Here is a 57,539-nt window from a genome sequence, read left to right as displayed (position 1 = left end):
GGATCTCGGCGATCGCGGTGTCCAGGCCGACGGTGGTGGCGGCGCGGACCTCGACGTAGAGCTCGGCCCGGGGGCAGACGATGTTGGTGCGGGTGCCCGCGCGGACGACGCCGACGTTCAGCGTGACGCCCGGCCAGGTGCCGTTGAGGGCTTGCAGGGCGACCACCAGGTGGGCGGCGGCGAGGGCGGCGTTGGCGCCGCGTTCGGGCTCGATCCCGGCGTGCGCGGCCCTCCCGGTGACGGTGACCAGCAGGTCGGCGACGCCCTTGCGCGCGATGACCAGGTCGCCGTTCTCCCGGGCGCACTCCAGGCCGAGCGCGTAGTGCGCCCCGGCCGCGGTGCGCTCGGTGACCGGGCGGCTGGCCGGCGAGCCGACCTCCTCGTCGGGGGTGGCGAGGACGACGAGCTCGGCGAAGGCCGTCCGGCCGTGGCGGACCAGGAGTTCCGCCGCGGTGACACCGGCCAGCAGGCCGCCCTTGTCGTCGCTGACGCCCGGGCCGTGGGCCCGGCCGTCCAGGACGAGGAACGGGCGGGCCGCGGCGGCGCCGTCCTCGAAGACGGTGTCCATGTGGCCGACGAGGACGATCCGCGCTCCCCCGTCCTCCACCGGTACGGACCCGGTGAGCCTGGCGACGAGCACGTCCCCGAAGCGGTGTCCGTCCACCCGCCCGGGGGCGGTGCGCTCGGTGGTGAACCCGATCGAGCGCAGCCGGTGCTCGAACCAGTCGGCGACCCGGTTCACACCGGCGGCGTTGTAGGAGCCGGAGTCGATGGCGACGAGGTCGGCGAGGTCGGCGAGGTAGCGGGGCAGGGCCTGCTCGGCGGCGGCCGCCAGTTCGGCGGCGGCCTGCCGGCTCGCCGGTTCGGCGGGGGCGCTCACAGGACCTTGGAGAGGAACGCCCGGGTGCGCTCCTGCTCGGGTTCGACCAGGACCCTGCGCGGGTCGCCGGCTTCGACGACCACGCCCTCGTCCATGAAGACGGCGGTGTCGCCGACCTCGCGGGCGAAGCCGATCTCGTGGGTGACCACGACCATCGTCATGCCGTCGGCGGCCAGGCCGCGCATCACGTCCAGGACGTCGCCGACGAGTTCGGGGTCGAGGGCGGAGGTCGGCTCGTCGAAGAGCATCAGCTTGGGCTTCATCGCCAGCGCCCGGGCGATCGCCACCCGCTGCTGCTGGCCGCCGGAGAGCTGGGCCGGGTAGTGGTCGGCGCGGTCGGCGAGGCCGACCCGCTCCAGCAGGCGCAGGGCCTCCGCGCGGGCGTCGGTGCGGTTGACCCCGGCGACCCGGACCGGCGCCTCGGTGACGTTCTCCAGGGCGGTCAGGTGCGGGAAGAGGTTGAAGCGCTGGAAGACCATGCCGATCGCGCGGCGCCGCTCGGCGACCTCGGCCTCGCGCAGTTCGTGCAGCCGGTTGCCGGCCTGCCGGTAGCCGACCAGGTCGCCGTCGACGGTGAGCCGGCCGCCGTCGACCTTCTCCAGGTGGTTGATGCAGCGCAGGAAGGTCGACTTGCCGGAGCCGGACGGGCCGAGCAGGCAGCAGACCTCTCCGCGCTCCACGGTCAGGTCGATGCCCTTGAGGACGTCCAGCCTGCCGAAGTGCTTGCGCACGCCCTCGGCGTGCACCATGGGGCGGGCCATCGGTTCAGCCCTTCCGTTCGCGGGTGGTGGGGAGCAGGCCGGGCAGGCCGGTGAACATCCGCCGCAGCGGGGAGACGTGCCCGGCGCGGGCGGTGCCCCGGCCGTAGCGGCGCTCCAGCCACGCCTGCGGCGCGGACAGCACCGTGGTCAGTGCCAGGTACCAGAGGGCGGCGACCACCAGCATCGGGATGACCTGGTAGTTCTGGGCGTACACGTCCTGGATGTTGGACATCAGGTCGTGCGCGGCGATCACCGAGACGTACGCGGTGGTCTTGAGCATGTTGATGGTCTCGTTGCCCATCGGCGGGATGATGACCTTCATCGCCTGCGGCAGCACGATCCGGCGCATCGTCAGCGCGGGCTTCATGCCCAGCGAGTGGGCGGCCTCGGTCTGGCCCGGGTCGACGGACTGGATGCCGGCCCGGACGATCTCCGAGGCGTAGGCGGCCTCGTTCAGGCCCAGCGCGAGCAGCGCCGCGACGGACGGGGTGAGCAGGCTGTTGGTGTCGAACTCGACGAAGGTGACCGTGGTGAACGGGATGCCGATCATCAGGTGCTTGTAAAGCGCGGCCGCGTACGCCCAGAAGATGATCTGGACCAGCAGCGGGGTGCCGCGGAACAGCCAGACGAAGCCGGTGGACAGCCCGTACAGGACGGGGTTGGCGGACAGCCGCATGACGGCGACCAGGGTGCCCAGGCCCAGGCCGAGGGCCATCGCGGCGGCGGTCAGCCACAGGGTGGTGGTCAGGCCGTCGAAGATCAGGTCGGCGAACAGGTAGTGGCCGACGACGTCCCAGTGCAGGTTCGGGTTCTTGGCGAGCGAGCCGACCAGGCCGACGAGGGAGACGAGCGCGAGGGCGGCGGCGATCCAGCGTCCCCAGTGGCGCACGGGTACGGCGACCAGGTCCTCCGTCCCGCCGGCCGCGTTCGCCGCGGGCTCGGCGGAGCGGTGTGCGGTGGCGGGCACGTCAGTCCACCGCGCTGTTCTTGGTGGCCTGCTCGACCGCGATGGAGGCGACGCCGTACTTGTCGTAGATCCTGGCGAGCGAGCCGTCGTCGATCAGGGCCTGCAGGGCCTTGCTCACCGCGTCGGTCAGCTGCGGCAGGTTCTTGGCGACGGCGATGCCGTTCGGGGAGGCGTTGTAGCCACCGAGCGCGGCCGGGTCGTCGGCGACCTCGAACGCGGAGCCGCCGTCGGCGGTCTTCGCGGTCCAGCCGGCGGCGGGCTTGGTGAGGACGTCGGCGACGACCTTGCCGGAGCGCAGGGCGAGTTGGGCGTCGGAGTCCTTGGGGAAGGTCTGGACGTCGACGGCGCCCCTGCCGAGTTCGCGGCACCTGTCCTGGTGCTTCTCCAGGAGCTTCTGCTGGTTGGTGGCGGTCTGCACGGCGACGGCGCGCCCGCACAGGTCGTCGAGGGTGGTGATCTTCTCGGGATTGCCCTTGGCGATCAGGACGCCGCTGCCGGAGACGGAGTAGTCGACGAAGTCGACGACCTGCTCGCGCTCCCGGTTGTCGGTGATGGCGCTGATCGCGGCGTCGTACTTGCCGGCCTGGAGGGCGGGGACGATGCCGTCGAACTTCTGCGCCTGGAACTCGAAGCGGACGCCGAGCTTGGCGCCGAGCGCCTGTCCGAGGTCGTAGTCGAGGCCGGTCATCTCCTTGCTGCCCTCGGAGACGTACATCTCGAACGGCGGGTAGGGGACGTCGGTGGCGACCCGGACCTTGCCGGACTTCCGGACCGCCTCGGGGAGCACGTCGTGCAGGGCGGGATCGGAGCTGATGCTGACACCGGCGACCGTGACCGGGCCCGCCGCCGCGGGAGCGCCGGTTCCGTTGCTCCCGCCGCTCCCGCAAGCGGTCAGGGCCAGGGAACTGCACAGGACGAGGGCGGCCGGCAGGGCCGGTCTGCGGAGGGCAGAGGAGTTCACGGAGCAACCTTTCGAGAACCTGGGCGGCGCCGAGGGGGCCGCGCCGCAGGCCAGGACGTTACAGGTAAACCATCTCGATGGCTATATGTAACAAAGATTACGAATCCGTAACGGTCGATGAATCCCAGGAAAAGCACTGATGAGCCCTCAGATGGCGAAGGACCCACCTCGCCAGGTCGTTACATCTACCGGCAACAACCAGCCTTCTGTACGTTCTGATTCCGCTGCTCGCGACTCGATCGGACGCACGCAAGAGCCGGCGTCAGCCCCGTCCCGGCCGCCGGGCGGACGCGGCCCGGGCAGCCGTGCCGGCGCGGGGGGTCCGGCCGTCGCCGGAATCCGGGCGGACGAGTTCCGCACCCGCGAACAGCCCGTCGAGGACGGCGGCGGCCCACGGAGCGGGGTCGCTCCCGGCGGGCAGGCGCGGCAGGACCCCGGCGACGGCGCGCTCCGCGAAACCGGTCGCCAGGTGGGGAGGTCGGGCCTCCAGGACGCCGACCGCCCTGCCGCGCTGTTCCAGGCGCGCGGTCTCGAGCCATCCGCTGAGCGCCGCCTTCGACGCGCGGTAGGCACCCGCCGAGGCCGTCGGACGCTCGACGACGATCCCGGTGACGGCTCCGACGGCACCGCCCCCGCCGACGGCGCGGAGGGCCCCTCGCAGGACGGCGATCGGAGCCAGGGCGTTGACCGCCATCAGGTGTTCCTCGATCTCGGCCGGCACGTCCTCGACCCGCCCGAACGCCACGGCGCCGATGGCGACCAGGACGGCGTCGAGTCCGCCCAGGTGCTCGGCGGCCCGACCGGCGAGCGCGGAACAGCGGTCGAGGTCGTACGCGTCGAAGGTCTGCGAGAACGGGGAGCCGACGCGCCGGGCCACGGCCGCGAGCCGTCCGACGTCCCGGCCGGCGGGAACGACGCGCGCCCCGCGGTCGGCCGCGAGCCCGGCCACCAGCCCGCCGAGCCCACCCGTCGCACCCACCACGAGCAGCCGCGCCCCGACGATGTCCATGCTGTGCCTCCCTCTCGGCGGCCGGCCTCTTCCGGCTCCCGCGGGCCCTGGCGGTCAGGGCCCGCAGGAGCCGCCCTTGGATTCGATCGGCGTCGCGCGTCCGGCTCACCGGGCCGGGCCGGTGATGCCCGGGCGGGGCGCCGGGTCGGGGAGCGGCCGCGCCACCAGGGGCCCGGCCGCCCCGGGGTGGCGGTGCCGCCAGTACGGGTTGTCGTGCGGGAGCTTGGAGCTGACCCGGCCGTACATCCCGAACGTCGCGATGACCAGGCCCATCACGAAACTGAACAGGACGTTGGGGATCCGGAACGCCAGCACGTTGGCGCCCGAGTCGAGCAGGGCGAGGTTGACGAACCCGCTCAGGACGAAGAGGGTGCCCACCACGATGTTGATCGTGGACGCGGTGTTGCCGCCGATCACGGCCCCGGCGATCAGCACCGCCGCGGTGGCGATGGAGACCAGGCTGAGCAGGCCGTTGCTCGACAGGCCGGCGACCCGCTCGCCCTGGGTGCCGAAGTACGCCAGGCCGTCCGCCAGACCCAGGCAGCCGAAGACCAGCAGCGCCATGCCGCACAGCCCCGCTCCGATCCGGTAGACGTTGGCGAGCCGGTGGTCGATGGGAAGTTCGTCGCGGAAATCCATGGCAGTGCTCCGTTTCTTGCCACTGGAACGTTGCCCCCGCGACCGACTGTCCCCCTCGGGTCCACCCGGCGTGAGTCGCATCGTCTGCGCACCGCTCGGCGTGAGCGCCCCCTCCTCCCCCGCGACCTCGCGCACCGGGCGCCGCTGCGCCACCGCACGCCGCGCGCCGCGTGAGTTCGAGGGAGGAAGTCGTGCTCGACGCGGCGGCGGCCGCCGGGCCCGGTGGGCGTCGAGTGGGGGTCCACGGTGCCCCGGGACGGTGCGACCGCCCCCTCCTTCGACACCGTTGCGCGAACGTAACTCGCGATACATGTTCGCCAAACCTGAGACAGATGTAACTTCTGTTCGCGCCGCGCCCGCACTCCTCCGAGGCGCACGATCGAAGGGCTCCCCATGACCTCCTCCAGCACCGCCACGATCAGAGCGCTCACCTCCGCGGCCCTGGCGACCGCCTGCGGCCTCGCGCTGACCGCCTGCGGATCCTCCCCGGCCGACCCGGCCGGGAGCGGCGGGTCCGCCTCGCCGACCACCACCGTCGTCAAGGGCGTCCCGATCTCGTCGGACCCGAAGCTCGCCGCCGGGTTGCCCGCCGCGATCAGGAAGGCGGGCAAGGTCCGGGTCGCCACCGACCTGCCCTACCCGCCCTTCGAGATGTACGTCACCGAGGGCAGTAAGGACATCACCGGCATCGACTACGACCTCGGCCGGGCGATCGGCGCGCGGCTCGGCGTCGGGTTCGAGTTCACGGGCCAGAAGTTCGACGGCCTCCTCCCGGCGGTGCAGGCCGGCAAGTTCGACGCCGTCATGTCCGCCATGACGGACAAGAAGGCGCGCGAGGAGGCCGTCGACTTCGTCGACTACCTCAACGCCGGGCCGGGCTGGCTGGTCAGGGAGGGCAACCCCGACGGCATCAGGGCCGTCACCGACGTGTGCGGCAGGAGCGTCTCGGTGCAGACCGGCACCAACCACCAGAAGATCCTCGACCAGCGCCAGGAGCTCTGCAAGCAGGAGGGCAAGCCGCCGATCACCGTCCTCGCCTTCCCGAAGGACTCCGAGGCACAGCTCGCGCTCCGCTCGGGGAAGGTGTCCGCGGACTTCCTCGACGAGGTGACGGCCACCTACGTGGCGGACACGGCGGACGGGGGCACCGCGTTCGACACCGTCCTCGGCAAGGCGGCCGTCGGACCGACGAGCTCCTCGCCGATCGGGATCGGCGTCTCCAAGTCGGTTCCCGGGCTGAAGGAGGCCGTCCAGGCCGCGCTCCAGTCCCTGATGGACGACGGCTCGTACGGCAGGATCCTCGACGCCTACCACGTGCCCGGCATCGCCATCCCGCGGGCCACGATCAACGGCGCCCTCGACTGACGGCCCCACCGCCGGCCGGACCGGGGCGGCGGCCCCGGAGGAAGGACCCGGGTCCGGTGCGCCGCGCACCGGACCCGGGTCGACCGCCGCGCCCTCACCGCCCGCCGGTCGGGCCCGGCCGCGGCAGCGCTCAGCCGGCTTCGGCGGTGGTCGCGCGGCGGTCGAACCACGCGCTGCGGTGGTCGCCCCCCTCGACGGCGGTCCGGCCCTCGTACTGCGCGAGGGCCAGGCCGAGGCCGAAGAAGGTCGGGGCCCACTCACCGACGAAGATGCCCCACCGGTCGGCCCGTTCGATGCCCGCCTGCTCGGCCTTCATCGACACCACCCAGCTCAGGAGGGAGAGACCCACCGAACCGAGCGCGGCCGCGTAGGCGTGCTCGCTGGTGACACCGGCTTCGTGAAGCTTGCGAACGATCATCATGGCGATCACTCCTCGTTCCGTCGGGATCCCCCGCTGCCCACCGTGCTCGCATCCCCTCCGCGATCGGGAGTCGCATCGGTTGCGCACGGAATGGGCGCGGGACGCGCCCGTACGGTCAGGCGGTCCGGCGGGCTACGCCGGCGCGGGGGTGCGGGAGACGCCGCGCATCGCGTGGACGAGCTGCTCGGCCCCGCGGCGAGGACCCGCGGCGAGGACCCGGGCGCGCGCGGCCGCGATGCCGCTGTCGTGTCCGCCGGCCGCCAGCAGGTCCCGGAGGGCCTCGCCGGCGGTCCCGGTGTCGAGGGTGTTCGGGTCGCGCGCGAGGCCGAGGCCCGCGCGCTCGACGTCGTGGGCGATGGCGAACTGGTCGCTGGAGAAGGGCAGGACGAGCGCCGGAACGCCTGCCGCGAGGCACTCCGTGAAGGAGTTGTTCCCGCCGTGGTGGACCATCGCGGCGGTGTGCGCCAGCAGGGCCTGCTGGGGGACGGACTCGGCGACGTGCAGGCGTTCCGGCGGCGCCGCGGCCAGCTGCGGATCGCGCGCGAGGTCCGCGACCCGGCTTCCGGCCGCGACGATCACCGATGCGTCCGTGCGGTCGAGCACCGCCTGCGCGACCGTGCGCAGGACGTCGTGGCGGGCCGACAGGAAGGTGCCGAAGGCGACCAGGACCAGCGGGCGTCCGCCGGCGGTCAGGCGGGCGACGACCGCCCGCCACTCGTCGTCGAGTCCAGTGGCCCCCGGCCCGGGCGTGCAGTGCCCGGCGTGGACGGGCACCGGACCGGGCGGGGCGGGCGGGAGCCACGGCAGGGGCGGGTAGTTGAACACCACGGCGTGCGGCGAGCACAGGGCGAAGGCCCGTTCGGGCCGGGGCCGTCCGGGCGCGTGGCGCCCGGCCACGCGGCGGAACTCCGCGGTGAACGCCCTGTCGTTGGCGGCCACCGCGTTCCGCAGTCGCGCGAGGGCGTCGGGCTCGGGGCGGACCGCCTCGGGCCAGGCGTGGGGCAGTCCGAAGAACGCCTCCGGACCGGCGGGGATGTAGCTGGGGTGACCCGGGCAGAACGTGGCGTAGGGCAGGCCCAGGCAGTGCACGGCCAAGGTCACCGGGTAGCTGAGCTGGTCCACCAGGTACCAGTCGGGGCGCAGCCTCCGGTCGAGGTCGCGGATCTCCGCCAGGATCCGGTCCGGGTCGGCGAGCATGTCGTCCCGCCGGTGCCGCGCCTGGGTGAGCAGGGTCGCGATGGCGCCGTCGTGCGTGGCGTCCAGGAACTCCCGGAGCCGCCGGGCCTCGCCGTCCGCCTGCTCCGTCCGCTCGGCGATGCCGTCGTTGGCGTTGCGGGTGACGGTGAGTTCGGCGAAACCCAGGCCGTGGTCCTCGGCCAGGCCGGCGAAGGCCGGTGCGCAGGCCAACGTGACGTCGGCCCCGGTGCCGCGCAGCGCGGCGCCCAGGACGCCCAGGGGCGCGGCGTGCGAGCGGAAGGGCGGGCTGATGACGACGACTCGGGTCACGGGGTCCTCCGCTGCCGACGCGTTCCGCGCTCGCCGGTGAGGGCCGGGAGCGGGCGCCGGTTCCCTCCGATGATGTCACGCGGCCTCGTCCGCCGGTTTGAGCGGCCCCGGCCCGGTCCATCCGTTCGGGGCCCCGCTCCGAAACGCGGTCGGCAGCGCCACCGACGAAGGGCCCTCCCCGATGCCGCACGACACCGTCGCGCCGTCCGACGGCACCCCGTCCGACGGCATCACCGCCGCGACCCCGGCGGTCCCCGACGTGGTGGCCCGGTGGCGCCGCCGCTGGTGGGATCCCGCCGCGCCCGCTCCCGGGGGCGACGACCTCCTGTCGCTGCTCGCCCGGGCCGAGTACGGCCACGGCACGGACCGCCGCGGTGCGCGCGCGCTCGCTCCGGAGGACCACCGGACGGCGCAGCTGCGCAGAGCGGCGCGAGCCGGCGAACCGCACGATCCCCTGACGCTGGTCACCGCGGCCCGCGGCGGTCCGATGCTGCGCGGCGCCCTCGCCGAGGCGTGGGCGGTCACCGTCGCCGCGGGGCACCGGGGCCGTGCGAGCGCGGCCCTGCGGAGCAGGCTGCTGCGGCCCGTCGCCGCGGTGGAGGCCGCCTGCCTGCTCGACCTGGCCGAGGCGCACGGCCTGCTGCCGCTCACCGCCCCCGAGTGCGCCGCCCGTGCGCGCAGCGGGGACCGGTGGGAGCGGCACGCGGCCGTGCGCTACCTCTCCGGCGTTCCTGGAGGCAGCGAGGTGCTGCCGACTCGGCCGTCCGCCTCCGACCCGTACGAGTCGCTGCTGCTGTCGGCGGCCTGGGAGCGGGCGCGGCCGGGCGCGCCGCCGGGCGCCGCCTTCCGGTGGGCCGTCCGGGACCTGCCCGCCCGGCCCGCCGCCGGACTGGTCGCGGCCCAGTCGATGACGGCGGGGCGGCTGGGCGAGCCCGGCGTCGGCCTCAGCGGGGGGATGAGCGTCCTGGTGGCCGGTCTCGGTGACGCCATGGCGGCCACCCGGCGGGTGTCGCGCGTCCTCACCGTCGTCCTCGCGGACCCCGCACGGCTTCGCCGCGGCCACCCGCTGGTCGAACGGATCGGTTCCGGTCACTGGGTGTTGGGCGTCCCGGTGCCCGACGGCGGGCCGGTCGATCCGGCCACGGCGCTGCGGCTGCGTCCCGCCGTCGCCTGGTGGGCGAGCCGTCTCCTGGGACTTCCCGGGGCCGCTCCGGACGTGGTGCACGCCAGGTTCTCGGACGACTGCTCGCTGGCCGTGGCCGACGCCGCACGGCGGTGCGGCTCCCGCTTCGTGTTCACCGCCACCCCCGATCCGCACCGCACCATGGCCGAACGGCACCGGGGCGTGCCGCGGACCTCGCGGAGCGAACCGGCGGCGGCCCTGCGCCTGGACCTGCACCGGATCTTCGTCGGTGACCGCCTCGTCGCCCGCTCCGACCTGCTGGTCACCATTCCCGGACGCGCCGGGGCCGACGACCTGTCCGCCCACTTCCCGCAGCTCCGCGCCACGGCGGGCACCCGGCGCACCGCTTCTCCCCCCGAGGGGATCCCGCCCTTCACGCCGCGCGCGGGCGACGAGCGGATCGCCGCCGCCCTCATGGACCGGCTCTTCCGCGACGGGGCCGGCCCCGACAGCATCGACACCGCCGCGCGCGACGCGCGCCTGTTCCTCAGCGTCGGCCGCCTGCACCCGGTCAAGCAGCAGGACAGGCTGGTGGAAGCCTGGCTCGAAGCGGACCTGCACCGGTCGACGACGATGCTCCTGGTCGGCGGATCGGCCGCCGGTGCCGCCACGCCCGTGGAGGAGGAGATGCGGGCCAGGATCGCCGAACTCCTCTCCGGGCACCCGGAGGCGCGGCGTCGCGTGGCCCTGTGGCCCGCCCTGCCCAACCGCGAGGTCAGGATCCTCGAAAGGGCGCTCGCTTCCGGGGAGCGGACCGGCCGGACCCTGTACGTGTGCCCCAGCGCCAAGGAGGAGTTCGGCCTCGCGGTGCTGGAGGCGATGGACTCCGGACTGCCCGCGGCAGGCCCGCTGCGCGGTGGCGTTCCCCACTACGTCCGCGACGGCAGCAACGGGTTCCTGCTCCCCACGGACTCCGTCCCCGCCCTCGCCGAGCGGCTGGCCCTCCTCGCCGGCCTCCCCGACGGCGAACTCGCCCGCGTCGCGGCCGCCGGCCGCCGGAGCGTGGCGGCCCGCTTCTCGTCGTCGGCGATGGCGCAGTCACTGGCAGCCGAGTACCACCGGCTCACGGCCTCCGCACCGCGCCGCCGCCAGTCCTCCTAGAAGCCCGCCCGGCCCCTGCCGCAGGCCCTTGAGGGAAGTTTTACGACCGCAACGGATATTACATCTATTGGACTCGCCTCCATGGCTGTAACTTCTACAACGCACCCCTCCCCCACGGCGGTGCTCCCCCACACACCCAGGAGAGCCTCCCCATGCGCCCAGCCCTGCCCCGCCTCCGGTCCACCAGGTCCGCCGCGCTCCTCGCCCTCGCCCTGACCGCCGCCGGAGCCGGCGCGGTGGCAGCCCCACCGTCCGCCCACGCCTCGGTGACCCGCATCCGCCTCGGCAGCGCCTCCGACGTCAGCCGCACCTCCTGGAGCGGCCCCGCGTTCACCTTCAACGGCGACGGAGCCGTGGTACCCGACACCGCGACCAAGGCGATCGCCGCCATCACTGGGGGGAGCGGCAGCATCGACGTCACGGTCCTCGCCGACTCCGCCTCCACCGGCGCCAGCCAGACCCCCGAGTGCGACGTGTTCATGAGGCTGTCCGGCGTCAACTCCTGCACCACCGACGTCGTCACCTCCGCGGCCGACGGCAACAGCTCCCAGGTCAACACCGACGTGCGCAACGCCGAGTTCGCGTACTTCGCCGGCGGCAACCAGTGCGTCTACGCCTCCTGGAAGGGGACCTCGCTGCAGGCCTCCGTCCAGTCCGTCATCGCCAAGGGCGGCGGCTCCGGCGGCGGCAGCGCCGGCCACCACGTCAACAGCGCCGTCGTCTACGACGCCTGCACCGCGAGCACCGACTCCCCCACCGCCCTCGCCAACCCCTACGACCGCAGCGTCACCTTCACCACGGGCATGTTCTCCTGGCCCAACTACGCCGACACCGTCAACGACTCGCACTTCGTCACCCGTGACCGCATGGGCCGCACCATGGCCTTCCTCGCACGTGCGGTCAAGGACGGCCTGACCACCTCCGGCAAGGCCTGGGGCGTGGGCGTCGAGCAGGGCGGCGGCTCGTTGTTCCTGGACAAGAACGGCCTGGCCACCCTCTCCGGCTCGGACGCCTACGTCGTGCTCGGCGACCACCAGCCCGAGCAGGCCGTCTCCGGTCGGCCCCTCACCTACTCGAACTTCAAGATCTGGCACCTCACCGCCGGACAGACCTTCGACTTCAAGAACCGTCCCACCTGCGGCTACTACACCCGCAGCGTGACCAACGGCACCCCCGACGCCAACCTGTACGCCGGCACCCCGGTCACCGACTGCGGCGGCGGAGGCGGGGGCGGCACGGGCTCCTCCTTCACCGAGACCGAGCCGAACGACAGCACCGGCGCCGCGAACGACCTCACCGGCCTCGCCTACCCGGCCACCGTCACCGGCAGCATGAGGTCCGCCTCGGACCGCGACTACTACAAGCTGTCCCTGACCTCGGGTCAGACCGCCACCGTCACCTGCGCGATCCCCTCCGCCTACGACGCCGACCTGTACTTCATGAACGCGAACGGCAGCACCCTGACCCGCTCGGTCAACGACGGGAGGGGCACGGGCGAGTCGCTCAGCTGGACGGCGACCGGCAGCGGCACCTACTACGCGGACCTGGAGGCCTACAGCGGATCGGGCAGCGCGACCTACTCCTGCCGCGTCACCAGGAGCTGACCTCCGCACGACGCGGCGCCGCGTCCCCGCCGGGGCCGAACCGGACGGGCACCCCCGGCGAGAACAGGACGCTCGCCGGGGGCCCGAGGACCTCGATCCCGGCTGCTCGCAGCAGGGTCTCGTCGAGGTGCTCCACCTCCGCCTGGTGCAGCGGCCACGGCGGGTGCTCGACCGGCAGGTGGACCGTGCGTCCGGCGGTGCGCGTGTGCAGCCCCCAGCGGGCGGTGAGGAAGTCGGCGAGCGGGCCCGGCCGTTCGAGGCGCGGGCCGACCCGGGCGCGCAGCACGCACCGGGCTCCGCCGCCCCCGGCCCCGCGCACCCGGGTGGCGAGGTGCAGCACGTCGCCGTCCGCCGTCCAGCGGGTCCGCGACCAGCGGTAGGGCAGCCCGAGCGCCGCCCGTGCCACCAGCACGGCGGACAGCCGGGGGCAGTCGAGCGAGCGGAACACCACCCCGCGGCGGCCGTGCCCGTCGACGGAGTACAGCCGGACGTTGACCTCGGGGAACGTCCCGACGTACGGGAGGGACGTGCGGCCGGGGCCCAGTCCCTCCATCGAGAACGCGACGAGTCCCACCCAGGTGGTGCCGTTGCGGACATCGGGGAACACGCCGGGCGGCAGCAGCGGCGCGACCGCCGCGGGGTGGACGGGCCAGTGCAGGAAGAGCACGTCGCGCCAGTTCTGGGACAGCAGCGTCGGCCGCACCGTCCGCGGAGCGAAGTCGGTCACCGGTTCGGGCCGCACGGGGCCCCCTCCCCTCCGGCCGGGTCGGCCGCGGGCGGGATCCGGGCCTCGACGGCCCGGTGGACCAGGGCGAGGGCGGCTTCGAGCGTGCGCGGACACGCGAGTCCGGCCAGGTGCTCGTGACGGTTCCAGCCCGGTCCGACGGTGGCGACCAGCGGGTCGAGGCGCGCGCCGGCGGCGCCCCACGAGGCGCGGTCCACCTCGCGCGCGAGGAGCGGGTCGGCGGTGGTGCGGCTCTGGGCCCACAGCAGCACCGCCGAGGGGCCGAGGCGGGTGACCGCGTCGAGGAGCGCCCGCGGGGGCACCGCGGCGCCGAGCATCCGGTAGGGAAGGCCGTGCACCGCCATCCCGGCCGCCACGGCCTCCAGCGGGAGCGTGTGCTGCTCACCCGGCATGGCGGCGAGCAGCACCGGCGGCGCCTCCCGGAAGCGCGCCGGCGCGACGGCCGCGGTGCGCAGCGCGGCGGAGACGTGCCAGGAGAGCAGGTGCTCGACCTCGACGTACTGCTCGCCGTCGGCGGCCCACTTGCGGCCCGCCGCGCGCAGGGCGGGCATCATCACCTCGGTCCAGGCCCGGACGGGCCCGAGCCCGTCCACGGCGGCGCGCAGGATCTCCGCCACCTCGGGCCCGTCGAGCCTGACGGCCGCGCGGGCGAGGCCCCGGCACTCGGGGCGGACGGTGCCGAGCGGCATCGCGCGACTGCCGCCCGGGCGGGGGGCGCCGGCCGGGTCCTGGCGGGCCGGGTCCGGTTCGATGCCGGTGGGCAGCCCCTGGCGCGGGCCGCCGTCGGGCGCCCGGTGCGCGGCCTGCGCGGCGGAGCGGGCGGCTCGCGCCGCCTCCGCCGGCGGGATCCCGCGGGCGGTCAGTCGACACATCTCGTCCAGGAGGGAGATGTCCTCGGGGGACCACCTGCGGTGCCGGCCCTGGCCGCGGTGGGAGGGGCCGATGCCGTAGCGGCGCTCCCAGGAGCGGATCGTGGTGGGCGACACGCCGAGTCGGCGGGCGACCGCCCCGGTCGGTACGCCGACGCCGACGTCGACGCCGGGGTCGGCCGCGGGCGGGCCGGCCCGGAGCGCCTCCTCCCGGACGGCGCGCGCGGGCCCCTGCTCGTCGGTCGCGTTCCTCATGACGGGTCGTCCTCCGGGCTCGGGGCGGGTGGCGTCGCGGTCATCCGTCGTGCAGGGCGCTGCGCAGACGCAGGAGGCCCTCCCTCATGCGGGACTTGACCGTGCCCAGCGGCAGTCCGAGAGCGGCGGCGATCCGGCTCTGCGAGTAACCGCCGTAGTAGGCCAGGACCAGCGCTTCGCGCTGGGCCGCGCTCAGTGCGGACAGGGCGTGCCGGACCCGGGCCGCCTCCATGGCTCGCTCGACCTCCTCGGCGACCTGCTCCGGCCTCGCCGGATCCTCCCGCACGACGCGCTGCTCACGCTCGCAGGATGCCCGAACCGACCTGACCCGGTCCACGGCGCGCCGGTGGGCGATCGTGCACGCCCAGGCGGCGACCGAGCCCCGCTCGGGCCGGTAGGACGGCGCCGAGCGCCACATCTCCAGGAGCGCCTCCTGGGCGACCTCCTCGGCCTGCGCGCGGTCCCTGAGCACGCGCAGCGCGATGCCGTGGACGGTCGGCGCGAGCTCCTCGTAGAGGCCGGTGTACGCCGCCCGGTCACCGCGGGCCGTACGGTCCATCAGGCCGCGCAGCAGTTCGGCGCGCAGGGGGCGGACGTCACCGGGGAGGGGCTGCGCGGGGGCGAGGAGGGAGCTGGATCGCATGTTCCGAACGTGCCGCCAACCGGTGCGGACCACCACTTGCAGTGTTGTCGCATCGTTTTACCGGGAGCGCCTCGCACCGCTCCGCGCCGTTGCGACGGCCTGCCCGGGCGGTCCGCACTCGGGGCGCGGCGCGCGCACGGACGGCGCAGGTCGCCCATCCGGTCCGGGCGCGCGCCGCCGCAGGCGTGGGGCTTGGCGGTCGCGGTGCCGCCGCCGGTGTCCTGCGCCGTGCCGAGCACGGGGTACCACCGCCCACCGGCTCCCGCGCACACGGGAGCGCCCCCTGTCCGTCCGCTGCCCAGGTGCGGACGGCTCAGCACCGGCAGACCCTGGGAGAGGGACCGACCCCGGAGGAGAACGATGACCAGGACCAGTGGCTCACGGGAGCCGAGCGGCATGGTGCACATGTCGATCTCCGGTGATCCGGCGGCGGCGAACGCGGTAGCGGACACGGTGGCGCAGTCGTTCAGGCTGATCGTCGTCCCCGGCCCCGGCACGGCAGGGGACTACGTCTCACCCGGCGACCAGGTCGTCCGCACCCGCTGGCAGGTGGACACGTCGGCGCCGGTCGAAGCAGCCGACACACGACCGGTCGCCCCCGCGGCTGCCGGTGCCGACCCGGTGAGGGTGGAGCTCAGCGGTCGAGCCGACGCCGTGGCTGAGGTCGGTGCGCTGATCCGCGCCCGCTTCCGTGCCGGACCGCCGACAGGGATCTCACAAGCGTTCGAAGTGTGGCCGGGGAGTCCGCCGCAGACCACGGACGGTGCGGAGCGACTCGACGGTCACTGATTCCTGAGGTCGTCGCACCACCCGTCACCCGGACTTTCCGCTCGCGCTGCCTCCGCCGCCCCTCGGTGGGCTTCCTGGCGCGGGGAGTCCGGGCCGGGCAGTGCTCTTCGCACCCGGCCGCCCGTTCCTCGCCGCAGACCCGGTCGGCCGCAGCCTGCTCGACGGCGCCCTGTCCGGCGCCGGATCGGCTTCGGGCCTTGGCTGCCCGGTTGGAGATCCGAGCCGGGAGCCTGGGCGACGCCCCCGTGCTCCGGCCGGAGTACCGTGGGAAGGGCCGGGGTGGTCGCGCCGTACGCGCTGCTCGCAGACATCCCGCCGAAGGACTCGACCGGGGGCCCGGTGCCTCCAGGAGAGGTGCCGCCGTGGTGATTCGTGTCCGGGCCGCCCGATGCGCCGCCGTGCCGCACGGCACGAGGTGCCATGTATCCGGCCGATGACTCCCGTCAGAGCCCGGTCGGAGCGGTCGGGAGGATAACGGTGCCGGTACCGGCGGACGGGCCGGGCGAGGTGCTGGTCGGCCTGCGCGGCGGGTCGGAGGCGTTCGCGGCTTGGTCCGCCGGGCCGATCGCAGTCAACACCCGGGTGGTCGTGACCGACACGATCTCCGCCCGGTCGGTGCTCGTCGAGCCGTTGCCGCCCTGAGTGCGGCAGCCCTCGCATCCCTTGCAGGTCAGGTGGTTCCCCATGTTCTTCTGGCACGTGCCGGCGCCCAACGAGGCCATGCTCATCTCCGGCTCCAGGCGGCAGTCGCAGGACACCCAGTTCCGGATCGTCACCGGCCACGGGAGCTTCGTCGTCCCCGTCAAGCAGAAGGCCCGCATGCTGTCCCTGGCCCTGCAGGAGGCGGAGATCGCCGAGGACTGCGTCACCCAGCAGGGCATCCGGCTCACCGTCCGCGCGGTGTGCGTCTTCAAGGTCGGCGACGACGCCGTGTCGATCGCCAACGCCGCCCGGCGCTTCCTGTCCGAGCAGAACCAGATGCAGGAACTGGTCGGCCGGATCTTCGCGGGCCACCTGCGTTCCATCATCGGCGGGCTGACCGTGGAACAGATCATCCGGGAGCGCAGCCGCGTGGCCCAGGAGGTCATGGCAGGCAGCCACGGCGAGATGGAGAAGCTCGGCATCGTGGTGGACGCCCTGCAGATCCAGGAGATCGAGGACGCCACCGGCTACATCGACAACCTCGCCGCGCCGCACGCGGCGGCAGTGGCCAGTCAGGCCCGGATCGCCCAGGCCAAGGCCGACCAGGAGGCCAGCGAACGGGAGCAGCAGGCCGCCGCGCTCAAGGCCGAGTACGAGCGGGACACCGCGATCAAGCGAGCCGGCTTCCTCGCGGAGACCGACCGGTCCAGGGCACGCGCCGCACAGGCCGGGCCGCTCGCCGAGGCACGGGCCACCCAGGAGGTCACCGAGGAACAGACCGCACTCGCACAACGCAATGCGGCGCTCACGGCGCAGCGGCTGGAGGCGGAGGTGCGGCGCCCGGCCGACGCCGAAGCCTACCGGAAGCGGACGCTCGCCGAGGCGGACCGTGACCGGGCGAAGTTCGAGGCCGACGCCGGTGCCTACACCGAACGGACCCTGGCCCAGGCCCAGGCGGACGCCAACGCCGCCCGCGCGGCGTCACTGCGGGACGGCAACCAGGAGCTGATCGCGGCCAACCGGATCGTGGAGAACCTCCCGGCGCTGGCCGACGCGGCGGCCCGGGGCATGGCGGGCGCCGACCTGACCGTCCTGAACGGCACCGACGGCGTGAACCAGATCGCGGCCGGCATCGTCAGCCAGGGACTGGCCGTCCTGCGGTCCCTCCAGCACTCCGCGGCGCCCGCAGCAGCCTCAACGGCTTCGACGACAGGCACGGCGGCCGGGGCGTCGGCCGCCGATCCGAACCTCAACGGCCGCCCCACGTCCCGCCTCCCCGAACGGAGCTGACCCGGACGCTCCGCCGCACGAGACATCCGAGGGGCTCGAGGAGTCAGGTGGTCCGTCGCACGAGGGGGGACCGCGTCCGGGGACGTCACCACCCACGGCAGGCGCGCGTCGGATCGTCCATCGGGCCCGTCCGGCCTGACTGGGCGCCGCCCGGCCGTCCCGCCCCAGCGGCGTGGCGGCGTGCTCGTCCGGAAGCGGCGCGCCGGCACCGGTTCCCGGTGTCGGCGGGCGACGTCGGAGAGGACTGGCTGTTCAACCGGATCCGGCATCACTCGTCGCGTGTCCGTGGTGTGACGGGCCAAACGCGCACGCGCCCCTGGAGGTCGCCGGGGCAGGTCGGCGGGAGCTGCCGTGGGAGGGAGCACGGGCGTAGGCTCGAAGGACATCCAGGGCACCTCGCACCCCGGTTCCTTTCCGGCTTCGTCCTGGGTGAACGATTCCGCCACCGGCCTCGGGGCGGTGTCGGAGACGGGACCGGTGAACACCGTGACCACACACTCGCAGCCGACCCGCGCGTGCCTCACCGTCGCCGACGCCATGGACCACTGTGACCGGCAGATCGCCGACGACAGCACCATCGACCAGGCCAACGACGCCCTCCGCGGCGCCCGCGCCGAATACCTGCCCGTCCGCGACCGCGACGGCCGGTGCGAAGGGCTGGTCACCCGGGCCGCCCTCCACTTCCCGGCCCCGTGCTCCTACACCGAACAGACCGCGATCAGCACCACCGCGCACCAGCAGGGCCCGTTCGCCTGGCCGACCCTCGGCCTGGCCCTGGCCGCCCGCGTCATGAACATCAGGCGCCTGGCCCTCTGGCCCGTCACCGACGACGACGGCTACCTCCTCGGCGTCCTCACCGCGCGCCGCGCTGCGGTTGTTCTCGCAGCCACGCCAGACTGAGCCCGGCCGGAGCGGACCGCGGAACGGAGCCGGCCGCTCACAAGCACGTCACCGCCGCGACCGGTCCGGCCGACTACTCCGCCGACCCCCGGAGCCCACGGCGGCACGGCACCAACGAGAACACCAACCACCTCGCGCGCCAGCACCCGCCCAAGCGCACGGGAACGGGAACGGGTCGCCTCGCCCAGGCCGACCTGGACGCCGTCGCCTTGCGGGCGGACACCCGGCCCCCGGCAGACCCTCGACTTCGGCACCCCGGCCGATGGGCTGGAGGCCCTGTTGCGCCGACCGGTCGAGTTCACCGCTGCCCGGCGCGGGATCTCCTTCTCGCCATGCCACCCTCGCTCGGCTTGCGCAGCCGCGCGAGTTCGGCCCGCTCGTCCGCGTTCAGCGACGGCCCGGCGTCGGCGACGGCACCACGACGGAACTCGTCCGAGTGCTTCGACGGGCGTCCCGCCTGGACCTCCCTTCCTGGATCTACCGGATCCAAGTGTCAAGGGTGTCCACGCCGCGGGGCGGAGCCCACCGGGACGCGGGGTCTCAGATCCGGCGCCAGGAGTCGTCGGCCAGGTGGGACCCGGCCTGCGGACCCATCCGGAGCATGCCTCCGTCGACGGCCCACGACGCCCCGGTCACGTACGACGACTCCGGGCCGACCAGGAACGCCACGACCGCGGCGACCTCGCGGGCGTCGCCGGGCCGGCCCAGCGGTATGCCGGGGCGCTCCTCGTCGTGGACGTCGGTGTCGGTCTGCCCGGTCATGGGCGTGGCGATCTCCCCCGGGGCGACGGAGTTCACGGTGATGCCGTGCTCGGCGAGTTCGAGCGCCATGACCTGGGTCAGCAGCCCGAGGCCGCCCTTCGCGGCGCAGTACGGGGCCGCGCCGACCCGCGGCTGGTGCTCGTGGACGCTGGTGATGTTGACGATCCGACCGCCGCGGCCCTGGCGGATCATGCGCCGGGCCGCGCGCTGCCCGCAGAGGAAGGGTCCGGCGAGATCGACGTCCAGGACCTGCCGCAGGGTGTCGAGGCCGATGTCCAGGTAGGGGGTCGCGGTGCCGGTGCCGGCGCAGTTGACCAGGACGTCGATGCCGCCGAGTTCGTCGGCGAGGGCGTCCACCACGGCCGCGGCGGCGGGCAGGTCGCTCAGGTCGGCCTGCCGGACGGCCGCCCGGCGGCCCTGGGCGCGGACCTCGTCGGCGGTGCGGTCGGCGCCGTCCCGGTCGCGGTGCCAGGTGACGCCGATGTCGAAGCCGTCGCGGGCGAGGCGGACGGCGGTGGCGCGCCCGATGCCCGAGTCCGACCCGGTGACCACCGCGACGCGCGGGGTGTCGATGTGCTCCTGGAGGGTCATACCGGCGGCTCCTCGACTGGAAGGCGGGGCCCGGGCGGGTTCTCCCGGCTCGGCTCCCGCCCTGCCCGTGGCGGCCGCCGCCCCCCACGCTCCTGACCGGCGGCGGGGAGCCCAAACACCCCCGCTCCCCCAGGTGCGCCGCGTCCGGGCCGGGCGGCGAGCAGTGGGGCGGTCGAGCCGGTCGGGCCGGAGGGAAATTTATTTCAGACAGAGAATGAACTAAGATGAGTCACTCGTGCTCACGGCTCCGGGAGCACCTGGGAGAGGGAGATCGAGTGCGCTCAGGACATCGGGCCTTGCCGAGTGCCGGCGGTGCCGCACCCGGATATCCTGCCGCGGCCGACAAGGCGTCGTTGCGCCGGAACAACCTCGGGGTCCTGCTGCGCCACCTCAGTGCCCACGGGGAGCAGTCGCGCACCCAGCTGGCCGCCGCGATCGGCCTGCCCAAGGCCACGGTCTCGGTGCTGATCGCCGACCTCATCGAGCGGGGGCTCGTCCAGGAGGGCGAGCTCAACCACGCCGGGGCCGTGGGGCGCCCGCACCGCATGGTCGACCTGGACGACCACCGGTTCTGCGGCGTCGGGGCGGAGATCGGCGTCGACCACATCACTGTCGTCGCGATGAACCTGCGCGGCCGGATCGTCCACGAGGGCCGCCGGGCACTGGACGTGCCGGCCCTCACGCCGCAGGCGACGCTGCACGAGGCCGGCACCCTGGTCGCGGACTGCCTGGCGGCGGTCGGCGAGCGGGGCACGGAGGCCATCGGCATCACCGTGGTGACGCAGGGATCGATCGAGCCGCTCGCCGGGACGGTCGCGGCCGCCACGAACTTCGGCTGGCGCGACGTCGAGGTGGCGGGTGCGCTGCAGCGGCAGCTCGGTCCCGGCAGCCCGCCCGTCACCGTCGAGAACGACGCGGAGTGCGGCGCCGTGGCGGAGTACGTGGCGGCCAGGAGCGAGGGGGAGCGCGAGCTCCTGTACATCACGGGCGGGATCGGCGTGGGAGCCGCGAGCATCTCCGGGGGGAAACTGCTGCGCGGCTCGGAGATCGGGCACATGAGGTTCGACCGCTTCGACCGCCCGTGTGCCTGCGGCCGCACGGGCTGCTGGGAGTTGGCGGTCGGGCTGCAGGCGTTCCTGGACCTGGCCGCCGACCGGACCGACGACGTCCACGACCGGTCCGCCGACCTGGAGCGGCGGCTGGGCAAACTGGTCGACCGGGCCGCGGCCGCTGACGCCAGGACGCGGGCCGCCCTCGCCGCGATCGCCGGTGACCTGGCGCTCGGGCTGAGCGTGCTGGTCGACGTCCTGAACCCGACCCGCATCGTCCTCGGCGGCTACTTCGCCCTGTTCGGCGAGTACCTGATCGAGGACGTCCGGCAGCACCTGGAGAGCCGCCGGATCTCTCCGACCGCTCCGAGGGTCGAGGTGGTGGCCTCGACCCTCGGGCTGTCCAGTGCCGCCCGTGGTGGGGCGCACCTCAGTCTGGAGAAGGTCTTCGACGATCCGGCGATCGCCGCGCTGCGGGAGGCCGGGGGGTGATCCCGGCCGGTCCGGCGCGTCGGCGGCGGACGCCGGACGGGCCGCCCGGACGGGTGTCCGGGCGGCCCGTCCACGCGGTCGTGCGCGGGGCGGTGCCCGTCAGCCGACGTTCCAGACCTGCAGGGCGGAGCCGTCGGCGGGCTGCTGGGTGACCGGCGCGCCGTCGGAGGTGGAGGCGGTGGTCAGCAGCAGGCCGCTCGACTTGGAGGCGAGGGTGTAGCCCCCCGTGACGGGGGTGGCCACCCAGCGCTGGTTGGTGCCGCCGGTGCAGGCCCACTGGATGATCTTCGCGCCGGCCTGGGTCGACCCGCTGTCGACGTCCAGGCACAGACCCGAGGAGCCGTTCTCGAGCTGGTAGGACCCGTCGGTCTGCCGGGTGAAGGTCCAGTTCTGGTTGGCGGCTCCGTTCGTCCTCCAGGTGATCATCTGGGTGCCCTGGGTCGTCGAGCGGTCCGGGTCGTCGAGGGCCTTGCCCGAGGTGACCACGGTGTGGGTGCCGTTGAGGTCGGCGGTGCCGGTCGGGGTGAGGGTGAGGACCTGCTCGGCCTCGCCTCGGGTGCCGCCGACGGAGCTTCCGGTGGAGTTGGTCCAGCTGCGGGTGGGGGTGGTCTCCGCGAGTCGGCCGGGGTCGGAGGACAGGCCGATCACCAGGCCGCTGTAGCGGTTGACGAGCCGGAAGGTCCCGTTGGGGACGTTGCCGGCGGAGGTGCCCGGAACGACGAACCACTGCTGTCCGACGGTGGGGCCGCCGGTCCCGGCCGCGGTGACGGTGGGCTTGGTGCCCCAGGCGCGGGTGCTCGTGGTGCCGGAGTCGACCCCGAGCAGCCCGCCGGTGGAGCCGTTGGCGATCCGGTAGGAGCCGTCGCCGTTGGCCTGGAAGTTCCACGACTCCAGGGAGGAGCCGGTGGCGGAGGCGACCGAGGTGGTCGCGGAGCTGCCGGGGGCCTGGGCGAGGACGCGGCCGTCGCCGGTGCCGATCCGGTGGGCCTTGCTCAGGTCGAGGGGGGCGGCGGCCGGGGTGGGCGAGCCGATGGTGACGTCGACGTACTGGCCGGAGGAGCCGTTCGAGCAGCCGAAGGAGCAGTAGGAGCGGAAGCTCTTGCCGACGATGGTGGAGCTGGTCTTGTTGGCGCTGTCGAGGAACCAGCGGTACCAGGAGGCGGTGTGGACGCTGCCGGTGTCGCCGATCAGGGTCCACTTCTGGGTGGCGAGGTTGTCGGTGGCGTAGAACTGCTGCGGCGCGTTGCCGCTCTGGTCGACCGCCTGCGGCTGGCCGATGTACAGGCCGAGGTAGGCGTTCCAGGTGATGTCCATGACGAACAGCGGCGAGGTGGCGGGCATCGTGCCGGCCGCGATCTGCTGGCCGGCGGTACCGGTGTTGGCCGGGTCGTACTCGTCGGCGGTGGGCGTGTAGCCCGTGCTGCTGCCGGAGCCGACCGGGACGATGTTGCTCTCCCGGCCGCCGACGCCCGGCTGGGACCAGGCGCCGTCGTACCACTTCTGCCAGGAGCCGGGCGCCATCTTCTGCGAGATCGGGGCGCGGGCCACGTGCTCGTAGAACGCCTTCCAGCTGCCGCCCTTGTCCACGATCCGCGAGCCGTAGTAGACGTAGAAGTAGCCCGAGGCGGTGTCCACGAACAGCCGCTGGTCGCCGTCGCCGTAGGAGTAGGTCTGCTGGGGGAAGGCGGCGGTGTCGCCCCGGGCGGTGCTGTACGGGGAGGTGAGGACGTGGCTCTTCACCGCCCAGGTCCGGCCCTGGTCCTTCGAGACGGCGTAGTCGATGGCGTCGAAGTGCAGGCCGTCGCCGAAGGGCTGCGGGCTGAACTCGTTGTGGACCAGCCCGTACCAGTCACCGGTGTCGGGGTCGACCCAGGTGCCGGCGAGGTCGCAGTAGTTGCGTTGGGCGTAGGAGGACCCGCTCGGCGCGTAGGTCGCCTCCAGGCCGGTGGGGCTGTTGTTGCAGCGCCAGGTGGTGTCGTTGTTCCTGTCGTTGGGGTTGGCGGGGTTCACCGCGTTGCTGAGGGTGCTGGAGAAGGCGGCGGTGTCGAAGTTCGCGCCGGTGTAGAAGTCCCAGCGCCGGACGTCGGTGGCGCCGTAGAGGGCGGCCGACTGCTGGAAGTAGAACGTCCCGTCCTTGTCGATGTACGGGGACGCCTGGGTGTCCGTCGGGTGGGTGTACGGCACGGGCTTGCCGACGGCGACGGTGTACGGGCCGGGGGCCACGGCGGCCGAGGCCGGTGCGGCCGCGCCGCCGGTCACGGCCACCACTGCCGCGGCGAGGGCGGCGGCCAGCGGTCTGCGGGGAGAAGGGGACACGGGGGCTCCTTGGGTGATGCTCCGTCGGGGGTGGGGGTGGAAGGCATCCGCGGGCGGCGTGCTCCGGCGGCCCTCGGACCGTCCGGCCGGGCGGGACCGCCGGGCGGGTTCCCGCCGTGTCCGGCCGGATCCCCGCCGAGCTCCGGTGGGTGCCCGGCCGGCCGGCGAAGTCCGCGGCGGGCCGGACAGCGGGGCGGACCGCCGTCAACGCGGTGGCGGACCCCGCGCCGGAACCCGCGGGAACCCGGCGGCTCTGTCCTCTCGTCACCTGTGCTCCTTCGGGGCGGGCCCGCCCGGGTGCGGGGCGGTCGGCGGTCGCGGTCGGCGGTCGGACGGGCGGCGGGCAGCGGGCAGCGGGCGTCAGCCGGCTGCGCCGGCGGAGAGCATCCGGAAGTCGTAGGCGCCGGGCAGCTCGGCGTCCGGGCTGTGGTTCCCGAGGGCGCGCCGGTGGGCGAACCACAGTTCGTGGAGGCTCCCTTCGCCCTCGCGGATGTCGGCGACCTCGATGCCTTCGTCCAGCAACCGGCCGCAGCGCTCCGCGTCGCCGGCGTCCAGGGCGGCACGGGCCTCGGCCAGGCGGACCCGGCCCAGTGCGCGCTGGGCCGCGGGCAGGGCTTCGAGGTGCGCCAGGGCCTCCTTCGGAACACCGGCGGCGAGCAGGACGTCGGCGCCCTCCAGGACCAGCGGCAGCAGCGCGGGCGCCAGCCGGAGGGCTTCCCGGTAGGCCCGGACGGCTTCCTGCGGCCGGCCGGTCCTGCGCGCGAGGGCGCCGAGGCTGCGCCACGCCCACGCCGTGGGGTGCAGCGCGACGGAGCGCCGCCAGGCCCGCGCCGCTCCTTCGTGGTCGCCGGTGTGGGCGCGCAGCGTGCCCAGGTGGAGCGCGGCGAGCCAGCCGTCGGCGGCCTGCAGCAGGGGTTCCCAGACGGGGTCGGTCTGGTAGGAGGGCGGTGCGGGGGTGCCGTCCGCCGAGGTGATGCGGCCGTGGTCCAGCAGCTCGAACCAGGGCGCCTGCTCGGCTCCCGTCGTGGTGTCGGGGAACGGCGTGCCGGCCGCCGGGAGGGGCGGTTCGCCGCTCACCGCGCGGCGGTGCTGCTCCAGGGCGCCCCAGCCTGATCCCCGGCTCAGCGTTTCGATCGGTTCCGTGTCCAACCAGGCTTCGGCGTCGGCGAGTTCGCGGTCCAGGACGCTCTGCGGCACCAGGTCGTAGAGCCCGGCCAGGGCCGCTCCCCTGGCCGCGGCCCAGTCGTCGCCGTGCACGGCTCCGGGCTCCGCCTCCAGCAGTCCGTACGCCTCGACCCAGGACCAGCGGGCCCCGGCCGGCATCGGCAGGTGCTCCAACTGGGTGCGGGCCAGGCCCGCCTGGATCTCCAGGTACGCCCGGCCGGGCCCCGAGAGCCACTGCTGCCAGTGCCGGCCGCCCGCGCCCCGCCCCCACAGGAAGAGCTTGCGGCCGCGGAGCCGCTCGGTGGACGCCTGGACCAGGCCCCGGCCGGTCCCGTCGAGGGCGGTCACCCAGTGCCGGTCGCCGTCCGGGACGTCGAAGAAGTAGTCGGCGGCGTCCGGGGAGAGGGTGGTGCGAGTGAGGTCGGTGCCGTCGGGCGCGGGCAGGCCGACGCGGCGCACGCGCCGGTCGTAGGAGAACTGCCAGGCGGCGTCGGCGGGTGCCAGGACGCGGACGTCCGGCGCCTCCGGGACGGCGATGTTCGACCACCAGTACATCGGCACGGTGGTGTCGCGCGGGTTGGTGATCCGCACGTGGACCAGCAGGACCGGGGAGTCGTCGGGCAGGTAGGCGTCGATCTGGAAGATCACGCCGCGGATCCGCTCGTACTCCCACATCCGCAGCACCGGCGTGCCGTCCGGGCGTACCGCGCGTGCCGCGTGCAGCGGCTCGCAGGTGGTGGGCGCGTGGCCGATGGTGCCGATGTTCCACTCGACGCCGCCGGCCAGCCAGGCGTTGCGCAGGGCGAGGTTGGCGGGCTGGAACACCGGGTTGCGGAACAGCAGTTCACGCCCCGTCGGCTTGTGGACCAGCGACCAGAGCCGGCCGCCCGACCCGAGCAGGAAGGTGGCCCGCAGGGTGTCGTTCTCCAGCACCGCGACGGGGTGTTCGGCGGGAGTCAGGTCGCGGGCGTAACCGTCCTGCACGAGGTAGGGCATCACGGAGGGAACCCGGCCGTAGCCGATGTTCCGGCGCATCTCCTCGTCGGCCTCGGTCGCGTCCGCGACCTCGTGCAGGTCGGCGCCGGCGAACAGCGGGGGCAGGGGGTTGACGGGGCCGACCGGTGCGGTCGGCAGCGTCAGGGTGGTCAGCCGCAGCTCACTCATCTGGTGGTCTTGCCTCTCGGGGTCCGTGCGGGGGGCTACTTGACGCTGCCGGAGGCGAGTCCGGCCTTCCAGTAGCGCTGTAGCAGGAGGAACATCACGACGATCGGGATCACGGACAGCAGCGCGCCGGTGATGATCAGGTTGTAGGGGACGGTCTGGCCGCGCTGCTCCTTCCAGGCGACCAGGCCGACCGTGACGGGCTGCAGGCGGTCGTTGGCGAGCATCAGCGACGGCAGCAGGTAGTTGGTCCAGATCGTCACGAACTGGAACAGGAAGATCGTCACCAGCGAGGGTTGCAGCACCCTGAGCGCGATCGACCGGAAGATCCTGAACTCGCCGGCGCCGTCGATCCGGCCGGCTTCGAGCAGCTCGTCGGGCACCGCCGCTTCGGCGTAGATCCTGGAGAGGTAGACGCCGAACGGGCTGACGACGCTCGGGATGAACACCGCCCAGAAGGTGTTGACGAGGTGGGTGGCCGAGAACATCAGGTACAGCGGCAGGGCGAACAGCGGGGCGGGGAGCAGGATCGCCCCCAGCACGGTGCTGAACACCGCTTCGCGTCCCCGGAAGCGGTACTTCGCCAGCACGTAGCCGGCCATCGCGGACAGCAGCGTCGCCACGACGGCTCCGCCGACGGCGTAGAAGAGGCTGTTGAGCAGCCAGCGCCCGAAGATGCCGTCCTGGAACCCGAGCAGGTCGGAGATGTTCTCGATCAGCTGGAAGTGGCCGGAGAACCAGAAGCCGCTGCTGGAGACGAGGTCGCTGCTGTCCTTGGTCGCGGAGACGACCAGCCACCACACCGGGAGCAGGGAGTAGACCGCGGCCAGCACCAGGACGGCGAGCACCCCGGTGCGGCCGGCGGGACGGGAGGTACTCATTGTGCCGCTCCGCGCTTGTTGACGAACCGCATGAATCCGAACGAGAGGATGAAGATGACCAGCGCGAGCAGCACCGAACGCGTGGCCGCCGCGTGGTAGTTGTTCGCCGCCACCTCGTTCTGGGCCGCCATGATCGGGGTCCAGTCGCTGCTCAGGTTGGGCGCGACGGCGCGCATCAGGACGGGCTCGTTGTAGAGCTGGGCCATGCCGATGATGGAGAACACCGTGGTCATCACCAGGGCGGGGCGCACCATCGGGATCTTGATGTGCCAGGCGAGCCGCCAGCCGGTGCAGCCGTCGAGCTCGGCCGCCTCGGCGAACTCGCCGGGGACGGCCTTGAGCGCCGAGTGGATGACGATCATGTTGTAGCCGGTCCAGCCCCAGGTCAGCATGTTGCCGACCGACCAGGGGAGCATGCCGTCCGAGGTGAAGTCGACGTGCAGGCCCACGTGGGCGAGCGCCTGGGTGAGGGGGCTGATGCTCGGCTCGTAGAGGAAGGACCACATCAGGCCGCCGATCACGCCCGGGATGGCGTACGGCAGGAAGAAGCCGAGCCGGAAGAGGCGCTTGGCGGGGGTCCGGCGGGCGTCCAGCAGCAGGGCCAGCACCAGGGCGAGGCCGAGCATGATCGGCACCTGGACGACGCCGATCAGGACCACCCGCACGATCGACGAGGTGAAGGCGTGGTCGGCGAGCGCCGCCGTGTAGTTGGAGAGCCCGGTGAACGTCTCCGTCGGCGGGGCGAGGCCGAGCCCGGAACGCTGCAGCTTGAACAGGCTCTCGTAGACGGCGTAGCAGATCGGGGCCAGGTAGGTGACCGCGAACAGCAGGCCGAAGGGCAGCAGGAACCCGAGGGGCGTCCATCGGCGCCCCTCGAAACGGCGCCCCGCGCCCGGGAGTCGGGGGGCGCGTGCCGCGCGCCCGGAAGAGCGCGCGGCGGAGGAGTTCACTGATCGGGGCATGGTCAGCCGATCCCCATGCCCTGGGTCTTCATCTCCGCGACGGTCTGGGCCTGGGTGTCGGCCAGGGCCGACCCGAGGGTGGTGGTGCCGGCGCCCGCCTTGCCGAGGCCGTCGGCGAGGGCGCCGGAGGTCTTGGTCATGACCGGGCCCCACTGGAAGTTCGGGTCGACCTGGGCGGCGCTCGTCCTGAAGACGTCGAAGATCTTCTGGCCGCCGTAGAAGGCGTCGGGCTCGGCGAGCGCCGGGTTGTCGAGACCGGACAGGGCCGCGGGGTAGATGCCGGTGGCCTTGATCAGGTTGGTGACGCTGGCCGGGTCGGTGCCGAACCAGTGGGCGAACTCGACGGCTTCCTTGGTGTGCTTGCAGCCCTTGAGCACCGCGTTGGGGGTGCCGCCGGCGTTGCCGGAGGCGGGCTTGGCCGCGTCCCAGACCGGCATCGGGGCGACCGCCCACTTGCCCGCGGTCTCCTTGACGTTGTCGGCCAGGATCGGGGTGTCCCAGGCCGCGTTGACGTCGGAGAGGATCGTGCCGTCGCCCATGCCCTTGTAGAGCGCGGTGTCGAAGCTGGGGACGACCTTGACCAGCTTCCGGTCGATCAGGTCCTGCCAGAAGGCGGCGACCTTCTTGGTGGCCGGGTCGTCGACGGCGACCGTCCACTTGTCGCCCGAGGTGCCGAACCACTTGGCTCCGGCCTGGGCGGCGAGGCCGGCGAAGTTGTAGGCGTCGTTGCCGAAGTAGCCGATGTAGGCGTTCGGGTCGGCCGCGTGGATGGTCTCCGCGTCCTTCGCGTACTCGTCCCAGGTCTTCGGCGCCTCGGTGATCCCGTACTTGGCGAAGAGGTCCTTGCGGTAGATCAGGCCCATGGGGGCGATGTCGACGGGCAGGCCGTAGACATGGCCGGCCACCCCGGACTGGGCGAAGGCCGCGGGGGTGTACTCCTTGGCGTGGGGAGCGGCGGCGTCGGTGGCGTCCTGGAGGGCCCCGGCGGCGGCGAAGGTGGGGAGGGTCTCGAAGCCGACCGACCCGACGCAGGGGGCGTTGCCGGCCTTCACGGCGCTGAGCAGCTTGGTGTAGCCGCCCTTGGCACCGGGCGAGATCTTGCTGTAGGCGACCTGGATGTCGGGGTGGGTGGAGTTGAAGAGCTCGACGGACTTCTCGTAGCCGGGGGCCCAGCCCCAGAACTCGATCTTGACGGGCCCGGAGGCGGTGCCGGTCGAGGACCCGTCCGACCCGCAGGCGGTGACCCACGCGAGCGAGGTGAGGGTCATGACGAGGGTGGCGGCTCTGAAGGCGCGTGACTTCATGGGGGAGGTCCTCTCTCCTGCTGGCCGCGCGGCTCTGACCGGGCGCGGCGGGGGCCCGCCGAATACCGCGGGGCCCATTAATTGAGTCAGTGTGTAAATTAATCAAGGGGCTGTCAAGATCGCCTTGGGCACGTCACACAATCGAGACCTTGGCCGGGGGCGCGCCCGCCGGACGGCGTCCGCCCTGCTCACCCCGCCCGACCCGGGCGCACCCGGCGCCGCGCGGCCCCGCCGACCGTCCCGGCCGCCCCGGGGAAGGCGACGGGGGCGGGCGGAGGGAGGAGGGCCGGTGGTCGGGGCGGATTCAGGCGCGCGCCGCCTCCCGGGCGTGCACCGCCTCCCACGCGTGCAGCCCCGCACCGAGGCTGCCCGCTTCGTCGCCCAGTTCGGCGGTGACGAGGCGGGGGGTCCGGTGGAAGGAGAGGCGCCGCTCCAGGCCGCGCTTCAGGGGAGCCAGGAGCAGGCCGTCCGATTCGGCGAGGCCCCCGCCGAGCACCACGACCTCGGGGGCGAGCGTGGTGACGACGGCGGCCAGCGCGGTGGCGAGGCCGTCGACCGCCCGCTGCCAGACGGCTCCCGCGATCCGGTCCCCGGCGGTGAGCAGGGCGGCGACTTCCGCGGCTCCCGACACGGGCGTTCCGGAGCGCGCGGTGTACGCGGCCGCTATCGCCGCGGCGGAGGCGACCGCCTCCAGGCAGCCGGTCGCTCCGCACGCGCAGGGCTCGCCGCGCGGGTCGACGACGAGGTGTCCGATCTCGCCCGCGTAGCCCGAGGCCGACAGGAGGCGGCCGTCCGCGATGATCGCGGCGGAGATCCCGGTGCCGATGGCGACGAACAGGGCGTCCCTGGCCCCGCGGGCGGCACCGAGGCGGGCTTCCGCCAAGCCGCCGGCCCGCACGTCGTGGCCGAGCGCGACCGGAAGTCCGGTGCGCTGTTCGAGGACCGCGGCCAGGGGCAGGTCCCGCCAGCCGATGTTGGCCGAGTAGGTGGCGCGCGCGTGGTCGGTGTCCACGATGCCGGGCACCACCACGCCGGCCCCGTGGACGGCGCGGTCGCGATCTGCGGCCTCCCTCTCCAGTGACCGCAGCGCGCGGACGACGGCGTCCACGACCGCGTCCGGACCGTCCGCCCGGGGCGTCGGACGGCGTTCGGCCACCACGGTCCGCAGCTCGCGGTCCAGGAGGGCGCCTTTCATCCCGGTGCCGCCGACGTCCAGGGCGATCACGCAGGCCGTGCCGCGCGGGGAGAGGGGAGCGTCGGTGCGGCGGCCTCGGCCGCCCGGGCCCCGGGGCGCGGCCGCGGGAGTGCTCGCGGGTGCCGGCCGGCCGCCGGTCGTCCGCCGACGGGGGTAGTGCGTCGCATCGGGCATTCGGTGCTCCTTCGGAGGCATGGGCTCGGCGGGTCGGGGCGCCGGGCCGCTGACGGATCCGGCCGTGAGGCCGGAGGCGGCCCGGCGCTCGATGAGGGCGAAGAACACGGCGGCCGGAACGACGGCCACGGCCGGTCCGGCGAACAGGCGGTTCCGCCGGACGGTGCAGTCGCCGACGAACCGTCGACGCCGACGGCGAGCGTCCGGCCGGACGGGGACGGTGGACAGGGCCAGGCCCGTCACGCGCCCGCTGCAGGCCGCGCGATCGGGGCCCGGCGGGCGGGGCGGCGGCCGGGGAACTGCTGGTCGAACAGCTGGACCGGTGCCGGTGAGGCGGTCATCGTGGCGCCGACGACCACGACGGTCCGGATCGCGGTGACGGTCGGGACGTGGCCGAGGGCGGACGCGGCGAACAGCTTGTGGCACTCGTCCGGCCCGGCCGCTCCGGAGCAGGGGCCCCGGGCTTCACGTCCGGGCTGCGGGAGGAGGGTCGACGCGACCTGAGCAGCCAACGTCCGCTCGACAGAGGTGAGCGAATGTGAGTGGAGCTAGCATTTTTCAATCACTTTCCGACAACTCGATCCAGTCTCTGCGCATCGGCAGCCCGCGTCCACCCCCTTGCCGAACCGTGACCGACGCGAGGCTGCGGAGCGCCCTCTACTGTCGCACCGATCCGGTGCGGCAAGGGGCGAGAACGGCCCGGGCGCACCTCCCCCCTCCGCAGGCGCCCTCCCCCTCCTCGAATCCGCCGGGTTCACCCCCTTGACCCGCCCCGGACAACCTGCCACGGTTTGCGCAAAGATGCTTTGATACCCCACCTATCAAGCATTTTTGAACACTCACCCTCCCCCGTTCCGGAGCTCCCATGAGACTTGATCGACGGCTGGCCGGGCTCGCCTCCGCCGCCCTGGCGGCCACCGCCCTCACCGTGGCCGCCCCGCCCGCGGCGACTGCCGACGTCGTGGCCGCGAACACCAGCACCCCGATCGGCGAGAAGCCGATGATGGGGTTCAACAACTGGGCGCGCTTCACCTGCGCGGCCCAGGCCCGGCTGGACGGCACGAGGACCGGCTACTCCTTCCAGCAGTTCATGCAGGACCAGGCCAAGGCCATGAAGGACACCGGCCTGGTCGCGGCCGGCTACACCAACCTGACCGTCGACGACTGCTGGATGCAGCGCACCGGCGCCGGCTACCTGCACGGAGCCGCCACCTGGAGCGGCAGCTCCCAGCCGGGCTTCGACTGGGAGCTGACCGGATACGCCGACTACCTCCACGGCCTCGGCATGGAGGCGGGCCTCTACAGCACCTCCGGCGTCAACACCTGTCAGGGCGTGCCGGGCGGCGTCCAGGGGCACGAGCAGGCCGACGCCGACTCGCTGGCCTACTGGGGCATCGACTCCCTCAAGCTCGACAACTGCGGCACCACCACCGCCAACCGCCAGGCGGAGTTCACCGCCATGGCGAACGCCCTCCGGACCGCCACCGCGGACAAGAGCCGCAAGATCCTCTTCAACGAGTCCGCGCCCGCCGGCCAGTACCCGACCAGCGCCGAGAAGTACAACTCGATGGACTGGGTGCGCGGCCTCGGACAGATGTGGCGGGTGAGCCCCGACATCGCGGTCTGGCACACCGTCACCGGCTCCGCCTGGGACTGGCCGCACGGCGGCGACTACTACGAGGGCGGCGTCTACCAGAACCTCAACGACACCGTGGCCCTCGCCCGCTACAACGGCCCCGGCAACCACAACGACGCCGACATGCTCCTGATCGGCGACAACAACCAGCTCACCCTCGCCGAGCAGCGCAGCCAGTTCGCGCTCTGGTCCGCGATGGGCTCCCCCCTCATGATCAGCTCCGACGTCCGCAAGATGGCCGCCGACCCGGCCGCCTACGCCCCGCAGCTGGCCGTCCTCAAGAACACCGACATCATCGCCGTCGACCAGGACCCCCTGGGTGCGGGCGGCTACCTCGCCTCCCGCACCCACGCCTCGGCCACCGCCGGGATCGACGTCGTGGTCAAGCCCCTGGCGGGCGGCCGGCGCGCCGTGGCCGTCCTCAACAAGAACGCCACGGCGACCACCTACACGATCAACCTGGCCAACGTCGGCTTCGGCAACACCGGTTGCACCCGCACCGCCCGCGACCTGTGGTCGCACACCGACCTGCCGGTGCGGTCCGCCATCACGACGACGATCGCCGCCCACGACACCGCCATGTACACCATCGACCCGGGCAGTTGCGGCTCCGCCGTCCCCGTCGGGCAGATCCAGGCCCCGCAGGCCGGCTTCCAGACCTCCGCCCTCTGCCTCGACGCCTACGGCGGCGCGACGACCGGGACGAAGGTCGCCCTCTACGGCTGCACGGGCAACGGCAACCAGCAGTGGCAGCGCCAGGCCAACGGCCTGATCTCCTCCCTGCAGAACCCCGCCCTGTGCATCTCCGGCAGCTCCACCGGCCTCACCCTGGCCGGCTGCAACAGCGGTGACACGAAGCAGCAGTGGACCTACAACCGGCAGGGGCAGCTCCGCCGGGCCGACGGCACCTGCATGGACATCACCGGCTCCGACTTCACCGACACCACCGCCGCGGTCAAGACCTACGCCTGCGGCACCCACCAGCCCAACCAGACCTGGAGCGCCCCCTTCGCCACCCCGCCCGCTCCGTAACCGCCCCACCTCCGTTCGTGCGCTCCGTGCCCGGTGGGCACGGAGCGCACGGAGCGCACGGGCGCGTCGCGGTCCCGTCCGCCCCGCCCCGAAGGGCGGAGACGTCACCGGACGTCACCCGGCCGGCACGGCGGCAACGGTGGTGAGGAACCGGATCGCCGTGTCGGCGACCGCCTCGCGGCCGGCGGCCAGGTAGCCGCGCGGGTCGAAGCGCGCGGGGTCGGCGTGCAGCTCCGCGCGGATCGCGCCGGTCATCGCGATGCCGAGGGCCGTGCCGATGTTGACCTTGCTGATCCCCCCTTGGACGGCCCGCCGCAGGTTCTCGTCGGAGACTCCGGAGGAACCGTGCAGGACGAGCGGTACGGGGACGGCGTCGGACAGTGCGGCGAGCAGTTCGTGGTCGAGCCGCGCGTCGCGCGAGGTCATGGCGTGCGAGCTGCCGATGGCGACGGCGAGCGCGTCCACCCGGGTGTCCTCGACGAAGCGCCGGGCCTCGCCGGGTTCGGTGCGCGCGCCGGGGGCGTGGGCGTCGAGCGGGCCCCTGCCGTCCTTGCCGCCGACCTCGCCGAGTTCCGCCTCCAGCCACAGCCCCTGGGAGTGGGCCCAGGCGGCCGCCCGGCGGGTCGCGGCGACGTTCTCCGCGTACGGCAGGTGCGCGGCGTCGAACATCGCGGAGCTGAAGCCGCAGTCCGCGGCCTGGTGGAGCAGCGCTTCGCTCTTGACGTGGTCGAGGTGCAGGGCCACCCCGACCGTGCTCGCGAGTGCCGCGCTCGCCGCCGCGGCGGCGAGCGGACGGAGGTGGCCGGAACGGAACTTCACCGCGTTCTCGCTCAGTTGGAGGATGACGGGCTCCCCCACCGCCTCGGCCGCGGCGATGACGGCCTCGACGTGCTCCAGCGTGATGATGTTGAACGCGGCGACGGCGCCGCGGTGGGCGGCGGCTTCGGCGACCAGTTCGCCTGTGGTGCTGAGGGGCATGGTGGCTCCTTCACGGGGCGGGGCGGGTCAGGCCGGGACGACCTGGACCCGGGGGAGGTGGCGCCGGTGGGCGGCGTCGGCGGCCAGGTCCGCCGCGCGCTTCCGGCAGTCCGGCTGGCTGGCGGTCTCGGTCGCTGCGTGCGTCATGAGACTCCCGGCAGGATCACTTGATGAAAGTTGATTGCATCATGGCAAATTCAATCATCTTTGATCAGCAGCGCTCAGATCTGTGCGCCATCTCACTGCCGCCGATGCGCCGGACCGCTCTCCCGGCCCTCAGCCGCTGGTGCTGGGGGCGCCGGTCTCCAGGTGGCCGGTGAAGCGCCGGCTCCAGGTGGAGTCGCTGTCGGCGGTGACGGTGAAGTCGTACCAGCCGTCCGCGTAGGCGACGGCGTTGAAGAAGTCGCTGCGGCTGCTGCCGGCCGCGACCTGGTAGGTCCACGGCCCGTCGGCGCGGTAGTTGGTGGACGTGATGGTGAAGGTGACCCGGTCGGTGCCGTTGTTGGCGAGCTCGAAGTAGACGGCGAGCTTGCCGGTGCCGGGCTCGACGGCGTAGGAGGCGGTCGCCGCCAGGTTCCTGCCCGCCTTGGTGGCGTCGCCGGTGAAGCGGCGCAGGAAGCGGTTGGGGCCGGTCACGCCCAGGTCGTACGCGCCGTCGCCGAAACCGGTTCCGCAGTTGAAGTAGTCGCCGGCGGTGCCGGCGGGGTCCACCGTGTACGGCCAGGGGCCGCCGCTGCGGTAGGCGTTGGCGTGGACGGCGAAATGCGCCGCCCTGGTCGCGCCGGTGGCGGTGTTGTCCATCGTCAGCCACACCTTGACCGCCCCCGAGCCGCCGAACTCCAGGCGGTCGAGGTTGGCGTTCGGCTGGTAGGGAAGCGCCCGGGCCGGCCGGGTGCCGGGCTCCTGGACGGGCAGCGCGTTGGTGGTCGGCGAGGGGTTGGCCAGCGGGCCGCAGGTGGACATGCCGATGGTCCGCGAGGTGTCGGGGAGCGCGGGCATGCCGTGGACGGGGCGGGCGAAGTCGAAGACCGAGGTGAGGTCGCCGCACACGCGCCGGCGCCAGTCGCTGATGTTCGGGCAGACGGCGGGGCGCCCCAGGGCGGCCGTCCACTTCTCCAGGAACCGCAGCACCGAGGTGTGGTCGAAGGTCTCCGAGTTGACCCAGCCGCCCCGGGTCCAGGGGGAGATCGCGATCATCGGGACCCGGAAGCCCAGGCCGATGCTGGTCGAGTCGTAGGACTCCCCCGCCGTACCGGGGGGCGCGACGGGCGGCGGGACGTGGTCGAAGAAGCCGTCGTTCTCGTCGTAGTTGAGCAGCAGGACGGTGGAGTCGAAGGTGTTGGCGTCCGCGTTGAGCGCGTCCATCACCAGGCGGACGAAGTGGGCGCCGTCCTGCGGGGTGCCGTAGGGGTGTTCGGAGGACTGCTCGTCGGCCACGATCCAGGAGACCTGCGGCAGCGTCCCGTTCACCACGTCGGCGCGGATCGCGGCGGCGATGTCGTCGGGGGTGCGGCCGGTGGCCCTCGGTACGGAGCCCATGCCCTTGACCGCCAGCGCGCTGCCGGCCGGGGCGGAGGCGAACCGGGTGAAGTAGGCCAGCGCGTTGTCACCGAAGTTGTCGGCCGCGTTCTGGTAGACCTTCCAGCTGACCCCGGCGGCCTCCAGTGCCTCCGCGTAGGTCTGCCAGCGCAGGCCGGACTCCTCGCCGCCGTCGTGGGCGGGGCCGCCGGCCGTTCCCGCGGGGTCGATCGTCCCGCTCCAGTGGTAGGTGCGGTTCGGGCCGGTCGCCGACAGGACCGAGCTGTGGTACGCGTCGCAGACCGTCCAGTTGTCCGCCAGCGCGTAGTGGAAGGGGAGGTCGGCGCGCTGCAGGTACCCCATCGTGCGGACCGAGCGCTTGGCGGCGACCCACCCGTCCATCCTGCCGTTGTTCCAGGCCGCGTGCTGGTCCGACCAGGCGTGCGACAGATCGCCGCTGCACTGCGCCGCGGTCTCGGAACTCCCTTGCGCACCGCTCGGGTTGAGCGCCCACGGGTACTGCCGCAGCGAGCCGTTGGGCTGGTTGAACACGCTGTGCCCGCCGGCGACCCGGATCGCGCTGCGGTCCGCGAAGCCGCGCACGCCCTTCAGCATGCCGAAGTAGTGGTCGAAGCTGCGGTTCTCCTGCATCAGGATCACCACGTGCCGCACGTCGGCGATCGTCCCGGTGGTGCCGGGCGCCGGGGTGGCCGCCCGGGCGGGGCGGCCGAGCAACGGAACCGCGCCGAGACCGAGGGCGGCACCGGCCGCGGTGGTGGACTTGAGGACGGTACGACGGGGGACGGAGGGCATAGCGGCGCCGCCTCTGGGTGGGGGTGGGAGGGGAGAAGTGGAGCCAAGCCGTGAGGATCGGTGCGTGTTACTGAACTAATTCGGCGAGTTTGGAGCAGAATCAATCATTCGTCAATGGTTGCCGCTCGGTGAGTCGACATGCCCGGTCGCTCGCCGCAGGTCCGCCCGCCCTCCCTACCCCGACGCCCTGCTCCCCCTGGCCGCGATAGGCTTCGGGGTCGGCACGGACAGCGAGGGAGAGGCCCATGGGGACGCACGAGAGGTGGACGCGTCTGCTTGAGGTCTTGGGGGAACGCGGCCGCATCGACGTCGGCGAAGCGGTGGAGCTGCTGAACGTCTCGGCGGCGACGGTCCGCCGCGACATGGACGAGTTGGCGAACCAGCAACTGCTGGTGCGCACCCGGGGCGGCGCCGTACTGAGCGGTGTCGCCTACGACTTGCCGTTGCGCTACAAGACCGCCCGGCGCGCGGACGAGAAGCTCAGGATCGCCAAGGCGGCCGCCGCGATGATCCCGCCCGGGGCGGTGGTCGGCCTCAACGGCGGCACCACCACCTCGGAGGTCGCACGGGAGCTCGCGACCCGCGCCGATCCGGTGCCGTACCCCAACGGCGCCGCGCTGACCGTGGTCACCAACGCGATCAACATCGCCAACGAACTGGCCGTACGGCCGCAGGTGAAGACCGTGGTCACCGGCGGCGTGGCCCGCCCCAACTCCTACGAGCTCACCGGCCCGCTGGCCACCATGGTGCTCCAGGGCATCTCGCTGGACTACGCGATCCTCGGCGTCAACGCCGTGGACGCCAGGAACGGCGCCGCCACGCACGACGAGGGGGAGGCCAGCGCCAACCGCGCCATGGCCCTGCGGGCGGACAAGGTGATCATCGTCGCGGACGCCACCAAGGTCGGCCGCCGGGCCTTCGCCCAGGTCTGCGCCGTCCACGAGTTCGCCGTCCTCATCACGGACAAGGAAGCCTCGGACGAGAACGTCGAGCAGCTCGTCGCGCTGGGCGTGGAGGTGCACTGCGTGTGACCCCCTCCGGGCCGGGGTCCGGGAGCGTCCGGCGGCGGGCTCAGGGGGTGGCGCGGGAGGTGCCCACGGAGCGCGGGGCCTCCGGCGTCAGGGGGCGGCCGGCCCGGCGTCGGGTTGCAGGGGGGTCTTGTCGATGGCGGTGATGGCCCACTTGTCACCGGCGCGGGCGAGGCTGAGGGTGCGGTGCTGGGTGTAGGGCTTGTTCAGCTCGAACCCGTGGTCCGCCAGGTAGCCGGGGTCGGCGGCGGTGAACTCGATGGTGCTGTCCATCTGGACCTTGGCGGTGGCCAGGTCCCGAGGGAAGGTGGACTGGTACCAGGCGATGCCGAGTTGCCGGGTGGCGAGGTGGTGGGCGCCGAACAGTTCGGCGAGCTCGGTGTCGTAGTGCTGGGTGCGCAACTGCTCGGCGAAGGCGGGCGCGTAGAAGGAGAACTCCTGCGCGGCGCTGTCCGCGACGCCGCTCGCGTCGCGGTTGTCGACGACGCCGGAGTGCAGGACGACGGTCTTGCGCACGGCGGAGACGACCGGGTCGTCGTCGGGCAGTTGGGCGGTGGTCCTGCCGTCGGCGTCGATGACGTGCCACAGGCTCTGGCCGGAACGGCCGGGGGCTTGCGGTCCGGTGGTGGTGGTGCGGCCGGTGGCGGGCGCCGGGTCCTGGGCGGTGCACGCCGTGGCGGACAGGACGGCGGCGGCGAGCAGCAGGGCGGTCCTGCGGAGCATGGGCGGTCCCTGGGGAGGTCGGACGGTGCGGGCCGCCGGGGCGGCCCGCGTCGGGGGTCACGGGCTCAGGAAGCCGGTTCGAAGCTCCACTGGCCGGTCCACCAGGTGCTCGGCGCGGCGCCGTGCTGGAGGTTGCCGGTGAGGTCCTCGGTGTGGGCGTACGTGCCGGTGGAGCGGTTCTTGAGGCGCTTGTAGCCGCCGGAGGCCTCCTCGGTCCACTGGCCGGCGGTGTCGGTGGCGGGGGAGCCGCCGTAGTGGACGAGCGCGTCGCCGGGGGCGGTGTCCATGTACTCGCCGGTCCAGCGGTTGCGGTAGCGGGTGTAGCCGTCGCCGGTGGTCTCCCTGGCCCACTGCGAACTCCAGTAGCCGGCGGGGACGTTGCCGTACTGGACGTTGCCGGTCTTGTTCTCGATGTTGAGGTACTGGCCGGTCTGGTGGTTCCTGATCCGCTGGTAGCCCTCGGTGTAGCCGGCGTTGCTCTTGTAGACGCGGAGGTAGTCGACGTTCCAGGTCTTCGGCCAGACGTCGTTGTGGACGCCGGAGCCCGCGTCGGTGTACAGGCCGAGGATCATGCCCATCGGCGAGTTGGGCGCGTCGTCGATGGTCTTGTAGAGCTGGTTGTCGTAGTAGAAGTCGAGCCGGGTGGGCGTCCAGTCCATGCCGTACACGTGGTACTCGCTGGTGGGGCTGCCGTTGGGCACGGTGGTGTCGGAGAGGTACCAGGAGCCCAGGAAGTCGGGGTCGCTCCACCCGTAGGCGGCGATGCGCCAGTTCGCGGGCTTGGAGAAGAACGTCTCGATCATGTCGATCTCGGAGTTGGCGTTGGCGCCGGTGGTGTCGCCGGTGCCGACCAGCCAGAACGCCTGGTGCCCGCCGCCGCCGGCGTCGGAGTTCTTCGCCCTGATCTCGAAGTACCCGTACTTGGTGCTGTAGCCGTTGAAGTCGGGCTCGTGGTGGTCGTTGGGCATGGAGGAGTTGAAGCGGTGCCACCGGTCCTTCTCGTAGGACTGGATGCTGGAGATCTTCACGGTGCCGTCGTACTGCGCGTTCCACGCCGGGGTGTCCGGGTCCAGCCGCTCGGTGAGGACGCCGTTCGCGATGCCGTAGCGGGCCTTGGCGTTCTGCGGGGTGGACGTCCAGTGCGGCAGGTAGGAGTCGAGCCACTTCGACGGGTCGAGGGTGCTGCCGTCGAACTCCTCGTCGAAGTCGAGGGTGTAGCCGGGCTTGGCGAGGGGGTTGGGCGGGGTGTCGGCCGCCTGCGCGCCGGGGGCGGGCAGCAGGACGGCTGCCGCGGTGATGGCGCAGGCCAGGGCGCTACGGAGGAGCGGCGCGCGGCGCCCGGCCGGAGCGGGGGACGTTCTGGTGCCGGTGAGTGGTGCCATGGCGTTGGTCCCTTCGGGACGGGGGTGCGGGGGTGGTGCCCGGCGGCCGGAACCGGCCGCCGGGCTGCGGCTCCCCCCCGGACGGGACGCGTCGGAGGGGGCCGGTCGGGAGAGCGTGCGGTGGGTCAGGGGACGACGGTCTGGACGGTGTCGGTGTGGCGGGCGCGTTCGGCGGCCCAGGCGACGAGGTGGCTCTCCAGGCTGGTGGCGGGGTCGGAGAGGATGTGCGCGGCGTCGCCCGTGGTGAGGGCGTCGAGGAAGGCGTCCACCAGGCGTTCGTCGCCGCCGCCGTGGCCGCTGCCCGCGTCGGGTCCGTCGACCCCGAGCTGTAGGGTCTCCTCCCGGCCGGTGACGAAGTCGGTGACGGTGGCCCGGACACCGTCACCGTCGAGGGAGCCTCGGGTGCCGAAGATCCGGGTCTTGCGGTGGGTGAAGGGGGTGAAGGCGGTCATGGTGAACGAGGCGGTCGCGCCGTTCGCGTACTCCAGGTTGACGACCTGGTGGTCGACCACGTCGTTGTCGCAGGCGTACACGCAGCGCCCGTAGGGCCCTTCGCGCAGCGCCTCGACGACGCCTTCGGGGGTGCGGGCGGCGGTGACGGCGTTCAGCGGCCAGCGCTCGCGGTCCGGGTCGCCCAGGCAGCCGAGGTAGAGGCGGGGGGCGGAGTACGGGCAGCTGGGCTCGACGGGGCAGTCGAGGCAGTTGGCGGCGGCGCCGGCCGGGCGGTTCTCGGGACGGAAGTGGCTGAGCGCGCCGAACGAGGAGACCTTGGCGACCGGTGAGCCGACGATGTAGGAGAGCCAGTCCAGGTCGTGGGAGGACTTGGCGAGCAGCATGGGGGTGGCCTCGTTCTCCCGCCGCCAGTTGCCGCGCACGTAGGAGTGCGCCTGGTGCCACCAGCCGACCGGTTCGAGGTGCTCGACGGTGATGACCTCGCCGAGGACGCCGGAGTCGACGATCTCCTTCACGCCCCGGGTGTAGGGGGTGTAGCGCAGGACGTGACAGACGGCGAGCATGACGCCGGCCTTCTCGACCGCTTCGGAGATCTGCCGGGCGTCCTCCTCGCTGGTGGCCATCGGCTTCTCCAGCAGGATGTGGTAGCCGAGGGAGGCGAAACGGACGGCCGGTTCACGGTGCTCCGCGTCCTGGGTGGCGATGATGACGGCGTCGGCGTCGGGGGCCAGCTCGGCGAGGGCGCGCCAGTCGTCGAAGAGGGCGGCGCTGGGGTGGCGGCGCAGCGCGGCGGCGGCCCGGCCGGCGTCGGGCTCGGCGACGGCGACGATGCGGGCGCGGCCGGTGGCCGCCGCGTAGTCGGCGTAGGTGGTGCCGCGGCCGCCGGCGCCGACCAGCAGCAGGCGCAGCGGTCGGGCGGGCGGGCGGGCCGGGCCGGCCTGGGGTACGAGGGCGTGGCTCATGTCGGTGTGTCCTTCGGGACGAGGCGGGAACGGCGGTCGGGCTCAGCCCTTGACGGCGCCGGCGAGCATGCCGGCGACGAAGTGCCGCTGGAAGAACAGGTAGACGGCGACGACCGGTGCGATGACGATCAGGGTGGCGGCGGACAGCAGGGGGACGTCGATGTTGTGCGCGCCGACGAAGAAGCCGAGTCCGGCGGGGGCGGTGCGGCCGGCCGGGTCCTGGATGAGGATCAGGGCCAGGAGGAACTGGTTCCAGGCCCAGAGGAAGTAGAGCAGGCCGAGGGTGATCAGGGCGGGCCGGGCGCAAGGCAGCAGGACCTTCCACAGCACGGTCCAGCTGCCGGCACCGTCGACGGCCGCGGCCTCGGTCATCTCCTTGGGCAGGGCGAGGAACTGCTCGCGCATCCAGAACGCGCCGAACGGCATGAAGAGGCCGACCAGGGCCAGGATCAGGGCGAGCGGGGTGTCGGTGAGTCCCAGCGAGCGCAGGTCGTAGTACAGCGGGACGACCGCGGCCTCGTAGGGCAGCGCCAGCCCGAGCATCAGGAGGGCGAACAGCACCTTGCGGCCGCGGAACTCCATGAGGGCGAAGGCGTACCCGGCGAGCGAGGCGCAGACCAGGGCGAGCGGGACGACACCGACCGCGATGACGGCGCTGTTGCGCAGCAGTTGGCCGAAGCCGGCGTCGGACCAGGCCCGGCCGAAGCTGGCCAGGGTGGGGTGCGCGGGCCAGGAGATGCCGCCGACGACGGTGCCGGGCGGGTTGAGGGCGGCGAGCACGATGCCGGCGAACGGCACGATCACGGCGAGGCTGAAGGCGGTCATCACGGCGCGGCCGGCGAGGCCCTCGAGGCGTCGGTTCATCAGTGCTTCTCCCGGGTGATCCGGCCGATCGCGAGGACGACCAGGGTGATCAGGGCGCTGAGCACCACGGCCAGCGCGCAGGCGGCGCCGACTTCGCCGTTGGTGAAGGCGAGCCGGTAGATCAGCACGCCGGGGACGGTGGTGGAGTCGCCGGGGCCGCCGGCGGTGGTGACGTAGACGACGTCGAAGCTCGCGAGTGCGGAGATGACGGTGATGGTCAGGGCGACGCCGATCTCGGCGCGCAGTCCGGGCAGGGTGACGGCGAGGAACTCGCGCACGGGTCCGGCGCCGTCGAGCCGGGCGGCCTCGTAGAGGCTGGTGTCGATCTTCTGGATGCCGGCCTGGAAGACGATCAGGCACAGGCCGAGCATCACCCAGGTGCCGACCAGGCCGACCGCGACGTAGGCCCAGGTGAAGTCGCCCAGCCAGGCGCGGGTCACCGAGCCGAGGCCGACCGCGCGCAGGACCTGGTTGACGGCGCCGTCGGCGGAGTACATCCACTTCCAGGTGACGCCGACGGCGACCAGCGGGACGACCTGCGGCAGGAAGAGGACGGTGCGACTGATCGGGTAGCGGCGTCCGCCGCGGCCGCCGATGACGGCGGCGAGCAGCAGGCCGAGGGCGATCGGCAGCAGCGAGTAGAAGCCGATGAAGCCGAGGGCGTGCAGGATCGAGGAGCGCAGCGCCGGGTCGGTCAGGACTTCGCGGTAGTTGTCCAGGCCCGCCCAGGTGCCGGGAGTGACGCCGTCCCACGCGAAGAGCGACAGCCACGCGGTGTGCAGCCAGGGCAGGGCGACGAACGCGGTGTACAGGGCGAGGGCGGGTGCCAGGTAGAGGTAGGCGGCCTTGTGGGAGCGGGGCCGGCGCGGGCCCGCCCGCAGGGTGCGCGCCGGTGTCGGCGCCCCCGCCGGCGGGTGCGGTCGGCCGGGTCCTTCCGTCGGCCGGGCGTCCGACCGCCGGGCCGCGGGCTGGTGCGGGTGGAGGGGGGCGCCGGTCACTGGTGGCCCTTGGTCCAGTCGTTCTGCAGGGCGTCGAGGTACTGCTCGGGGCTCGTCCTGCCGCCGATCAGTTGCTGGCTCTGCGAGGTGAGGGTGTCGTTCATGGTGGCGTCGGTGTTGGCGAAGAAGTTGACCAGGCCGTTGTCCTCGTTGACGGCGGCCCAGCCCTTGGCGACCTCGTTCATCACCTTGCCGTCGGCGCCCTTGACGGTGTCGGCGTGGGCGACGGGCAGGAAGCCGGTGTCGAACTGGATCTGCGCGGCCTCGGGGGTGTTCATGAAGTCGAGGAACGCGGCCGCCAGGTCGGGGTTCTCGGCCTTGGCGGGGATGGCGTAGGCGACGGAGGTGCCGATGCCGGTGGCCTTGCCGCTCTCGCCCGGGAAGGTGAGGAAGCCGGCCTTGCCGGGCATGGCCTGGTCGATCTTCTGGGCGTCCCAGGAGCCGTTGAACAGGAAGAGCCCCTTGCCCTTGGTGAACTCGGCGACCGAGCCGGGCAGGTCGGTGCCGTTGGCCCCGGCCGGGAGGTAGCCCTTCTGGGCCCAGTCGGCGAGGGTGGCGGCGGCGGCGGTACCGCCGGGGGTCTTCAGGGTGGTGCCGGCCTTGCCGTTGACCCAGTCGCTGGTCTTCGCCGCGCCGTCGGTGGCGTCGACGATCGACTGGACGATGAAGGAGGAGTGCCCCAGGAGGTTGCCGAGCTGGACCGGCAGCTCGCCGGCGGCCTTCGCCTTGGCCAGCGCCGCGTCGAACTCCGCCGGCGTGGTCGGCGGCTGGATGCCGAGCTTCGCCGCGATGTCCTTGTTGTAGTAGACGCCGACGACCGAGAAACCGGCCGGGGCGGCCCACAGGTGCCCGGCGCCGAGCCGCTTGCCGTCGTCCGAGGCGCGCCACTGGTCCAGTTCGGCGGAGGGGTACTTGGCGTCCCAGCCGTACGCCTTGGCGTAGTCGTCGAGGTTGCGGACCAGGTTGCCCTTGACGGTGGTGCCGAGCTTGTTCAGCAGTGCCAGGTCGGGGGCCTGGTCGGAGGAGAGCTTCAGGTTGAGGCTCTTGTCGTAGTCGTCCGGGCCCGTGTACTGGAAGTCGACGGTGATGTTCGGGTGCTTGGCGTGGAACGCCTCGGCCAGGGCCTTGGTGGTGCCGGAGTTCTCGGAACTCACGACGGTCAGTGTGGCGTTGCCGGTCGGCAGGGCGGTGGAGACCGGGCCGGAGGAGGGCGCGCTCTGGCTGCCGCCGGGGGTGAGGCCGCCGCAGGCGGTCAGGCCGGTGGTCGCGGCGACGAGCAGCGCGCACGCCGCGGCGGTGCGGGTGACGCGGTGGGGGGTTCTTGCGGGCATCGGGGGCTCCTCACACCAGGAACGCGGTCCCTGGGGGCGGTACGGGAGATCACACCTATATGGCGCGGTGTTACGAAATCATGGTGATGCTAGAAGTGGCCTGCAAGCTTGGTCAATACAGTTATGCGATACCGTTACGTAAGTGACTGGCGTAAGATGACGGCCGAGGTCGTGAGGGAGCGGCCCGGAAACGAGGTGTCGTGAACAGCCCAGTGCTCAGCGGCGGCGACCCCGCCCTGCTGCGCCGCCTGAACACCGAGGCCGTTCTCGGCGTGCTGCGCAACGCGGAGCCGATGACGCTGACCCGGATCGGCCAGGCGGCGTCGCTCTCCCGGCAGACCGTCGACGCGGTGATCGCGGAACTCACCGAGGGCGGCTGGATCGAGGAGGTCGCTCCGGAGCGGAGCATCGGCAGGCCCGCCCGCCGCTACCGCTTCCGCGCGGAGGCCGGCCACGTGCTCGGCCTCGACATCGGCGTGACCGGCGTGCGCCTGGTCCTCGCCGACCTCGACGGCTCGGTCATCGCCTCCGACCGGACCCGGATCCCTGAGGGACTCGGCGGCGGCGCGCGCCTGGAGGCCGTCCGCTCGGGCGCGGAGGGGTTCCTGGCGCGGCACCCCGGCATCCGGCCGCGCTCGCTGTGCCTCGGGATACCGGGCATCATCGACTCCGGCGGCACGGTACGCCTTTCGACCCCCCTGCCGGAGTGGAACGGGCTCGACCTCGTCGGCGCGGCGAGCACGTGGTTCGACTGCCCCGCCCATGCGGAGAACGACGCCAACCTGGCCGCCCTCGCCGAGCACTGGCGCGGCGCCGCCCGGCACGCCGACGACTTCATCCACGTCATCGCGGGCCACCGCACCGGCGTGGGCATGATGCTCGGCGGACGGCTGCACCGCGGCCGCGGCGGCGCCGCGGGCGAGATCGGCGCCCTCGCCCTCCTCGGCTGGGAGGGCCCCAGCATGAACGACATCCGGGAGGCCGAGGACAGCGCGCGGCTCTTCTCGGACGCGCAGGCGGGCGACAGCGACGCAGCGGGCAAGGTGGACCGGTTCGCCCGCACCGTGGCCCAGGGCGTCGCCGCCATGGTCCTGACCGTCAACCCGGACCTGGTGGTCATCGGCGGCGGGCTGTCCCGGGCCGGCGAAGCGGTGGTCGGCCCGATCCGCAGCCATCTCGAACAGCTCTGCCTCGACCCGCCACAGGTCGACGCGTCGGCGCTCGGCGTCGAAGCCGTCGCGCTCGGAGCCGCGCGGATGGCGCTCGACCACCTCAACGACGCCCTCTTCGGGGCGCACGTCGGCGCGGCCGCCCCCTCCGCCGGCCCCCAGTCCCGGCGCGGGGTCACCGCCTGAGCTCCCGACGCCCGCCGGTCGCGACGCGCCCCGGCGGGGACGGCGCCCGCCGCTCCCCCGCCCGGCGCGGATCCGGCACCCCCTCCACGTCGCACCGCCCCGCCCCGGTCAGGGCCGCCGCCCCCGGGGGTCGAACGGATGGCACGGCCATGACCCACTCCTCGCCCCGGGTTCCGGCCCGTCCCAGCACCTCGCGGACCACGGACGCGTCGGGAACTCACAGTAGCCTGAGCCCGAGGTGCACCCTCAGGCCGAGCGGGACGATCTGCACAGGTCAATGGCGTTTCACCGCCTGTTCACACAAATGGCCGTCAGCATCGCTTCCGCTACTCACGGTCATCGGTCGCCGGTCGGGCGCCGGGAACGCCGGGCGGGTCCACCTCCCCGCGCTCTCGACCGGACGGCGGTGCGCACCGTTCAGGCGGCGCGCACCGTTCAGGCCGCGCGCACCGTTCAGGCGGGGCGGGACCGCAGGCGGGCGACCGCCTCCAACAGGCGGGTCACCGCCGGGTCCGCGTCGGGCCGGCGGACGGCCTGGACGGTGGTGCGCAGGTCTCCGGTGTCGCCGCGCAGGGGGAGGAAGGCCGCGTCCTCGGCCGCGAGGTGCCGGGCACCCTCGGGCAGCAGGCTGACGCACAGGCCGGCGACGACGTAGCTGAGCAGGCCGCTGAGGTCGTCGGCGAGGACGACGCCGCGGGGGGTGAAGCCCGCCCGGTGGCAGGCGAGGTGGACCTGTTCGGCGAGCACGGGCAGGGCGGTCGGGTCGGGCATCGCGAAGTCCTCGTCACGGAGACGGGCGAGCTCGATCCCGCCGGCTCCGGCGAGGTGGTGGCCGCGGGGAACGGCCGCCTCGATCCGTTCGACGGCCACGACCGTGCTGACCAGGTCGGTGGAGATCCGCGCGGGGTCGCGCAGGAAACCGAGGTCGAGCGCCCCGGTCCGCACCAGGTCGGCCACGGCGCCCGAGGAGCCGTGCTGGAGCTGGATGCGGAGCCCGGGGAGCTCCTCGGCCGCGGTGCGCAGCAGCGCGGGGAGGTAGAGGTGGCTGAGCAGGCTGACGTAACCGACCCGGACGTCGCCCTCGACGCCGTCGGCGACCCGGCGGGCCCGGGCGACCGCGGCGGTCTGCAGGTCGAGCAGCCGTTGCGCGTCGGCGGCGAAGACCCGCCCGGCGGCGGTCGGTCTCGCGCCGCCGGGACCGCGGTCGAGCAGGCGCACGCCGAGCATCCGCTCCAGGCGCTGGATCGACTGGCTGAGCGGCGGCTGGCTCATGCCGAGCAGTTCGGCCGCCCGCCCGAAGTGCCCCTCCCGGACCACGGCGAGGAACTGCTCCAGCAGCCGCCGGGACAGTGCGATATCGCCAGCCATATCTTTCATGCCTGAATCATATATTGGACAGACCTGCCGGGGCAGGTGTGCACTGGATCGTGCACGTCCTGCGGAACGCCGCCGCCGGTCCGGCTCCCTTCGGTCCGGGTCGGCTCGCCGCCCCGCGGTGCGGGCCTTCTCCTGGCGGATGTTCCGGCGAACGACCGGGACCGGCCGTCCTTCCTTCTGATTCCTCTGGGGTGATCTTCATGGCGGTCGTGACGATCGTCGGCGCCGGCGTCATCGGCGTCTCGTGGGCGCGGCTGTTCGGCGGGGCGGGCTGGGAGGTCCGGGTCAGCGACCCGCGGCCCGATCTGCGGGAGGTGGTGGCCCGCGAACTGGCGGGCCTCGACGTGACGGCGACCGAGGACCTGGCCGCCGCGGCGACCGGTGCGGACTTCGTCCAGGAGGCCGGGCCGGAGCGGACGGACGTCAAGGAGCGGATCTTCGCCACGCTGGCCGCGCACACCCGGGACGGCGTGGTGCTGGCCTCGTCCTCGTCCTCGCTGGTGCCCTCGGTGATCGCGCAGGGCAATCCGGCGGCGGACCGGATCGTGGTCGGGCACCCGTTCAACCCGCCCGAGCTGATGCCCCTGGTCGAGGTGGTGCCCGGGCCGCGGTCCTCCGCCGCGGCGGTGGACCGGGCGGTGGAGGTGTACCGGGAACTCGGCAAGCTCCCGGTCCGGCTGCGGAAGGAGATCCCCGGCTTCGTCGGCAACCGCCTCCAGAAGGTGTTCAACGACCAGGCCGCCTACCTGGTGCAGCAGGGCATCATCGACGTGCGGGACCTCGACGACCTGGTCCGCGCGTCGCTCGGGCTGCGCTGGGCCACCATCGGGCCGTTCCAGAGCGGCACCCTCGGCGGCGGGCCGGCCGGCATGCGCCACCTGGTGGAGCACGTCGGCTCCCAACTGACCTTCGAGACCGGCAGTCCCGACCCGGCCGGCATGGGCGAGGTCCTCGACGCGGTCGAAGCGGCCTACGGCACCGGCGAGGAGGCGTACCGGCGCCTCGCCGCCCTGCGCGACCGGCGCACCCGGGGCGCCCTCGCCCCGCTGGACTGGCCGGAACCCCGGACCGCCGACGCGGAAGGCGGCCGGAAGTGACCGGGCCCGGAGCCGGCGGGGCGGCGCGGACCCCGAAGCACCTGCTGGCCCTGCAGGTCGCGCCGGGCCGCGTCCTGCGGGTGGACATCACCGACGGCCGGGTGCGGACCCTGGTCGAGGACGCCGGAGCCGCGCCGGACGGCGTGGTCGCGGAGGCCGGCGCCGTGTACTGGACCACGATGGGCGCGCCCGAGGTCGACCCCCGCCGGGCGGGCGAGGCGGGCTACGACTTCTCCCGCCGCAACGGCGGCGTCCACGTCTGGCGCCCCGGCGGCGGACCGCCGCGCGACCTCCTCCCCGCCGGGGCGGTGACGACCGGCAAGCAGTTGACCTCCGACGGGGCCGGCACGCTCTACTGGTGCGACCGCGAGGGCCACCGGATCAGCCGGGCCCGCACGGACGGCAGCGGCCTGACCGACCTCGTGGTGACCCCCGCCGAGGACGGGATCATGGGCGAGTGCGTCGGCATCGCCGTGGACCCGGCCCGCGGCCACCTGTACTGGACGCAGAAGGGGCCGGCCAAGGGCGGCCGGGGCCGCATCCTGCGCGCCGGCCTCGACGTCCCCGCCGGGCAGCGCCCCGAGGAGCGCTCCGACGTCGAGGTGCTCTGGAGCGGCCTGCCGGAACCGATCGACCTGCACCTCGACGGCGACACCCTCTACTGGACCGACCGCGGCGCGGCCCCCGACGGCAACACCCTGAACCGGGCGGCCCTCCCCGGTCCGGGCGGGGTCGGCGCGCCGCCCGAGGTCCTGGCCTCCGGATTCGCCGAGGCGATCGGCCTCGCCGTCGACCGCGCCGCCGGCCTCGCCTACGTGGCCGACCTGGGCGGGCACATCCGCGAGGTCCCGCTCCCCGGCGGCCCCGCCGCCGGCCGGGCACCGCGCGAGGTGGCCGCCCTCGGCACCCCGCTGACCGGCCTGTGCCTGCTGCCGTAACCGCGCACCACCCGCCCGACCCCCCGTCACCGTTCCGAAAGAAGCGCACCGCCATGGCTTTCACCCTCCCCACCCGCACCGGGTCCCGCCCCGTCACCGTGATCGGCGCCGGCACCCTGGGCCGCCGGATCGCCCTGATGTTCGCCACCCGTGGCGGCGAGGTCCGGATCTTCGACCCCCGGCGCGCCGCCGGCGAGCAGGCCGTCGCCTACGTCGCCGAACACGTCGCCGAAGTCGCCGCCACGATCGAGGGCGGCCGGCCCGGCACCGCCGTGGCGTACGACGACCAGGCCGCCGCCGTGGCGGACGCCTGGCTGGTGGTGGAGGCCGTGCCCGAGCGGCTCGACCTGAAGAAGCGGGTCTTCGCCGAGCTGGACCGGCAGGCGGCGCCCGACGCGATCCTGGCCAGCAACTCCTCGTCGTACCCGACCAGTCGGTTCGTCGACGGCGTCACGCACGTCGAACGGGTCGTGAACATGCACTTCTACATGCCGCCGAAGCAGTCGGCCGTCGACCTGATGTCGGACGGCAGGACCGACCGGGCGGTGCTCGACTTCCTCCTCGCCGAGCTGCCCCGGTACGGCGTCCACCCCTTCGAGGCCCGCAAGGAGAGCACGGGCTTCATCTTCAACCGCATCTGGGCCGCCATCAAGCGCGAGGCGCTGGCCGTGGTCGCCGAGGGCGTCTCCACCCCGGCCGACGTCGACCGGATGTGGCAGATCAACACGGGCCTCGCGGCCGGGCCGTTCCGGGCGATGGACCAGGTCGGCCTCGACGTCGTGCTCGACATCGAGGACCACTACGCCGCCGAGAACCCCCGCCTCCCCGAGGGACCGCGCGAACTGCTCCGGAGCTACGTGGACGCCGGGCACCTCGGGGTGAAGACGGGGCGGGGCTTCTACCACGACTACCCCTCCCCCGCCGCGTAGCCGGACCGGGCCCGTCGGCCGACGGGCCCGGCTCGCCTGCCCGGCTCCCGCCGCTCCCGCCGCTCCCGGTGGCGGTGCGGGTGGTGCCGCGGCCGTCGGAGGCCGGGGAGTCGGCGGGGTCAGCGATCCACGTCTCGGTGCCGTCGCTCTCTGCCGGAAGTCGCCGGACGGGTTCGTCGGCGCGGGGGCCCCGCTGGGGGATGCCACCGGGTGGGGTTTCCGGGCGGGGACGGGGCCGAGTCCTCCCGGGCGGCTACTGCTGGTAGAAGGTGGCGTCGGCCCGGTCGAGGGCGGTGGCCACCGGCTGGGTGGAGAGCAGGAAGTCGTAGTGGCGCACGTACCGGCCGGGAGCGGAGTAGGACTCGTAGGAGACTCCGGCGGCGTCGGCGAGGCCGGCCCGCTGGCGGAAGCTGGCGCTGTTCTTGAAGGCCGCGCTGCCGTCGTTGCGGTCGACCCACACCTCGCCGTTGTCGCGGGTGCGGAGGTAGTGGCCGGGGAAGTTCGCCGACTCCAGCGAGACGGTGCCCGAACCGGCGAGGCCGGGGACGGTGCGGAACTGGGAGTCGGCGAGGTTGGTGACGTCCGGCTCCAGCTTCGCCCGGTAGTCGAAGTGCCGGACGTAGTAGCCGGGGTAGTTGTACGAGGACAGCCGGACGGGCGTGGTGCCGTCGGCGACCGGGATGCCGAAGTTCGGGGTGCCGTCGGCGTTCCAGTACAGCTTCTGCACCCGGGTGCGGCGGTTGGGGTCGTTCAGCGGGTCGCCGGTGATGTCCTTGTAGGAGCGGTCGTGGTAGACCAGGATGTCGCTCCTGCCGTCCTCGGAGACCGTGAACTGGTTGTGCCCGGGCCCGTACTGCGAGGTGGCGGCGTTGCTGGTGAAGACGGGCGCGGGGCTCTTGGTCCAGGAGGCCGGGTCGAGCAGGTTCGCGGAGGCGGACGCGGACAGCAGGCCGAGGCAGTAGTGGGAGTCGGTGGCGGAGGCCGAGTAGCTGAGGAACACCTTGCCGCCGTGCTGGATCACGGCCGGGCCCTCGTTGACCTTGTACCCGGCGGTCTCCCAGTCGTAGGTGGGCCGTGACAGCCGCACGGGGGTCCCGGTGATGGTCCACGGGTTGGACATCTTCGCGAGGTACAGGTCGGTGTTGTTGTCGACGGCCGGGTCGTGCTGGGCCCAGGCCAGGTAGCGGACGCCGTTCACCACGAAGGTGGTGGCGTCCAGGGAGAAGCTCTCCCACTGGGTCCTGAGCTGTCCCTTCTCCGTCCAGGTGGCGGTCAGCGGGTTGGCCCCGGTGCCCTCCAGGACGTACATCCGGATCGCCCACTGGTCGGTGGAGCTGCCGGCGGCGAAGTAGACGTACCACTTGCCGTCGATGAAGTGGATCTCCGGCGCCCAGACGTGGTTGGCCATCGCACCGGTGGCGTGCCGGGTCCAGACGGTCGTCTCGGGAGCCGTGGCCAGGCCCTGGATGGTGGTGGCGCGGCGCAGCACGATCCGGTCGTACTCGGGCACGGTGGCGGTGAAGTAGTAGTAGCCGTCGGTGTGCTTGTAGATCTGGGCGTCGGCCCGCTGGGCGGCGATCGTGTTGACGTACACGGCGGCGGGTGAGGCGGGCGCGGCGGCCTGCGCGGACGGCGGGAGGAGCAGTGCCGCGAGGACGGCGGCCGCGGCGGCGGCCGAGGTGCGGGACAGGGTGCGCGGTGCGGGCACGGGGTTGCTCCTGGGGGCTCTGGGGGCGGGATCGCGGTGTCCCGCGGGGACGGGTGCACGGGTGCTGGTCCTCGGCGTCGGCCTCCGCCGTCGAGGTGCCGCGGGGCGCGCCGGGTGCGGAACCCGCCCCGGCGGAGCCGTCGGACCTGCCGGAGGAGACGGCACCGCCCGGCCGGAACGGGCCCGACCGGGCTGCGACCCCAAAATTGTTAGCGCTAACATAAAGTGGGTCAAGGGAGCGGACGAAAATTTCCGTTCCCGGTCGGACCCGCACCGCCCGGAAGGGAACACGGGCGGCGCCCGCGGGCCGGTCGAGCCGGCGGGGCCGGGACCAACGGTCCCCGCCGCCCCAGGGGGTGCCGGGGACCGGGTCGGCGCTCCCGCCGGAGAATTCGGCCGTCACCGGTTCCGGGGCCCCGGCTTCCCGCATGGCGACCCGGCCCAGCCGGCCGTCGCGGTCGACGGAGTCGTTGCCGCCGACGTCGTTCCTGGTGACGGCCCACTGGAACGGCGGGCCGCCGGCCGCGTGGTCCGCCGGATCGTCGATCCTGATCGTGTACTCGGTGCGGGGTGCGGGGTTTCAGCCCGTCGGTGACACCGGAGTCGTCGAAGTAGTACTCGCCGCGCGTGGTGGTCTTCACCGTCCCGACGACCGTGCCGGCCTTGTCGTAGAGGCGGACGGTCGCGCTGGCGACGGGCTGCCCGCCGGGGCCCTCGGCCGGTTCCCATGGCAGGAGCAGTGGCAGCAGCGCGGCGGCGGCGAACCCCTGGGCGATGCGCGGCAGCGGACGGCGAGGACGGGCGCCCTGGCGGACGGCACCGGGCCCGGGCCCAGGAACCGCCCGGAGCGCCCGGAGCGCCCGGTGCAAGTCCGCCCCGAAACAGGGAACTGCGCCGCTACGGGCCCGCCGGTCCCGGCAAACCGCGGAGTCATACGCCCACAACCAGCAGGAGCACCCCGCCGACGGCGCACGCCGGGCCCGTGACCTGCCGCTTCACGGTGCCCGCCACTCACTGTTTCTGGTACTGACGCGGGGCCGCCCGTCGCGCTCGCACGCGACCGTCGACAAGCCGGAGCCTCGGAGCCGCCCGACCCGGTGGGATCAGAACACCGACAGCCCGGTGAGCGTGGTGAAGAGGTCCAGCGCTGCCACTCCGGCGACGGAGTTGCCCCGTTCGTCCAGACCGGGGCTCCACACGCACAGTGCGCAGCGGCCGGGTACGACGGCGATGATGCCGCCGCCCACCCCGCTCTTGCCGGGCAGGCCGACCCGGTAGGCGAAGTCGCCGGCGGCGTCGTAGGTTCCGCAGGTCAGCATGACGGCGTTGATCTGCTTGGCCTGGCTGCGGGTCAGCAGCCGGGTGCCGTCGGCGCGCACGCCGTGCCGGGCCAGGAGGGTGGCCGCCAGCGCGAGGTCGGCGCAGGAGGCGGTGACCGAGCACTGGCGGAAGTACTGGTCGAGCAGGAGCGGGACGGGGTTGTCGATGTTGCCGTAGGAGGCCATGAAGTGGCCGAGGGCGGCGTTGCGGTCGCCGTGCGCGGCCTCCGAGGCGGCGACCGCCAGGTCGAAATCGAGGTCCGGGTTGCCGCTCTCGGTCCGCAGCAACTGCAGGAGCTCGCCCGCGGCGTCACCGGTGCGGGTGTGGAGGCGGTCGGTGACGACCAGGGCGCCGGCGTTGATGAACGGGTTGCGCGGGATGCCGTTCTCGTACTCGAGCTGCACCAGGGAGTTGAACGGGTTGCCGGAGGGTTCGCGGCCCACGTGCTCCCACAGTTCGTCGCCCTCGTGGGCCAGGTCCAGGGCCAGGGTGAAGACCTTGGTGATGGACTGCGTGGAGAACGGCTCGCGCCACTCGCCCACCCCGTGGACGGTGCCGTCGAGGTCGGCGACGGCCATGCCGAAGGCGCGCGGGTCGCGGGCGGCGAGCGCCGGGATGTAGTCGGCGGACCGCCCCCGGCCGGGCGTCCGCGCGATCTCCTCGGCGATCTGGTCCAGAACCTGCTGATAGTCCGTCGTCGATGTCACGGCACCCATTGTCCTCGTGCGGCCCATGGAGCTGCGGTGAGACCCTCTTCGGCGCCGGCGCGAACCACCGACGATCTCCGACCTCGCCGTCCCCACGGGGCACCGCCGCCAAGGCGGACGTCGGGCGCCGCCCCGGCCCTACTACAGCCGGTAGGGGGCCGGCGGTGCGGCCTCCTGGCCGGCGCCCGTCCGGCAGCAGCGGCAGCGGCCACGCCGGGTCCGGCGCCCAGGTGGGCCAGCCGGTGGCGAACGGCCCCGCCTGGTGGTCGAGCATGCGGAGCGCGCGGCCGCACGCGGCGTGGACCTGGCGGTCGAGGAAGTCGTCGATCACGCCGAGGCGGCGCAGCCGGTCGTACTCGTCGCGGTCCTTCCAGCGGCGGTCGGCCAGGTCGGGGGTGACGACCAGGTCGAGGGCGAGGTCCATGGTGTCGATCCCGTCCGGGCGACGGCGGTACGGCGTCTCGAAGTTGACGTACCAGCTGATGGGGGTGCCGGTGTTGGCCTGCTGGAAGCAGTGGAGGGAGAACCACTCCCCCGCCAGGTAGTGCGACAGGACCGCGGTGCGCTCCCAGCGGTGGCGGCCGAGCGTCCAGGTGCCGGCGGCGAGGTGGTCCAGGCCCCGCTCGCGGACGCCGTCGTCGCCGGTGCGCAGGGCCTCGATCCAGGTCGTCGGGGCGAGGCCCTCGATGCCGGGCCAGCAGGCCAGGGTCAGCACGTGCCCGGTGTCGGCGACCACCCGCTGCGGCTTGGCCGTCCACACCCGCCCCGCGTGGACGTCGCGGCGCACCACGGTGGTGCCGGGCCGGAACCGCGCGGCGCTCTGGTCGGTGTTCGTCTCGGTGTCCGTCACGACCGGGATGTTCCCCGGCCGCGGGGCGGGAAGTCCGCTCGAAGGTGTGACACGGGATCAGGTCACGTGCGCGGGCCGGGCCGGACAGGCGTCCGGCCCGCGCGGAGATCAGGCCCGCTGGATGAGGGGGCCACGGCCGAGCGGGCGCCGAGCGGGCGGCGGAACCGGTATGGACGGCGCGCCGTCCACGTCCGAGCCCGCGTCCACGCCCGAGTCCGGCTCAAGGAACGGCGGACGTTCGGCCGGCAGCAGGCGCGGGCGCTGACCGGCCGGAAGCACCTGGTCGGTGGCGGGCTCGGAGAAAGGCAGCCCAAGCGGGCGGCGGTCGGGAGTCATGGGCCCAGTCTGACCCATCGCCACCCGGCCGGCCTTCACCGGCCCACCCCCGAACCGGCCGGGACTGCCTGCACCGTGGCGTCGGGGTGGAAGTGCCGCTGCTCAGGCAGCCCTTGACCCATCTAGAGCGTGTATCGAAAGCACGGACAGGCCGGACGGGGTGATGTCCCGGTCCGGCCCGTCCGCTCTCTGCTAAAGGTCGAGCTGATACTGGTGTGTCGTGTGCGTGGGTGTGTAGCCGAGACCGTCGTGGACCCGTCGCATGTGCGCGTTGCTGTCGGCGGTGTCGGTCAGGAGGTCACCGAGGTCCGGATAGTCCCTGTGGGCCTGTCGGATCGACTCGGCCTTCATCCATCGGCCGAGGCCGTGACCTCGGTGCTCGGGCAGCACCCCCGTGCCGTAGTGCTGGCCGTCACCTGTGCCGTTGCCGGGAATGACGAGTTCGGTGAAGGCGGCGGTCGAGCCGCAGAGTTGAGCTCGGCCGCCTCTTGACTGACCCCTGACCTGACGGCGAAACGCCGCGGCTTGCCGGGGCGTTTCGCCGTCAGGTCAGCGCAAGCCGTCTGTGTCGTCGTGCTCTTCGCCGACTGGGAGTGGCCGACGGTCCTCCACCGGGTCATCGCTGTAGATGACCGCGGAGACCGCGCTGTCGTAGGCATCGTCGAGGCCGTTACCGCTTGCGCCGAGTATGTTCTCCCAGTCAATTCCCATACCTGCGAGCCTACCCGTAGTGTTCGAGGAACCGAGTGGCTTTGAGAGTGGGTTCTGGTCCGACTTCTGTGGTGTGGCTACTCCCTGTGACTGTTGATCTCGCTGGTGCGCCTCGCGAGATCGTCTCGAAAGAGCTGGTCCCTGCAGCGTTCGGGCTGATGGTTTTGAGCTGTGCGCGAGGTACTGCTCCGACTGGAAGAGCTGCTCTTCCAGTCGGACCCGGGGATCAGGGTGGAGTCCGTGCAGGACGATGGCGAAGTGATCCGATTCGGTGTCAGATGCCGAACGACCGGGGCCTGGTGTCCAGGCTGCGGTGGCTGGTCCGAGCGGGTGCATGGCTCCTGCCTGCGGTTTCCGGCGGACCTCCCCGTGGCGGGGCGGCGGGTTGTACTGCGACTTCGTGTCCGGCGCTTCACGTGCGAAGACGTCTCCTGCGGGCGGCGGACGTTCGTCGAGCAGGTCGCTGGCCTGACCCGGCGCTACAGCCAGCGGACCGAACGAATGCGGTCGGTACTGGCCGAGGTCGGCCTCGCCCCGGCCGGCCGCGCTGGTGCCCGGCTGGCCGACGTCTTCGGAGCGGGAGTCAGCCGGAACACGGTCCTACGACTGGTCGACGCCCTCCCAGAACCCCGACCACCGGTCCCGCGTGTAGTTGGCGTCGACGAGTACGCGATGCGCAAGGGCCGCGTCTACGGGACCGTGCTGGCCGACGTCGAGACCCGCAGACCGGTGGACCTGCTGCCGGATCGTGAAGCGGGCACTGTCGCGGCCTGGCCGGCCGAACATCCGGGGATCGAGGTCGTCTGCCGCGACCGCGCCCCATCCTTCGTCGAGGGCGCCAGGATCGGGGCACCCACCGCCGTCCAGGTCGCCGACCGGTTCCACCTCTGGCGCAACCTCGGCGAAGCGGCCGAGCGGTGCGTCTCCCGCCACCGCCCGTGCCTCCGCGCAACCATCGCAGAGTCGGTGCCGGAGAAGGCGCCGGCACCGGCCGAGAGCAGGACACCGCGGCCCAACGGGCACCGGTTCGCCGACCGCACCCGTGCCAAGCACGCCACCGTCCACGCGCTGCTGGTCGCCGGCCACAGCCGACGCTCGATCCAGCGCCGGCTCGGCATGACCTACCGCACAGTCCAACGGCTGGCCGACGCCGCGAGGCCGGAAGACCTGTTCCAGGGGCAGTGGCAGAACCGCAGGACCGAGCTCGACGACTTCAAGCCCTACCCGCACGAGCGTTGGGCCGAGGGCTGCACGAACGCCTGGACCCTCTGGGAAGAGATCAAGACGCACGGCTACACGGGCGGCTACGGAGCCGTCCGCGCCTACCTCCAGCCGTTCCGCACATCCCCGACGGCACCGGCCGCCCGTCCGCCGTCCCCGCGCACGGTCACCGGCTGGATCCTGACCCACCCCGACGCCCTGCCGGAGAGCGAGCGCCTGAAACTCAAAGTCGTCCTCGCCGGCTGCCCCGAACTGGATGCCCTCACCGGGCACGTCCGCGTGTTCGGGCAGATGCTCACCCAGCTCCAGGGCGACCAGCTCCCGCAATGGATCAAGGCGGTCCGCGCCGACGACCTGCCCAGCCTCCACACCTTCGCCAACGGTCTCGAACGAGATCTCGCCGCCGTCACTGCCGGCCTGGCACTGCCGTGGAGCTCGGGCGTCGTCGAGGGCCACGTCAACCGGATCAAGATGATCAAGCGCCAGATGTACGGGCGGGCCGGCTTCGACCTGCTGCGGAAGCGAGTCCTGCTGGCCTGACCGCAGCTCTGTTGCCCAATGGGTGGGTCCATTCAGTTGATCGCGAGCGGCGCAGGATCCAGGCCCAGCTTCCTCCGGCATGAGGCGACGCGCCGCCCGGCCCAGGCGGTCACGGTGTCGCGATCTGCCGCGATCGCGTGCAACTCACGTG

At 73.2% G+C, this 57,539-nt stretch carries 46 protein-coding genes and 2 pseudogenes (1 of these 48 running past the window's edge); 15 read left to right on the top strand and 33 right to left on the bottom strand.

Features of this window, described 5'->3' with window-relative positions; translation table 11 throughout:
• The 6 genes from OO48_RS14995 to OO48_RS14970 form a co-directional block, all read right to left on the bottom strand.
• Positions 1-880 carry the 5' portion of a M20/M25/M40 family metallo-hydrolase gene (locus tag OO48_RS14995; protein WP_081952130.1) on the bottom strand. 332 nt of this gene lie to the left of the window's left edge, so only the first 880 of its 1,212 coding nucleotides appear in the window; the start codon lies at positions 878-880; its stop codon lies beyond the left edge, outside the window.
• Positions 877-1,629 (bottom strand): amino acid ABC transporter ATP-binding protein, encoded by a 753-nt coding sequence (locus OO48_RS14990; protein ID WP_033216291.1) that lies wholly within the window; start codon positions 1,627-1,629, stop codon positions 877-879. The genes OO48_RS14995 and OO48_RS14990 overlap by 4 nt, the downstream gene beginning before the upstream one ends.
• Positions 1,630-1,645: 16 nt before the next feature.
• The gene (locus tag OO48_RS14985) at positions 1,646-2,608 is read right to left on the bottom strand and encodes an amino acid ABC transporter permease (RefSeq protein ID WP_033216206.1); all 963 of its coding nucleotides are present in this window, start codon (positions 2,606-2,608) and stop codon (positions 1,646-1,648) included.
• Position 2,609: 1 nt separating this feature from the next.
• Complete coding sequence (locus OO48_RS14980) at positions 2,610-3,569, bottom strand: ABC transporter substrate-binding protein (RefSeq protein WP_245194652.1); 960 nt, start codon at positions 3,567-3,569, stop codon at positions 2,610-2,612.
• A 262-nt stretch (positions 3,570-3,831) separates the two neighbouring features.
• The gene (locus OO48_RS14975; RefSeq protein WP_063830677.1) at positions 3,832-4,578 is read right to left on the bottom strand and encodes an SDR family NAD(P)-dependent oxidoreductase; all 747 of its coding nucleotides are present in this window, start codon (positions 4,576-4,578) and stop codon (positions 3,832-3,834) included.
• 105 nt (positions 4,579-4,683) lie between these two features.
• Positions 4,684-5,217: a DUF4383 domain-containing protein gene (locus tag OO48_RS14970; RefSeq protein WP_033216204.1), complete on the bottom strand. Its 534-nt coding sequence runs from the start codon at positions 5,215-5,217 to the stop codon at positions 4,684-4,686.
• Positions 5,218-5,610: 393 nt separating this feature from the next.
• Between OO48_RS14970 and OO48_RS14965 the strand changes: the two genes are divergently transcribed.
• On the top strand, positions 5,611-6,582 hold the full coding sequence (locus OO48_RS14965) for an ABC transporter substrate-binding protein (protein ID WP_081952129.1): 972 nt from the start codon (positions 5,611-5,613) through the stop codon (positions 6,580-6,582).
• 130 nt (positions 6,583-6,712) lie between these two features.
• On the opposite strand, the gene OO48_RS14960 is transcribed toward OO48_RS14965, so the two are convergent.
• Positions 6,713-7,000, bottom strand: coding sequence for a hypothetical protein (locus OO48_RS14960; protein WP_081952138.1), 288 nt, complete (start codon positions 6,998-7,000; stop codon positions 6,713-6,715).
• 135 nt (positions 7,001-7,135) lie between these two features.
• Positions 7,136-8,509: a glycosyltransferase gene (locus OO48_RS14955; protein ID WP_033216203.1), complete on the bottom strand. Its 1,374-nt coding sequence runs from the start codon at positions 8,507-8,509 to the stop codon at positions 7,136-7,138.
• Between the two features lie 181 nt (positions 8,510-8,690).
• On the opposite strand from OO48_RS14955, the gene OO48_RS14950 reads away from it, so the two are divergent.
• Together OO48_RS14950 and OO48_RS14945 are read left to right on the top strand one after the other, a co-directional pair.
• A complete protein-coding gene (locus tag OO48_RS14950) occupies positions 8,691-10,793 on the top strand; it encodes a glycosyltransferase (protein WP_051732147.1) in 2,103 nt (700 codons plus the stop codon).
• Positions 10,794-10,945: 152 nt separating this feature from the next.
• Positions 10,946-12,397: a pre-peptidase C-terminal domain-containing protein gene (locus OO48_RS14945; RefSeq protein WP_033216201.1), complete on the top strand. Its 1,452-nt coding sequence runs from the start codon at positions 10,946-10,948 to the stop codon at positions 12,395-12,397.
• Here the strand turns inward: OO48_RS14945 and OO48_RS14940 are convergent.
• The 3 genes from OO48_RS14940 to OO48_RS14930 are packed head-to-tail and all read right to left on the bottom strand — an operon-like array spanning position 12,384 to position 14,909.
• A complete protein-coding gene (locus OO48_RS14940; protein ID WP_033216198.1) occupies positions 12,384-13,139 on the bottom strand; it encodes a YqjF family protein in 756 nt (251 codons plus the stop codon). The two genes, OO48_RS14945 and OO48_RS14940, sit on opposite strands and share 14 nt — an antisense overlap.
• A complete protein-coding gene (locus tag OO48_RS14935) occupies positions 13,121-14,266 on the bottom strand; it encodes a MerR family transcriptional regulator (RefSeq protein WP_081952128.1) in 1,146 nt (381 codons plus the stop codon). The genes OO48_RS14940 and OO48_RS14935 overlap by 19 nt, the downstream gene beginning before the upstream one ends.
• A 40-nt stretch (positions 14,267-14,306) precedes the next feature.
• Positions 14,307-14,909, bottom strand: a complete 603-nt coding sequence (locus tag OO48_RS14930; RefSeq protein WP_033216276.1) for a sigma-70 family RNA polymerase sigma factor — start codon at positions 14,907-14,909, stop codon at positions 14,307-14,309.
• Positions 14,910-15,269: 360 nt separating this feature from the next.
• On the opposite strand from OO48_RS14930, the gene OO48_RS14925 reads away from it, so the two are divergent.
• From OO48_RS14925 to OO48_RS14910, 4 genes are all read left to right on the top strand, one after another.
• Positions 15,270-15,698 (top strand): hypothetical protein, encoded by a 429-nt coding sequence (locus tag OO48_RS14925; RefSeq protein WP_033216196.1) that lies wholly within the window; start codon positions 15,270-15,272, stop codon positions 15,696-15,698.
• Positions 15,699-16,175: 477 nt separating this feature from the next.
• The gene (locus OO48_RS37400) at positions 16,176-16,340 is read left to right on the top strand and encodes a hypothetical protein (protein ID WP_167346443.1); all 165 of its coding nucleotides are present in this window, start codon (positions 16,176-16,178) and stop codon (positions 16,338-16,340) included.
• Positions 16,341-16,382: 42 nt separating this feature from the next.
• Positions 16,383-17,630, top strand: coding sequence for an SPFH domain-containing protein (locus tag OO48_RS14915; RefSeq protein ID WP_033216192.1), 1,248 nt, complete (start codon positions 16,383-16,385; stop codon positions 17,628-17,630).
• 486 nt (positions 17,631-18,116) lie between these two features.
• Positions 18,117-18,530 carry a CBS domain-containing protein gene (locus OO48_RS14910; RefSeq protein ID WP_157845457.1) on the top strand — a complete coding sequence of 138 codons (414 nt, stop codon included), beginning with the start codon at positions 18,117-18,119 and terminating at the stop codon, positions 18,528-18,530.
• A 540-nt stretch (positions 18,531-19,070) separates the two neighbouring features.
• Here the strand turns inward: OO48_RS14910 and OO48_RS14905 are convergent.
• Positions 19,071-19,883, bottom strand: a complete 813-nt coding sequence (locus OO48_RS14905) for an SDR family oxidoreductase (protein ID WP_051732145.1) — start codon at positions 19,881-19,883, stop codon at positions 19,071-19,073.
• Between the two features lie 353 nt (positions 19,884-20,236).
• On the opposite strand from OO48_RS14905, the gene OO48_RS14900 reads away from it, so the two are divergent.
• Complete coding sequence (locus OO48_RS14900) at positions 20,237-21,424, top strand: ROK family transcriptional regulator (RefSeq protein ID WP_167346445.1); 1,188 nt, start codon at positions 20,237-20,239, stop codon at positions 21,422-21,424.
• A 99-nt stretch (positions 21,425-21,523) separates the two neighbouring features.
• Here OO48_RS14900 and OO48_RS14895 read toward each other — a convergent pair whose 3' ends face one another.
• The 7 genes from OO48_RS14895 to OO48_RS14865 all read right to left on the bottom strand — a co-directional run bounded on the left by OO48_RS14895 (position 21,524) and on the right by OO48_RS14865 (position 31,093).
• Positions 21,524-23,740 carry an RICIN domain-containing protein gene (locus OO48_RS14895; protein ID WP_106970326.1) on the bottom strand — a complete coding sequence of 739 codons (2,217 nt, stop codon included), beginning with the start codon at positions 23,738-23,740 and terminating at the stop codon, positions 21,524-21,526.
• A gap of 360 nt (positions 23,741-24,100) precedes the next feature.
• Positions 24,101-26,068, bottom strand: a complete 1,968-nt coding sequence (locus OO48_RS14890) for a DUF5107 domain-containing protein (RefSeq protein ID WP_033216191.1) — start codon at positions 26,066-26,068, stop codon at positions 24,101-24,103.
• Between the two features lie 35 nt (positions 26,069-26,103).
• The gene (locus OO48_RS14885) at positions 26,104-26,946 is read right to left on the bottom strand and encodes a carbohydrate ABC transporter permease (protein ID WP_051732144.1); all 843 of its coding nucleotides are present in this window, start codon (positions 26,944-26,946) and stop codon (positions 26,104-26,106) included.
• On the bottom strand, positions 26,943-27,908 hold the full coding sequence (locus OO48_RS14880; RefSeq protein ID WP_033216190.1) for a carbohydrate ABC transporter permease: 966 nt from the start codon (positions 27,906-27,908) through the stop codon (positions 26,943-26,945). Before OO48_RS14880 ends, OO48_RS14885 begins: the two co-directional genes overlap by 4 nt.
• Positions 27,909-27,910: 2 nt before the next feature.
• Positions 27,911-29,212, bottom strand: a complete 1,302-nt coding sequence (locus OO48_RS14875; protein ID WP_033216189.1) for an ABC transporter substrate-binding protein — start codon at positions 29,210-29,212, stop codon at positions 27,911-27,913.
• Positions 29,213-29,516: 304 nt separating this feature from the next.
• Entirely contained in the window at positions 29,517-30,581 is a 1,065-nt protein-coding gene (locus OO48_RS14870; protein ID WP_081952137.1) for an ROK family protein, read from the bottom strand.
• Positions 30,582-30,820: 239 nt separating this feature from the next.
• Entirely contained in the window at positions 30,821-31,093 is a 273-nt protein-coding gene (locus tag OO48_RS14865; RefSeq protein WP_033216188.1) for a hypothetical protein, read from the bottom strand.
• A gap of 353 nt (positions 31,094-31,446) precedes the next feature.
• Between OO48_RS14865 and OO48_RS14860 the strand changes: the two genes are divergently transcribed.
• A complete protein-coding gene (locus tag OO48_RS14860) occupies positions 31,447-33,249 on the top strand; it encodes a ricin-type beta-trefoil lectin domain protein (protein WP_033216186.1) in 1,803 nt (600 codons plus the stop codon).
• Between the two features lie 114 nt (positions 33,250-33,363).
• On the opposite strand, the gene OO48_RS14855 is transcribed toward OO48_RS14860, so the two are convergent.
• The gene (locus tag OO48_RS14855; protein WP_033216184.1) at positions 33,364-34,227 is read right to left on the bottom strand and encodes a class II fructose-bisphosphate aldolase; all 864 of its coding nucleotides are present in this window, start codon (positions 34,225-34,227) and stop codon (positions 33,364-33,366) included.
• A gap of 276 nt (positions 34,228-34,503) precedes the next feature.
• Positions 34,504-36,558: a phosphocholine-specific phospholipase C gene (locus tag OO48_RS14850; RefSeq protein ID WP_033216182.1), complete on the bottom strand. Its 2,055-nt coding sequence runs from the start codon at positions 36,556-36,558 to the stop codon at positions 34,504-34,506.
• Positions 36,559-36,803: 245 nt separating this feature from the next.
• Between OO48_RS14850 and OO48_RS14845 the strand changes: the two genes are divergently transcribed.
• Positions 36,804-37,589, top strand: coding sequence for a DeoR/GlpR family DNA-binding transcription regulator (locus OO48_RS14845; RefSeq protein WP_033216180.1), 786 nt, complete (start codon positions 36,804-36,806; stop codon positions 37,587-37,589).
• Between the two features lie 87 nt (positions 37,590-37,676).
• Here OO48_RS14845 and OO48_RS14840 read toward each other — a convergent pair whose 3' ends face one another.
• The 6 genes from OO48_RS14840 to OO48_RS14815 form a co-directional block, all read right to left on the bottom strand.
• The gene (locus OO48_RS14840) at positions 37,677-38,309 is read right to left on the bottom strand and encodes a hypothetical protein (protein ID WP_033216178.1); all 633 of its coding nucleotides are present in this window, start codon (positions 38,307-38,309) and stop codon (positions 37,677-37,679) included.
• 65 nt (positions 38,310-38,374) lie between these two features.
• Positions 38,375-39,691, bottom strand: coding sequence for a family 16 glycosylhydrolase (locus OO48_RS14835; protein WP_051732143.1), 1,317 nt, complete (start codon positions 39,689-39,691; stop codon positions 38,375-38,377).
• Between the two features lie 125 nt (positions 39,692-39,816).
• Positions 39,817-41,106 (bottom strand): Gfo/Idh/MocA family protein, encoded by a 1,290-nt coding sequence (locus OO48_RS14830; protein ID WP_051732142.1) that lies wholly within the window; start codon positions 41,104-41,106, stop codon positions 39,817-39,819.
• 42 nt (positions 41,107-41,148) lie between these two features.
• Entirely contained in the window at positions 41,149-41,970 is an 822-nt protein-coding gene (locus tag OO48_RS14825) for a carbohydrate ABC transporter permease (protein WP_033216176.1), read from the bottom strand.
• The gene (locus tag OO48_RS14820; RefSeq protein ID WP_245194651.1) at positions 41,970-42,968 is read right to left on the bottom strand and encodes a carbohydrate ABC transporter permease; all 999 of its coding nucleotides are present in this window, start codon (positions 42,966-42,968) and stop codon (positions 41,970-41,972) included. Before OO48_RS14820 ends, OO48_RS14825 begins: the two co-directional genes overlap by 1 nt.
• Positions 42,965-44,299 (bottom strand): ABC transporter substrate-binding protein, encoded by a 1,335-nt coding sequence (locus OO48_RS14815; protein WP_051732141.1) that lies wholly within the window; start codon positions 44,297-44,299, stop codon positions 42,965-42,967. Before OO48_RS14815 ends, OO48_RS14820 begins: the two co-directional genes overlap by 4 nt.
• A 200-nt stretch (positions 44,300-44,499) precedes the next feature.
• Here OO48_RS14815 and OO48_RS14810 point away from each other — a divergent pair, with 200 nt between their 5' ends.
• Complete coding sequence (locus OO48_RS14810; RefSeq protein WP_245194650.1) at positions 44,500-45,654, top strand: ROK family transcriptional regulator; 1,155 nt, start codon at positions 44,500-44,502, stop codon at positions 45,652-45,654.
• Positions 45,655-46,107: 453 nt separating this feature from the next.
• On the opposite strand, the gene OO48_RS14805 is transcribed toward OO48_RS14810, so the two are convergent.
• Entirely contained in the window at positions 46,108-47,031 is a 924-nt protein-coding gene (locus tag OO48_RS14805) for a LysR family transcriptional regulator (RefSeq protein ID WP_245194649.1), read from the bottom strand.
• 200 nt (positions 47,032-47,231) lie between these two features.
• Between OO48_RS14805 and OO48_RS14800 the strand changes: the two genes are divergently transcribed.
• Genes OO48_RS14800 through OO48_RS14790 form a run of 3 tightly spaced genes read left to right on the top strand, consistent with a single transcriptional unit; the run spans position 47,232 to position 49,995 of the window.
• Positions 47,232-48,128 carry a 3-hydroxyacyl-CoA dehydrogenase NAD-binding domain-containing protein gene (locus tag OO48_RS14800; protein ID WP_033216250.1) on the top strand — a complete coding sequence of 299 codons (897 nt, stop codon included), beginning with the start codon at positions 47,232-47,234 and terminating at the stop codon, positions 48,126-48,128.
• Entirely contained in the window at positions 48,125-49,066 is a 942-nt protein-coding gene (locus OO48_RS14795) for an NHL repeat-containing protein (protein ID WP_051732139.1), read from the top strand. The genes OO48_RS14800 and OO48_RS14795 overlap by 4 nt, the downstream gene beginning before the upstream one ends.
• A 53-nt stretch (positions 49,067-49,119) precedes the next feature.
• Complete coding sequence (locus OO48_RS14790; protein WP_033216172.1) at positions 49,120-49,995, top strand: 3-hydroxyacyl-CoA dehydrogenase family protein; 876 nt, start codon at positions 49,120-49,122, stop codon at positions 49,993-49,995.
• 253 nt (positions 49,996-50,248) lie between these two features.
• Here the strand turns inward: OO48_RS14790 and OO48_RS14785 are convergent, their stop codons facing one another.
• The 5 genes and pseudogenes from OO48_RS14785 to OO48_RS38905 all read right to left on the bottom strand — a co-directional run bounded on the left by OO48_RS14785 (position 50,249) and on the right by OO48_RS38905 (position 55,627).
• Positions 50,249-51,703 (bottom strand): family 43 glycosylhydrolase, encoded by a 1,455-nt coding sequence (locus tag OO48_RS14785; RefSeq protein WP_081952125.1) that lies wholly within the window; start codon positions 51,701-51,703, stop codon positions 50,249-50,251.
• Between the two features lie 1,103 nt (positions 51,704-52,806).
• Positions 52,807-53,739 carry a glutaminase gene (locus tag OO48_RS14780; RefSeq protein ID WP_033216170.1) on the bottom strand — a complete coding sequence of 311 codons (933 nt, stop codon included), beginning with the start codon at positions 53,737-53,739 and terminating at the stop codon, positions 52,807-52,809.
• A gap of 268 nt (positions 53,740-54,007) precedes the next feature.
• A pseudogene (locus tag OO48_RS39810) lies at positions 54,008-54,445 on the bottom strand (ribonuclease FAU-1 family protein); the annotation flags it as partial.
• A 663-nt stretch (positions 54,446-55,108) separates the two neighbouring features.
• Positions 55,109-55,381 (bottom strand): annotated as a pseudogene (locus OO48_RS39805) (GNAT family N-acetyltransferase); the annotation flags it as partial.
• Between the two features lie 84 nt (positions 55,382-55,465).
• Complete coding sequence (locus OO48_RS38905) at positions 55,466-55,627, bottom strand: hypothetical protein (RefSeq protein ID WP_167346444.1); 162 nt, start codon at positions 55,625-55,627, stop codon at positions 55,466-55,468.
• 171 nt (positions 55,628-55,798) lie between these two features.
• Here OO48_RS38905 and OO48_RS14760 point away from each other — a divergent pair, with 171 nt between their 5' ends.
• A complete protein-coding gene (locus OO48_RS14760) occupies positions 55,799-57,388 on the top strand; it encodes an ISL3 family transposase (RefSeq protein ID WP_033216159.1) in 1,590 nt (529 codons plus the stop codon).
• The last annotated feature ends 151 nt before the right edge of the window (positions 57,389-57,539 follow it).

Source organism: Kitasatospora phosalacinea (assembly GCF_000716545.1).
GTDB classification, from domain to species: Bacteria; Actinomycetota; Actinomycetes; order Streptomycetales; family Streptomycetaceae; genus Kitasatospora; species Kitasatospora phosalacinea.
This window is presented reverse-complemented; position numbering and strand designations above follow the sequence as displayed.

Bases quoted from the DNA above. Each gene is read 5' to 3' on its own strand.
- OO48_RS14885 (WP_051732144.1), bottom strand. From the start codon at position 26,946: ATGAGTACCTCCCGTCCCGCCGGCCGCACCGGGGTGCTCGCCGTCCTG.
- OO48_RS14815 (WP_051732141.1), bottom strand. From the start codon at position 44,299: ATGCCCGCAAGAACCCCCCACCGCGTCACCCGCACCGCCGCGGCGTGC.
- OO48_RS38905 (WP_167346444.1), bottom strand. From the start codon at position 55,627: ATGGGAATTGACTGGGAGAACATACTCGGCGCAAGCGGTAACGGCCTC.
- OO48_RS14965 (WP_081952129.1), top strand. From the start codon at position 5,611: ATGACCTCCTCCAGCACCGCCACGATCAGAGCGCTCACCTCCGCGGCC.
- OO48_RS14870 (WP_081952137.1), bottom strand. From the start codon at position 30,581: ATGCCCGATGCGACGCACTACCCCCGTCGGCGGACGACCGGCGGCCGG.
- OO48_RS14855 (WP_033216184.1), bottom strand. From the start codon at position 34,227: ATGCCCCTCAGCACCACAGGCGAACTGGTCGCCGAAGCCGCCGCCCAC.
- OO48_RS14790 (WP_033216172.1), top strand. From the start codon at position 49,120: ATGGCTTTCACCCTCCCCACCCGCACCGGGTCCCGCCCCGTCACCGTG.
- OO48_RS14805 (WP_245194649.1), bottom strand. From the start codon at position 47,031: ATGAAAGATATGGCTGGCGATATCGCACTGTCCCGGCGGCTGCTGGAG.
- OO48_RS14905 (WP_051732145.1), bottom strand. From the start codon at position 19,883: ATGACCCTCCAGGAGCACATCGACACCCCGCGCGTCGCGGTGGTCACC.
- OO48_RS14925 (WP_033216196.1), top strand. From the start codon at position 15,270: ATGACCAGGACCAGTGGCTCACGGGAGCCGAGCGGCATGGTGCACATG.
- OO48_RS14990 (WP_033216291.1), bottom strand. From the start codon at position 1,629: ATGGTGCACGCCGAGGGCGTGCGCAAGCACTTCGGCAGGCTGGACGTC.
- OO48_RS14960 (WP_081952138.1), bottom strand. From the start codon at position 7,000: ATGATCGTTCGCAAGCTTCACGAAGCCGGTGTCACCAGCGAGCACGCC.
- OO48_RS14875 (WP_033216189.1), bottom strand. From the start codon at position 29,212: ATGAAGTCACGCGCCTTCAGAGCCGCCACCCTCGTCATGACCCTCACC.
- OO48_RS14915 (WP_033216192.1), top strand. From the start codon at position 16,383: ATGTTCTTCTGGCACGTGCCGGCGCCCAACGAGGCCATGCTCATCTCC.
- OO48_RS14970 (WP_033216204.1), bottom strand. From the start codon at position 5,217: ATGGATTTCCGCGACGAACTTCCCATCGACCACCGGCTCGCCAACGTC.
- OO48_RS14975 (WP_063830677.1), bottom strand. From the start codon at position 4,578: ATGGACATCGTCGGGGCGCGGCTGCTCGTGGTGGGTGCGACGGGTGGG.
- OO48_RS14930 (WP_033216276.1), bottom strand. From the start codon at position 14,909: ATGCGATCCAGCTCCCTCCTCGCCCCCGCGCAGCCCCTCCCCGGTGAC.
- OO48_RS14935 (WP_081952128.1), bottom strand. From the start codon at position 14,266: ATGAGGAACGCGACCGACGAGCAGGGGCCCGCGCGCGCCGTCCGGGAG.
- OO48_RS14850 (WP_033216182.1), bottom strand. From the start codon at position 36,558: ATGCCCTCCGTCCCCCGTCGTACCGTCCTCAAGTCCACCACCGCGGCC.
- OO48_RS14945 (WP_033216201.1), top strand. From the start codon at position 10,946: ATGCGCCCAGCCCTGCCCCGCCTCCGGTCCACCAGGTCCGCCGCGCTC.
- OO48_RS14780 (WP_033216170.1), bottom strand. From the start codon at position 53,739: ATGGGTGCCGTGACATCGACGACGGACTATCAGCAGGTTCTGGACCAG.
- OO48_RS14950 (WP_051732147.1), top strand. From the start codon at position 8,691: ATGCCGCACGACACCGTCGCGCCGTCCGACGGCACCCCGTCCGACGGC.
- OO48_RS14825 (WP_033216176.1), bottom strand. From the start codon at position 41,970: ATGAACCGACGCCTCGAGGGCCTCGCCGGCCGCGCCGTGATGACCGCC.
- OO48_RS14890 (WP_033216191.1), bottom strand. From the start codon at position 26,068: ATGAGTGAGCTGCGGCTGACCACCCTGACGCTGCCGACCGCACCGGTC.
- OO48_RS14845 (WP_033216180.1), top strand. From the start codon at position 36,804: ATGGGGACGCACGAGAGGTGGACGCGTCTGCTTGAGGTCTTGGGGGAA.
- OO48_RS14830 (WP_051732142.1), bottom strand. From the start codon at position 41,106: ATGAGCCACGCCCTCGTACCCCAGGCCGGCCCGGCCCGCCCGCCCGCC.
- OO48_RS14840 (WP_033216178.1), bottom strand. From the start codon at position 38,309: ATGCTCCGCAGGACCGCCCTGCTGCTCGCCGCCGCCGTCCTGTCCGCC.
- OO48_RS14800 (WP_033216250.1), top strand. From the start codon at position 47,232: ATGGCGGTCGTGACGATCGTCGGCGCCGGCGTCATCGGCGTCTCGTGG.
- OO48_RS14860 (WP_033216186.1), top strand. From the start codon at position 31,447: ATGAGACTTGATCGACGGCTGGCCGGGCTCGCCTCCGCCGCCCTGGCG.
- OO48_RS14835 (WP_051732143.1), bottom strand. From the start codon at position 39,691: ATGGCACCACTCACCGGCACCAGAACGTCCCCCGCTCCGGCCGGGCGC.
- OO48_RS14880 (WP_033216190.1), bottom strand. From the start codon at position 27,908: ATGCCCCGATCAGTGAACTCCTCCGCCGCGCGCTCTTCCGGGCGCGCG.